The sequence below is a fragment of the Streptomyces oceani genome, from assembly GCF_001751245.1.
Lineage (GTDB): Bacteria > Actinomycetota > Actinomycetes > Streptomycetales > Streptomycetaceae > Streptomyces > Streptomyces oceani.
The window spans coordinates 1-52301 of sequence record NZ_LJGU01000161.1 but is presented as its reverse complement, the minus strand read 5'-3'; the positions used below and the strand labels follow the sequence as shown (position 1 = coordinate 52301).

Here is a 52301-nt window from a genome sequence, read left to right as displayed (position 1 = left end):
CGCCGGGCGCCAGCGCGAGCAGCCGGGCCACCGCCGCAGGGGGCGCCGTCTGCGCGTAGCCGTCGACGTGCCAGTCGTCATCGCTGAGGTCCGGCTCTGCGGGCCCCACCTCCAGGCCGACTCGCGGCGGGGCGACGGTGGTACCGACGCCACGGCGGCGCTGCAGCCGCCCCTCCAGCTCAAGCTGCTCCAGCGCCTGGCGGAGCGTCGCCCGGGCGACCCCGAACCGGGCGGCGAGTTCGCGCTCGTTGGGGAGGATCTCCCCGACCGAGAACTCCGAGTCGAGCGCTTCGGTCAGCCGGGTCTTCAGATGCCAGTACTTCGGCTCCGGAGCCGTCTCGAGTTGCGTGGTCCCCACCCTTGCCTCCGCGATCGCCGTGCCGCCGTGCCGTGTCAGCGAGACGCGGCCGAACGCCCTCACCGGCCGGTCTTTCACCTGGATTCTTTATTAAAGGTTGTTGCGTATGCCTGTGACCCTAGGACGACCCACTCGCTTGGTCAAGACCAATGCCGAGGGAGAACACCGGCGCGGGGCCCAACTCCGCGCGGGAGCACGTAACGTCTGCCGCAGACGCGCGATCACCGAGGAGTCCGCCATGTCGAATCAGCACCACGACGCACCACCGGCCCCGACGACTCGGACCGACGCGTCCTCCATGGCACCGGTGACCGTCGTCTCGGGTGGCGGACGCGGGATCGGGGCGGCGATCGCCCGGCTGTTGGGGCAGCGGGGACACCGGGTCGGCATCGGCTACGAGCGCGACGACGAGAGCGCGCGACGGACCGCCGAGGCCGTACGCGCGGCCGGCGGCGAGGCGGTCACCCACCGCCTGGACATCACGGACGAGGAGCAGGTCGACGCGCTGTTCGACACGGTGACGGAGAGTTTCGGCCAGGTCACCGGGCTGGTGTGCAACGCCGGCGTCAGCGGCCCGCTGGGGTCGTTCAGCGAGGTCTCCACGGCCGTGCTGCGCCGCGTCGTCGACGTGAACGTGCTGGGGACGCTCCTGTGCGCGCGCCGGGGCGCGTTGGCGATGTCCACCCGGCACGGCGGCGCGGGTGGCGCGATCGTGACCGTCTCCTCCGCGGCGGCCACTCTGGGCAGCCCGCACGAGTACGTCCACTACGCGGCCAGCAAGGCCGCCGTGGACAGCATGGCCGTCGGGCTGGCCAAGGAACTCGGGCCGGAAGGCGTACGCGTCAACTCGGTACAGCCTGGTTCGGTGTTCACCGAGATGCACGCGGCGATGGGAGACCCCGAACGCCCCTGGAAGAAGGCGGAGATCACCCCGCTGCGTCGCTCGGGCGAGCCGGCGGAGATCGCGCACGCCGTCGCGTGGCTGCTGTCCGCGGAGGCGTCGTTCACCACCGGTGCCGTGCTCCGCGTCGCCGGTGGCCTGTGATCCGCCGTACGGAACGGCCATACGCGACCGCCGCGCGAGCCGCCGTACGTGAGCCCGTGTCCGCCGCCATACGGGAGCGGCGGTGGACCACGGAGCGGGCGCTCAGTCCGACGTCGGACTGAGGCGGGTCAGCTTGTCCGGGTTGGTCAGCAGATAGATGGTCTGGACCCGCTCCCCCACCACCTCCAACAGCACCGCGCTGTGTGCCCGGGACTCGCTGCACACCAGCAGGCCGACCGCCCCGTTGAACTCGGGGAAGGTGAACTCGGGCGCCGGCAGCTCCGTCTGGCCCACGGCCGCCAGGAAGCGCCCGACCTTGTCCGCCGACTCCATGACCCGCAACGGCGCCTTCGCCTTTCCACCGCTGTCCCCGATCAGCCGGACGTCCGGGGCCAGTACGTCCAGCAGCCCCGCCAGGTCGCCGGACACCGCGGCGGTCAGGAACCGCTCGGTGAGCCGCCGTTGCTGCGCGGGGTCGACCTCGAACCGCGGCTGGCGCTGCCGTACGTGACGCCGTGCCCGGCCGGCCATCTGACGTACCGCCGGTTCGGAGCGGTCGAGGGTGTCGGCGATCTCGGCGAACGGGTACCCGAAGGCCTCCCGCAGCACGAACACCGCGCGCTCCGCCGGCGACAGCGACTCGAGCACCACCAGAAGAGCGAACGACACCGACTCGGCGACCTCGACCCACCGCGCCCCGTCCGGTTCCGCACGCGGTCCCCGCTCGGTGGGCAACGGCTCCGGCAGCCACGGTCCCACGTAGCTCTCCCGGCGGGCCCGCACCTGACGCAGCCGGTCCAGGGCGAGTCGCGTGGTGACCCGGGTCAGATACGCCGCCGGCTCCCGTACGTCCGTACGGTCGGCGGCGGACCAGCGCAGCCACGCCTCCTGTACGACATCCTCCGCGTCGTCGACCGTGCCCAGCATGCGGTAGGCCACGCCCAGCAGCCGCGAACGGTACCCCTCGAACTCCTCAGGCTCCTCGCTCACCGCGTCGCCGGTGGCTCCCTGGGCAGCACTCATGCGCCCATGATCCCTCCACCTCCCGCTCGTCGCGAGTCCGGCGGTGCGGCGCCCCGGGCCGGAGGCGGGTCGCTGTGCGACACCGCGAGTACGGTTTCCCTTCTCCCACACGTCACGCTCAGGGCGTACGATCCCAGGCCGGCTGATCTCGGGAGGCTTGCCATGTCACGGAGCGACGAACCCGCCGCCACCGCGCCGCCGAACCGGCGCACGGTGCTTCGCGGTTCCCTCGGCGCGGTGTCGACGGTCACGTTGCCGCTGACCGCGCTGGCGGGTGGCGCGCCGGCGCAGGCGCGGTCGGGGCGCCCGCGAGGCGACTGGGGCGTACAGGTCGGCGATGTCACGGCCTCCTCCGGGCTGGTGTGGGTGCGTGCGGACCGGCGGGCCCGGATGGTGGTGGAGACCGCCGCCACCGAATCCTTCCGCAGGGTGCGGCGCTGGCCCGGGCCGGTGGTGGGTCCGGGCACGGACTTCACCGGTACGACCCCGCTGAACGGCCTGCCCCCGGGACAAGAGGTGCACTACCGGGTGCTGTTGGCCGATCCGGACGATCCGCGGCGCAGCTCCGAACCTGTGCACGGCAGCTTCCGTACCGCCCCCGCGGACCAGCGGACGGACCTCCGCTTCCTGTGGTCGGGGGATCTGGCGGGCCAGGGTTGGGGGATCAACCCGGACCGTGGCGGCTATCCGATCTTCGCCGAGATGGCGCGGCTGTCCCCGGACTTCTTCCTGAACAGCGGCGACACCATCTACGCCGACTCGGAGATCCCGGAGCGCGTCGAGCTGCCGGACGGTGGCGTGTGGCGCAACATCACCACGGAGGAGAAGTCGAAGGTCGCCGAGACGCTGGCGGAGTTCCGCGGCAACTTCCGCTACAACCTGCTGGACGACAAGCTGCGGAACTTCAACGCACGCGTTCCCTCGGTGACGCAGTGGGACGACCACGAGGTGCACAACAACTGGTACCCGGGCGAGACCCTGGACGACGACCGGTACACCGAGACGGACGTCGACGTCTTGGCGGGACGTGCGCGACGGGCCTTCAGCGAGTACTTCCCGATTCGTACGCTGCCGCCCGGCGACCGCGACGGGCGGGTCTACCGGGCGGTGCGGCACGGTCCGCTGCTGGACGTGTTCGTGCTGGACATGCGCACCTACCGGAACGCCAACTCGGCGGGTCGGCAGCCCGACGAGAGGCAGGGCATCCTCGGTGCCGAGCAGTTGCGCTGGCTCAAGCGGGAACTCTCCCGCTCCCGCGCGCTGTGGAAGGTCATCGCCGCGGACATGCCGCTGGGGCTGACCGTCCCGGACGGTGACACCGACTTCGAGGCGGTCGCCCAGGGCGATCCGGGAGCGCCGCTCGGTCGCGAGCTGCAGATCGCCGAACTGCTGCGACACGTCAAGCACCGGGGAATCACCGGCACCCTGTGGCTGACCTCGGACGTCCACTACACCTCGGCGCAGCACTACGAGCCGTCCCACGCCGCTTTCCGGGACTTCGCGCCCTTCTGGGAGTTCGTGTCGGGGCCGCTCAACGCGGGCGGGTTTCCGCGGTTGGAGCTGGACGGGACCTTCGGCCCGCGGACCGCGTTCGTACGGGCGCCGGAGACCGCCAACGTGCCCCCCTCCGCGGGAGGGCAGTTCTACGGGCAGGTCGACATCGACGCGGACAGTGGCGAGTTGACGGTGCGGTTGCGGGAGGAGGGCGGCGCGGTGCTGTTCCGTAAGGTGCTGCGGCCCGGACGCGTGGGGCAGTGACCACCGGGCACGACCGGGGCGGCGGACACGACCGGCACGGTTCGTACGGGAAGTCGCCCGCGCGGCCGGACCCCGACTATCCCGGGGTGGGAGCGACCGAGCGCGGCGGTCCGCCCCTCGGGTCTCGCACCCTGGCGCATCGGGCCCGGATCGGCCGCGGGGAGGCGGATTTCCGGGCGGCCGTGGAGGCCGTACTGAGCTGGCACATGCACCACGGGATGGGTGTCCGCCTGGTGACCGACAGTCCCCGGGCGCGGCCTGGGGCGAGCGTGACGGTCGGCCTGGGTGTGGGCCGACTGAGGGTGTGGGCGCCCTGCCGGGTGGTCTGGACAGCGGACGGTCCGAGCCGGGCGGGCTGGGGCTACGGCACCCTGGCCGGGCATCCGGTGCGCGGCGAGGAGGCCTTCGTGGTGACGCGGGACCCCGAGGGTGTCGTGTGGCTGACGGTGTTGGCGTTCAGCTGGCCGCTGGCCTGGTGGGCGCGGGCGGCCGGTCCGCTGCTGCCGGTGCTGCAACGGGCGTACGCGTGGTGGTGCGGCGTGACGCTGCGCCGGATCGTACGCCGTCCCGGGCGCGCGCCCGGGACGGGTGTGCCGGAGCCGAGCACGCCCGGGACGGGTGTGTCGGGAACGAACCCGCCCGGCACCGTGTGCCGCGTCGGTAGCGGAATCGGGAGCGTGTCGCGCCGACGTACGGGACCGAGCGAGCTGTGACGCAGCTGTCACGACACGTTCGAGAACTGGAAACAGCCCGGCTCCAGACTGGAGGAATGACACCTCATCACCCGAATCGGTTCCGTCACTGTGCCCGGCCCGAGCAGCAGCACTCCGCCTGCCCGCCCGCGCGTCCGGGCGGGCAGGCCGGGGCCTCGGCGCCGGCTGGGCGCGTGCGGCCCCGAACGCACGACAGCCCGGGGGCCGCTGACTCGGGAGTGTCCCTGCGGGAAGTCGACACCCGGGACCGGGAGGCCGCCCACGCGCTGCACGACCGCTGCTCCCGGCGGACTCTGACGCAGCGCTACCACGGCAGCCCGCCCGACGCGGACCGCTACCTCGAGCACCTGCTGTCCCCACGCTTCGGCCGTTCGCTGGCGGCGTACTCCGCTGGCGGACAGATGGTGGGTCTGGGCCATCTCCTGTGGGACGGCGCGGACGCGGAGGTGGCCCTGCTCGTGGCCGACCGCTGGCAAGGCCGTGGCGTCGGGACGCGGCTGCTTCGTGGCCTGTGCGAACTGGCCCGTCGAGAGGGGCACGAGTGCGTTTACGCACTGGCGCCCTCGTCGAACTCCGCCGTGGCGGCGCTCATGCACGGTCTCAGGACGCCCGTGACGCGGCACGTACAGCAGGGCGGGCTGGTCATCGAGGCACGGCTCACGCCGCTTCCGAGCGCGCGACCGGCTCGGCTGGCGTGCGGGCCGACGCTTGGCCACTGAGCGCCGAGTCGAGGTCGTTCCACAGGTCGTTGGCGTCCTCCAGGCCGACGGACATCCGCAGCAGCCGTGGGCTGATGCCACCGGCGTGCCGGTTCTCCTCGGGTAGCACCCGATGGCTGATCGACCCGGGATGCTGGATCAGGGAGTCGACGCTGCCCAGGCTGACCGCCGGGGTGATCAGCCGTACGCCGGCGATCACCTCGTGCGGATCGCCGATCACCTCGAAGGCGATCATCGCGCCGCCCAGTTCGGGATAGTGCACACGGCTCACCCGCGGATCGGCGCGCAGCCGGCGGACCAGTTCCGCGGCGGTCGCGGACTGGGCACGTACCCGGGTGGGGAGCGTGGACAGGCCCCGCAGCAGCAGATACCCGGCCAACGGATGCAGTACGCCGCCGGTGGCGAAGCGCACCTGGCGCAACTGGCGCGCGTACTCCTCGTCGCAGGCGACGACACCGCCCAACACATCGCCGTGACCGCCGAGATACTTGGTCGCGCTGTGCAGCACCACACGAGCGCCACTGTCCGCCGGGCGCTGCAACACGGGCGTGGCGAAGGTGTTGTCGACCAGCAGCGGCACCGGGCCGCAGTCCCGTGCGAGAGCCCGCTGGTCCACCTCGGCCAGTGTCGGATTGGCGGGGCTCTCCACCATGACCAGACCGGTCTCGGGGCGGATGGCCCCGGCGACGTCCGCCGGCTCGACCCAGGTGACCTCGGTGCCCAGCAGCCCGGCGGACAGCAGATGGTCGCTGCACCCGTACAGCGGCCGTACGGCCACCACGTGCCGCAGCCCGGCCGAGACCCGGACCAGCAGCGTCGCCGTGAGGGCCGCCATGCCGCTGGCGAAGGCGACCGCGGACTCGGTGCCCTCGAGGCGGGCGAGTGCCTGCTCGAACCGGGCCACGGTGGGGTTGTCCAGGCGTGCGTACACCGGCGGGCCGTCCAGTTGAGCGCCCGTGGCGGCGAAGGCGTCCAACCTGGCGGCCTCCGCGCGGCTGTCGTGGGAGGGGTAGGTCGTGGACAGGTCCAGTGGGGTGGCGTGCAGGCCGAGCGCGGCCAGGTCCTCCCGACCGGCGTGCACGGCCTCGGTGGCGAGCGTACGGCCGCCGCTTCGGTCGCCGCCGGTGGGCGACCCGGGCGTGTTCTCGGTGGTCTCCATGTAGAGCACCCTGAACGAGGAACGGAGTATGCGGGTACCGGGCCGTGCTACGTTCGGCGAATGCCTGAATCCATCGCGCTCGATGCGGTCGATCTGGACATTCTGCGCTTGCTACAGAACGACGCCCGGATGACGTACAAGGAGCTCGCCCAGAGTGTCGGAGTGGCTCCGTCCACCTGTCTGGACAGGGTGACGCGGCTACGCCGGGTGGGAGTGATCCTCGGTCACGAACTGCGCCTGGACCCGGCACGCTTGGGCAGGTCGTTGGAGGCGCTGCTGTCGGTACAGGTTCGGCCGCACCGGCGGGAGCTGATCGGCCCCTTCGTGGAGCGGATTCGCGGGCTCCCGGAGTCCCGGGCGCTGTTCCATCTCACCGGGCCGGAGGACTATCTGGTGCATGTCGCCGTGACGGGCACCGCCGATCTGCAGCGGTTGGTCATCGACGAGTTCACCTCGCGAAGTGAAGTGGCGCGGGTGGAGACCCGGTTGATCTTCCAGCACTGGACCTGCGGTCCGCTGCTGCCGCCGGGCTGAAGGCGCGCGCGACCGCCCCGACACGGGCACTCCGGGCGGAAAACCCGATCGACACCGGGGAAGGGCTGGTGACGCGACGCGTTCGGCATACGAGGATGGGGTGTATGTCCGATGCCAAGAACACCACACCGCTGCCCCGCGAGGTGGCCGACCGATATGTCGACGCCCTGGTCGAACTCGACCCGATCACCGGCACGTTCCTGGGCGTGCCGCACAGCCACAGCAGGCTGCCGGACTTCTCCCCCGAGGGGCAGGAGGCGGCGGCCGAACTCATCCGCGACACCCTGGAGCAGCTCTCCGAGGCCGAGGAGCGCCCGGGTGCCGAGAGCGATGTGGAGCGGCGCTGCGCCCGCCTGTTGCGTGAGCGGCTGACGGCCGAGTTGGCCGTGCACGAGGCCGACGAGGGCCTGCGCGGCGTCAGTAACCTGCACTCGCCCGTACACTCCGTGCGGGAGATCTTCACGGTGATGCCGCAGGAGACGGACGAGGACTGGTCGGCCGTCATCCAACGGCTGCACGCCGTGCCGGCCGCACTGGTGGGTTACCGCGCCTCGTTGGCGGCCGGGCTGACCAAGGAACTGCCCGCCGGACCCCGGCAGGTGGCGACCGTGATCGGGCAGCTCGACGAGTGGGTCGGGGAGGGTGCCGGCCAGGAGGGCACGGAGTGGTTCGGCGAGTTCGCCGCGCGCGGCCCGGATTCCGCGCGCACCGAGCTGGACCGGGCGGCGGAGGCCGCCACCAGGGCCGTACGGGAGCTGCGCGACTGGCTCCGGGACGTGTACGCACCCGGTGTGGAGGGCGCCCCTGAGACGGTGGGCCGGGAGCGGTACGCCCGCTGGTCCCGGTACTGGAACGGCACGGACCTCGACCTGGAGGAGGCGTACCGCTACGGCTGGGAGGAGTTTCACCGGCTGCTGGAGCAGATGCGTACCGAGGCGGAGAAGGTGCTTCCGGGTGCCGCCAGCCCGTGGGAGGCGCTGCGGCACCTGGACACGCACGGGCAGGCGGTGGACGGTGTCGACGAGGTCGCCGACTGGCTGCAGTCCCTGATGGACGAGGCGATCGAGAAGCTGGACGGTACGCATTTCGACCTGGCGGAGCCGGTGCGCCGGGTCGAGTCCCGCATCGCGCCGCCGGGCAGCGCCGCGGCGCCGTACTACACCCAGCCCTCACTGGACTTCTCCCGCCCCGGTCGTACCTGGCTGCCGACCATGGGCGAGACCCGTTTCCCCGTCTACGACCTGGTCACCACCTGGTATCACGAGGGCGTGCCGGGGCACCATCTGCAGCTGGCGCAGTGGGTGCACGTCGCCGACCAACTGTCCCGCTACCAGACGACGGTGGGCATGGTCAGCGCCAACGCGGAGGGCTGGGCGCTGTACGCCGAGCGGCTCATGGACGAACTGGGCTTCCTCACCGACGCCGAGCGACGGCTGGGCTACCTGGACGCCCAGATGATGCGTTCCCTGCGGGTGATCGTGGACATCGGCATGCACCTGGAGTTGGAGATCCCGGAGCACTCCCCCTTCCACCCGGGCGAGCGGTGGACTCCGCAGTTGGCTCAGGAGTTCTTCGACGCGCACTCGGGCCGGCCGTCCGACTTCGTCGAGAGTGAGCTGGTGCGCTATCTCGGCATGCCGGGGCAGGCGATCGGCTACAAGCTGGGCGAACGCGCCTGGTTGGCGGGTCGGGACGCCGCGCGGCGGGCGCACGGCGACGCGTTCGACGCGAAGGCATGGCACATGGCGGCACTGTCCCAGGGCTCGCTGGGGCTGGACGACCTGGAGGCAGAACTGTCCGCGCTGTGAGCGGCGTGCCGCGGCCGTTACCCGCCAGGGAGCCCTGTGGCCCCCGGGGTCGTGATCGTGATCCCCGGGGGCACACCACGGCTCGTGAAACGGCACGCACGGGGCGAGCGAGCGGGCAGCCGTCGGGGGCGGGGTGCCCGCTTGGGCTCACCCGCCGCTCGGTGCCGTACGTCGGCGTACGGACGAGCCCTCGCGGGTCTTGTGCACCTGGAGCTGGGCGGGAACGCGGGAGCGGAGCTCGGCGACATGGCTGACGATGCCCACGCTGCGGTCCTGCTCCCGCAGCGAGTCCAGCACGTCCAGGACCTCTTCCAGGGTCTCCTGATCGAGGCTGCCGAAGCCCTCGTCGATGAAGAGGGTGTCCAGTGGCGTGCCGCCCGCCTCCTCGGTGACCACGTCCGCGAGACCGAGGGCCAGCGCCAGAGAGGCGAAGAAGGTCTCCCCGCCGGAGAGGGTAGCGGTGTCCCGCTCCTTCCCCGTCCAGGCGTCGACGACGTGCAGTCCCAGCCCGGAGCGGCCTCGGCCGTGGGTGCGCCGCGCCGAGTGCACGAGGGTGTAGCGGCCCGCGGACATCCTGGCCAGGCGCACGCTGGCGGCCGCGGCGACCTGCTCCAGACGGGCGGTGAGGACGTAGGTCTCCAACCGCATCCGGCGTTCGTTCTCCGTGGAGGTGCCGGTGGCCAACTGGGACAGGGCGGTGATCCGCTCGTGCGCCGCACGCAGCGTGGCATGCCGGCTCACCTGGGCGGTGGCCCGGGCACTGAGCCGTTCGAGTTCCGTACGTCGATGGAGCGCGGCGTCCTCGGTGGCGGACGCCTCCCGCAGGTCGGCGGTGGCGGCGGTGACGCGGGACTGCTCCGCCTCCGGGTCCGCTGGGTCGCTCGCCCCCGCCTCGGTCAGCTGCTCGTCGGCCAGTTCGGCGGTGACGGCCTGTTCAGCCGCCTGCCAGGTCTCGAGCCGCTGTTGTGTGTGACGCCGGGTGGGCTCGTCCAGCACCGCGTCTGCGGCGTCCTCCCCACCGTCGAACCCGGCCCGCTCAGCCGCTTCCGCCAGCCGCCGCTCGGCCTCGGCCAGCCGCTCGGCCGAGGCCCGGGCCGCACGAGCGGCCTGCGCCGCCGCGCAGAGCAGTTCCGCGTGATGCTCCAGCGCGGCAGCGCGCTCGGCGATGTCGCCGGTGTCCGCCCCGGTTCGCCCCAACTGCTCGGCCAGGGCCGCTCGCTCGTGTGACAGTGCCTCCCGGCGGGAGGTGCGGGCGGCGGCCCGCTGCTCGGCGGCGTGCTGCCGGGCGGTGCGCCGCTGGTGTTCTCCCTCGGCCCGCTCCAGGCACTCCCGCGCCGCGTGCGCGTCGGCGGCCTCCGCGTGGGCAGCCCGGTGGTGTGCGGTGAGTCGCTCCATCTCGTCCGCCGCCGCGGAGACGCTGTCGTCGCCGCATTCGGCACGGACCGCGGCGAGCTGTTCCTCCACCGTGCGCAGTCGCTGGCTGGCGTCCTCCCGTGCCCGCTCGGCACGCCGGTGGTCAGCGAGAGCCGTATTCTCCGCGGACTCCGCGGACTGGCCCGGCTCTCCCTGGTCCGGCCAGGCGGGCGCGGGATGTTCGGCGCTGCCACAGACGGCGCACGGCTCGCCCGGCCGCAGCTTTCTGGCGAGTTCCGTCGCGATGCCGCGCAGTCGCGTGTCCTTGAGCCCGAGCCAGCGTTCGTACGCGCTGGTTGCCCGCTCCCGTGCCTCGAGCAACGCCTCCTCGGCAGCCTGGACTTCACCCTGGAGAACGTCCCGCCGGCGAGCGGCGGACAACCGGCGGCCCGCCGGTTCGAGCTGGCCCGCGAGGTGTTCCGCGCGGGTCGCCGCGTCCAGCGCCCGCTCGACCCGGCGCTGGTGTGCCTGTCGGGTCGTCTCCCAGTCGTCCAGCCACTCTTGGGCCTCCCGCAGAGCCTCCTCCGCTCGCTGGGACTCCTCCTCCAGTTCCGCGACTTCGATGTCGATGGCCCTGATCCGCCGCTCCGCGTGCCGGGCGGCCTCCAGACCGCCCAGCTCTTGCCGTGCCGCACCCGCCAGCTCGTCGAGCCGGACGGCGTCGGCGCGGGCCTGGTCGGTCGGCAGTCCGGCCCGATGCTCCCGCTCCGCCGCTCGGGCGGCGGTGTCCTCCGCGGTGGCGGTGGCACGCGACGACAGGAGCGGGGTCACCGCGTCGGCCGCTCGGGCGCGGGCCAGCCGTTCCCCCTCACGCTTCCGCTCCGGCTCGCTGGCGCGGAGCTGTTCGAGACGCCGCACCGCCGCGGCGTGGCGCTGCTGACGTCGGGCTAGCTCCCGGCTTTCCTCCAGCCGTCCCACGGCCGCGGTGTGCCGCTCCTCGGCCGCGCGGGCGGCCAGGGTCGCGCACTCGAGCCACTCCCGTGCGTCTGCCCGCGCGAGGGCGGCTCCGATCAGCACCGCGCTCCAGAGCTGCGGGGTACCTGTGTCGTCGTCCGGCCCCTGCCCGGCCGTACGCTGGTCCGGCACCCCGTCCCGGCCACGCCGCCGCCCGGCGGCAGAGCCACCGTCCGGGGCCTTCGGGGCGCCGGCGAACGCGTCCAGACCGTGCCCCGGTCCCGCGGCCTGCCGCATCCGCTGGGCGAGGGCCAGCAGTTCCTCGTCCGCGTGTCGCACCCGGGCCTGCGTCTCCTTGCGCATGCCGGTGAGTTCGTCCTCGATGACGGCGAACCGCCCGGTGTGGAACAAGCGGCCGAGCAGCTTGGCCCGCTCCTCCGCGCCCGCGCGCAGGAAGCGGGCGAAGTCTCCCTGCGGCAGGAGCGCGACCTGGCAGAACTGGTCCCTGCTCATCCCCAGCAGGTGACCGATCTCGGCACCGATCTCCTGGTGGGAACGGCTCAACGGACGCCATTCCCCCGACCCGGCGTACTCACGCAGTGCCGCGTGGGCACGCTCCCTGGTGGTGCCCGTGCCGGTCTTCTTGGGTCGCCACTGCTCGGGCCGACGAGTGATCTCCAGGCGCCGGCCGGCCACGGTGACATCCAACACCACCTCGGTGAGCGTGTCCGGCGCGGCGTGGTCACTGCGCAGGGTGCCGCCCGGCTGCTGTCGGCTGCCGGGCACCCCGCCGTACAGCGCGAAGCAGACCGCGTCCAGCAGCGAGGTCTTCCCGGCGCCGGTCGCACCGTGCAGCAGGAAGAGACCCTCGGCGCAGAGGGCGTCGAAGTCGACGTGCTGTGTCCCCCGGAAGGGGCCGAACGCCGTCAGGGTGAGTCGGTGCGGCCTCATCGCACGGTCTCGCTCTCGGTGTCCCTCAGGCGCGCCGCGTCCAGTGCCTCGGTCAGCAGGCGACGCTCCTCGGCGTCGGCCGCCCGACCCTGCCGCACGTGCCGCACGAAGTCCTCGGTAATCTGCTGGTCGTTGCGCCCGCGCAGGCGGTCGGTGTAACTGGCGCCGTCCTGCGCGCCGTCGTCCGCCGGGTCGAAGACCAGTTGGAGGACGTGCGGGAAGCGGGCGCCGAGTCTGGCCATCGGCTCGCGGGGGCGGGACGGGTCGGTGAGAGTGGCCTCCACCCAGGAGTCCTCGTGCGGCGCGTACTCCGGCTTCTCCAACAGCTCCTCGAGGGTGCCGCGAAGCCGGGCGAGCGGCCGCGGCACCGGGCAGGACAGACGCTCGGCCCGCGGGACGCCGTCGGCCTCGAGGTCCACGAGCCACAGGGACTTGGTGTGCCGCGCCTCCGAGAAGGAGTACGCCAACGGGGAGCCGGAGTAGCGCACCCGGTCGGTGAGGACCTGGCAGCCGTGCAGATGTCCCAGCGCGGCGTAGTCCACGCCGTCGAACACCGAGGCGGGCACGGAACCGACACCGCCCACGCTGATGTCCCGCTCGCTGTCCGAGACTTCACCGCCGGTGACGAAGGCGTGTGCCAGGACGACGGACCGGGTGTGCCCGGGGCGGCGCGCCAGGTCGGCGCGCACCCGCGTCATGGCGGCTTCCAGCACCGCGGTGTGGCCGCGCCCGGTTGCCCCGAGCTCCTCGCGCACCAGGGCTGGTTCGAGGTACGGCAGGCCGTAGCACGCGACGTCGCCGTGTCGGTCGGACAGCACGACGGGGCTGTCGCAGTGCGCCGGGTCGGTGCGCAGATGGATGCCGGCCCGCCCGATCAGTCCGGCACCGACACCGAGCCGCCGGGCGGAGTCGTGGTTGCCCGAGATCATGACGGTGGGCACGCCGAGCGCGGCCAGCCGGTGCAGTACGTCGTCGAAGAGCTCCACGGCGGCCAGCGGCGGCACGGCACGGTCGTAGACATCCCCGGCGACGAGGACGGCGTCGACCTCGTGCCGCTGTGCCGTCGCCACCAGGTGGTCCAGGAAGTCCCGCTGGGCGTCCAGGAGACTCACTCGGTGAAAGCTCCGGCCCAGATGCCAGTCGGAGGTGTGCAGCAGACGCATGGTCAACGACCCTACGGGCCGGGTGTGACAACGCGGAGATCGACGGTGTCCGGGCCGGTGCTCCGGTGTTGCCGGGCACCCGGCTTCGGGGCCTGTAGCCTCATGCCCGGTGGTGCGTGCCACCGGACTCGTACGCCTCACCGCCCAGCGTCACGGAGGCCGTGCCCGCGCTGGCGTCGGCCAGCCAGCTCCGGAAGGCGTCCAACTCGGTTTCGGGAACACCCAGGTCGATGGCCACCAGCGCGTCGTACCGAACCTCGCGGACGGTTCGGCCGGCCGCCCGCAGGTCGTTCTCCAGACGGCCGGCGCGCTGGTGGTCCACGGTGACGGTGACCAGCCGGTGCCGGCGTCGGGTGACGGTGCCGAGCGTGTCCAGGGCCTCCCCCACGGCGCCCGAGTAGGCGCGGATGAGGCCACCGGCGCCGAGTTTCGTGCCGCCGAACCAGCGGGAGACGACGGCGGCCGCGTACCGGATCTCACGGCGCGTCAGCATCTGCAGCATGGGGGCGCCGGCGGTCCCGCCGGGCTCTCCGTCGTCGCCGGAGCGCTGGATCGCGGCATCCGTGCCGAGGACGTACGCCCAGCAGTGGTGGCTCGCGGTCGGATGCTGCCGGCGGACGCGGGCGAGGAACGCCTGCGCCTGTTCCTCGTCGGCCACCGGCGCCAGCGCGCAGCGGAAGCGCGAACGGTTGACTTCCGTCTCGTGCACGCCCTCGGAGGCCACGGTCACGTACTGGTCCTGCTGCATCCGACAAGCCTATGCCGCCGCCCGTACGCGCCTCGTCGCGGACGCGTAAGGGCCTCCGGGCGCGGGCGTACGAGCGGACGCGCCGGCGCGCACCCGCACACGCGCCGGGGAATGCGCGCGCTGGCGCGGGAGTTCCCGGGACATGTACGCGGACACGGAATCTGTACGGCGCGTCCTCACGGACCTCGGTGACACCTGGGCCGTGGTCGGGCTGTCCGGCAACCAGCGGCGGGACGCCTACGGCGTGGCCGCCACCCTGCGCGAGTTCGGCAAACGCGTGGTGCCCGTGCACCCCAGGGCCGAGACGGTCCTCGGAGAGCGAGGGTACGCGTCGCTCGCGGACGTCCCCTTCCCGGTCGACGTCGTCGATGTCTTCGTCAACTCCACGCTCGCCGGCGAGGTGGCCGACCAGGCGGTACGGGCGGGCGCCCGGGCCGTCTGGTTCCAGCTGGGTGTGATCGACGAGGCGGCCATGGAACGCACGCGCGCGGCGGGCCTGGAGGTGGTCATGGACCGCTGCCCGCGGATCGAGATCCCGCGGCTGGAGCACGCTCGCGGCTGAGCGGGCCGTCGAGCCACCGTCCGGTGCCGGACGTTTTCCCGTCCGTCCCACGGGAGCGGCCTCAGCGGGGCGGTGGCACCGCGACCGCCATGGTCATCTCGACCGGTTCCGCACCGTCGTTGCGATAGCCGTGCGGCACGTCCGACTCGAAGGAGGCGGAGGTGCCGCACGGCACGGAGTATTCGAGACCGTCCGCGACCAACGTGAGTTCACCGGCGCTCACGTGGACCAATTCGGTCGTGCCCGCCGGGTGCGGGTCCGAGAGGCTGTGGTCCCCCGGCATCAGCCGCCAGGACCACAGTTCCAGGGGCCCGGGGGCCTCCGCCCCGGCCAACAGCGTGCTGTGGCTGCCCGCATCGCTCGCCCAGAGCCGTACCGCCTGTTCCGGAGGGACCAGCCGCACCCGAGGGACCTGATCGAAGTCCAGCAACGTGGTGATGCTGACTCCCAACGCGTCGCCCACCTTGACGACTGTGCCGACGCTGGGGTTCGTACGTGCCTGCTCGATCTGGATCAGCATGCCGCGGCTGACACCGGCCCGAGCGGCGAGGGCGTCGAGGGTGAAGCCACGCTCCTGCCGCCAGCGCTTGAGGTTCCGCGCCAGGGACTGCGTGAGGTGGTCGAGGTCCGTCACGAATACCTCATCCAGTGTGATGAATTTGGAAGTACATTATGTTGCACTAGTCTCTACTGCACTCCCCCGTTCAGCACAGCGTACTGCGAGGTGTCGCCGATGACCGCCGTCCTGGCACTGACCACCAGCCTCATGTGGGGACTGGCCGACTTCGGCGGTGGGCTACTGACGCGACGCATGTCGGCCCTGACCGTGGTGGTGGCCTCCCAGACGCTCGCCACCGTGGTGCTGGGCGCGCTCGTCCTCGCCACCGGGAGCTGGAGCGAATGGGGGCCGCAGTTGTGGTTCGCCGTGGCGGCGGGCGTTGTCGGCCCGGTGGCGATGCTGGCCTTCTACCGTGCGCTCGCGCAGGGACCGATGGGGGTCGTCTCGCCGTTGGCTTCGCTGGCTGTGCTGGTCCCGGTGGGCGCGGGACTCGCCCTGGGCGCGCGACCGGGCTGGCTCCAGGGTGCCGGTCTGCTGATCGCGCTCACCGGCGTGGTGCTGGCCGGCGGGCCGGAACTGCGTGGGGAGCCGGTGCAGCGGCGGACCCTGGCTCTGACCCTGGTCGCGGCGTTCGGCTTCGGCGCCGTGCTGGCGCTGATCGAGCACGCGTCGACCAACCTCGCCGGCCTGTTCCTCGCGCTTTTCGTCCAACGCGTCTGCAACGTCGCGATAGGCGGCGCGGCGCTGCTCGCGCAGGCCCGCCGGGACACCCCGACACTGCCCCAGGAGGGTCGACCGGCGCTGCTGGCGGCGCTGCCCGCGCTGGCCTTCGTGGGACTCGCCGACGTCGCGGCCAACGGCACCTACATGGTGGCCGCGCAAACCGGGCCGGTGATGGTGGCCGCGGTCCTGGCCTCGCTCTATCCGCTGGTCACGGCGCTCGCCGCGCGCGGCTTCCTCCAGGAGCGACTGCGCGGCGTCCAGGCCGTCGGTGCCGGGGTCGCGTTGGCCGGCAGCATCCTGCTGGGCACGGCGGGCTGACCCTGGCCAGCGCCCGTGTGCTCCGCGGCGAGGCGGCCACTGAAGACCGCGGCACGGTCCGGGTAACCGGTCGGCGGCTCACCATACTTCGCCCGGTACGCCCGAGCCGGTGCTCCGGTCGGATCCCGAATTTGTGCCCCCCTCCGGGGACTCGGCCGGCTCGAACGAGCGGGCCAGGCCGGCGAGCTGGCGTGGCGTCACCCCTTCCGGGACCGGCACCGGCGCCGGCGTACGCAGCGGCGGCTGCCAACCCAGCTCCGGGTCCCAGCGACGTACGACGCGGGCCGGCGCGCCCGCCGCCACCGCGTGGTCCGGGACCTCGCCGCGCACCACCGCGCCGGCGGCCACGACGACGTTACGGCCGAGCCGCGCGCCCGGCAGGATCACGGCTCCGGCACCGAGCCAACTGCCGGCCCCGATCTCCACGGGCGCGGTGCGGGGCCACTGTTTTCCAACGGGCTGGTGCGGATCGTCGTACGAGTGGTTGGTGGAGGTGATGTAGACGTACGGGCCACAGAAGACGTCGTTCCCCACCCGTACCGTGGTGTCGGCGATCACGTGACTGCCCCGCCCCAGCACCACGCCGTCGCCCAGGCACAACAGGGTGTCCGGGCCGAGGTCCAGGTCCGGCATGAGCCCGGCGGTGAGGGTGACGTCCTGACCGATCACACAGTGCTCGCCGATCTCGATCCACGGCGCACCGAAGATCGTGCCCTGCGGGAAGGCGAGCCGGCTGCCGGCACCGAGGGCCGCGAAGTCGTACGGTCCCGGCCGCCGCGGGGTCACCGCGCCCAACCGCCGTGTCCCCCGCCACACGCCGTGCACCGCGCGGGAGGCCAGGGCGGCACACGCGTTCTTGAACGAGGGCATCCGCTCACGGTAGTCGCCCCGGCGCGGAATGGCAGCCGACGAGCGTGTGATCTGCCGCCCACCGGCCGCGCGCGAGCCGACCCGGCAGGCGTAGGTTGGACGGTGCGAGGACGGCGGCCGGCACGCGGCCGGCACGTGCTCGATCCTGCGGAGGGAAGTGGGCAGTGGCTATGACAGGGCTGGACGCGGTGATCGCGGAAGTGGGCGGCGGGCGCCCCGAGACGCACCCGGAGGCGTTCACCGCGGTGACGTCCGTCGTGGTGGGGGACGTACGCCTGGCCGCCGGATCCAGCGTCTGGTACGGCGCGGTGCTGCGCGGCGACTGTGACACGATCACCCTTGGCGGGGACAGCAACGTCCAGGACAATTCGACGGTGCACGCCGATCCCGGCTTCCCGGCCCGGATCGGCGAACGGGTGTCGGTGGGGCACAACGCCGTGCTCCACGGTTGCACCGTCGAGGATGACGTACTGGTCGGTATGGGCGCGACGGTGCTCAACGGCGCCCGGATCGGCGCTGGTTCGCTGATCGCCGCGCAGGCGCTGGTGCCCCAGGGCATGGAGGTACCAGCCAGTACGCTGGTGGCCGGAGTCCCCGCCACGGTGAGGCGCGAGTTGACCGCTGAGGAGCGCGAGGGCGTCAAGGCGAACGCGGCGGTGTACCGCGCGCTGGCACAACAGCATCGCGAAGCGGGACTGGCCCGGCCTCGGGGCTGATCGAGCCCGCTCGCCGCCGCACCCCACGCGGGCGCGTCCGAACGGTCCTGGAGCCGGTACGCGTACGAAGTCCCGCGATCCCGTGGGCGAGAAGGTCCGACCATGCCGGCACGGCGACCGGGACGGCAGCACGACGGAGGAAGCGCATGAGCACCACGGCCCCCGGCGTCCGCGCTCGGCCAGCGGGCGCGGCGCGGTGAACGCGCCGAAGCCGGTGAGCCGGACGGTGGCGGGCGGCGTCGCCAAGCTGCTGCCGGATGTCGACCGGCCACGGGCATGGCTGCTCACGGTGGACGACGCCCCACAGTCGTACGTGGACCTCGACGACCCGCTGCGGCTGGAGTTCGAGTACACCCGCATGCTGGCGCACGTGCTGGAGTTGGCCGAGCCGGCGGGCGAGCCACTGGACGTGCTGCACCTCGGCGGCGGTGGTCTCACCCTTCCCCGGTACGCCGCGGTCCAACGCCCGGGCTCCCGACAGCGGGTGGTCGAATCGGATCGCGCGCTGCTCGACTTCGTCACCAGCCGGCTCCCGCCGCCGGCCGACGCGGCGATCGCGCTGGAAGCCACGGACGCGCGGCTCGCGGTGGAGCGCGGTCCGTCCGGGAGCGCCGACCTGGTGATCGCCGACGTGTTCGGCGGCCCCCGGATTCCCGGTCACGTCACCACACTTCCGTACGCGCGCGCCGCGGCCGGGGTGCTGCGTCCGCACGGCATCCACGCCATGAACCTCGCGGACACCACGCCGTTTCGCTTCCTCTCCTCCCAGGTCGCCACGTTCGCGGCGGCCTTCGCGCACGTCGCACTGCTGGCCGAGCCGGCCGTCCTGCGCGGACGACGGTTCGGCAACATCGTCCTGCTCGCCTCGGCCAGCCCCCTGCCCGTCACCGCGCTCGCCCGGCGTGCGGCCGCCGACCCCTTCCCCGCCCGGGTCGAGTTCGGGCCGATGCTGCGGCGGTTCCTGGAGGGCGGCTCGCCGGTGAGCGACGCGCGGGCGGTACCGTCCCCGGAGCCGCCCGAGGGGTCCTTCAGCATCGACTGACCGTCAGCGCCCCGGAGTCACGCCGACCGGGGGGCTGGTCAGCCCCGCGGGTCGACACCCACCTCGGGTTCGCCGGAAGAGCGCAGGCTCTGCATCATCTTCTTGACGTCCGAGTTCGGCACCTCGTCCTTGACGCCCTTGTCGGAGAGCAGAACCCAGATGACGAGATCGTCGTTGGAGTTGATCCAGGACACGGCGACGGACTTGGCGGAGCCCACGTCACACTTGTCCTTCTTGGGCGCCCCGGTGACGGTCGCCGTCGCCACGTGCCCCTTGACGCCGTGCTCGTTGCTGAACTTCTTGGGCTCGGAGACCTTCAGCTTCCCCTTCTGCTTCTGGTCGTAGCCGGCGATCACCCAGTTACCGGCCGCGATCTTGGCCGCTTCCTTCGAACTCTTCGCCCCCTGGGCGCCCTTGCTGCCGACCAGGGCCCGCTCACTGGTCTCGTCCGGGTCACCGGAGTCGCACCAGTCCTTCTTGAAGAAGGCGGGAGCGGACATGGTCACCAGGGGCTCGCTCGTGTCCCCCTTGGTGAAACCGGTGAGGTAGCTGTCGCCGGCGACCTCCCAGTCGTCCGTCTTCGGCACGTCGAAAGCCGTGTAGTGCTTCGGGTTGACCACGGACTGCCAGCCGGGGATGACGGGGTCGCTGGGGTCCTTGGACTTCGTCGGGCTGGGCTCCGGCTTGCCCGAGGGCTTCTCCTCCGCTGCGGAGGAGTTACCGCCCCCGGCCTTGTCGGGTGTCTCCTCGTCGTCACCCTGCATGAGGAACACACCCGTGATGACCGCGGCGGCGACCACCGCGACGGCCGTCACGATGGCGATGGCCGCGGTCTTGTTCCGGCCGCCCCCCTGCTGCGGCTGGGGAGCGCCGGGCATCGTGCTCGCACCCCACTGCTGCGCTCCCGGCGGGGCGTACGACTGCTCGGGCGCCGGCTGTTGCGGGTAGCCGTATCCCGGTTGCTGGGGCTGCCCGGGTTGTTGCGGGTAGCCGTATCCCGGTTGCTGGGGCTGCCCGGCCTGCGGGGGTTGCCCAGACTGCCCGGGCTGCGGCGGCTGTTGGTACGGGTTCGGCTGCTGGTATCCGGGTTGCTGGTACGGGTTCGGCTGCTGCGGATTCTGGTTCTCACCAGACTGCTGGTCTCCTGGCCACATGGCCGACAACCCTATGGGCGCCTCAAGACCGAGGCCATGCCGGGCCGCATTTCGGTACCCAGCCGGTACCTGACCGCGAGAGTCCCACGAGGACCGAGCATTACTCACTGGTAACATTTGGCCATGACCACAGAACCCACACCGGCGATCGGTGCGCTGATGCTGTCCATGGTCCCCATGACCCGGACGCTCGACCTCGAGTTCGTCGAAACGAGCCCCACCCGCGCCGTCGTCGAACTGCCCGACCAGGAGGCGTACCACAATCATTTGGGAGGGCCGCACGCCGGCGCCATGTTCACCCTCGCCGAATCGGCGAGCGGCGCCATCGTCCTCGCGGCCTTCGAGGAACAACTCTCCCGGGCCGTGCCGCTGGCCGTACGCGCCGAGATCAGCTACCAGAAGCTGGCCAAGGGCCACATCACCGCCACCGCCACACTCGACCGCCCCGCCTCCGAGGTGGTCGCGGAGCTGGACCAGGGGGAGCGCCCGGAGTTTCCCGTACGGGTCTCGCTGACCCGCGCGGACGGCGGCGTGACGGGCGAGATGACGATCGTGTGGACTCTGCGCCCCAACGACTGACCGGCCTCCGACCGGGTTCGGCCCGCGGTTTCCCGGCCGAGGGTTAGATTGCTCACGGGCACTCGGCGGAGCGGACCCCGCGCCCGGTCGGTTAGCCTCCGAGTAATGTCCGTCCCCGTTGTGACGACCGAGGGCCTCCAGGCCCGATTCGTACGTACGCTGCTGGCCCCCTGGTGCCGCTTCGGCTTCCTGGTCCTGCTGCTGGCCCTCGCGGCCTCGGGCATGCTGGTGTACGAGCCACAGCGCTACCTGACCAGCGGCTGGCTCGAGCAGCTCTCCGGGCCGGTGGCGATCATGCTGTTCCTGGCGGCGTACTGCGCGTGCACGACCACGTTCGTACCCCGACCGTTCCTCAACCTGGCCGCCGGTGCGCTCTTCGGCACCCAGGGCGGCCTGGCGATGGCGCTCGCGGGCACCGTGCTGGGCGCGGCCATGCAGTTCGGCCTCGGTCGGCTGCTGGGTCAGGGGGCCGTGCGCCCCCTGCTCCGGGCCAGGATCCTGACCGTGGCGGATCGACAGCTGAGCCAGCACGGATTCCGGTCCGTTCTGGCGATGCGGCTCTTTCCCGGCATCCCGTTCGCGGTGTCGAACTACGCCGCTTCCTTCTCCCAGATGCGGTGGTTCCCCTTCCTGAGCGCGACGGCTCTCGGCTCGGTACCCAACACCGCCGCGTACGCGGTGGCCGGCAGCGAGGCGACCTCGCCGACGTCGCCCGCGTTCCTCGTCTCCGTCGGGTTCATCGCGCTCTCCGGACTCGCCGCGGCGGTGACGGCCTGGCGCAAACGCGCCCGGCTACGGGAGCGGGGCGGGGCTCCACAGCCGGCGACAAGCCCCCAGGACTGACCGACGGCCCGTCCGGCACGGCACCGTCCCAGCGTCCGCGAGACCCCGCGTAGGCGCGCACGGACCTCCCCGCGGGCGCCCTCGTGACCTCTGCTCCGGCCTCGGCTAGGCACTCGCCGTCGGCGGTTCCCCCGCGATGAGCTGCCGCGACGCGGACCCGGACAGGCCGCGGGTCCGTCGTGGTGACCACCGGGGAACGTTACGCTGCCCCCCGAGAGGGCACGATCACTGTCTGTTCGCACCGCGGCCACGCGCGCCCGGCGTCGGCCCCGGGCCAGCCACGAGCGGGGGGTTCACCACTGCGGCCAGCAGCCGTACGCACCACATCCGCCCACACGTCGTACGCCGAACGTCCACCTGGCAGCCACACTCCGGCTCCACGCCGGGTGTCCTCTGGTCGGCCAGGGCCGAATCTTCTGGAATGGCGCAGCATTCATGTCGTGGTTCGAATCATTCGTCCTCGGACTCGTCCAGGGACTGACCGAGTTTCTTCCGATCTCCTCCAGCGCCCATCTTCGCCTCACCGCCGCGTTCGCCGGGTGGGAGGACCCGGGCGCCGCGTTCACCGCCGTCACCCAGATCGGAACCGAGACCGCGGTGTTGATCTACTTCCGGAAGGACATCGCACGGATCGTCAGCGCCTGGTTCCGCTCCCTGATCCGGAAGGCCACGCGTCACGACCACGACGCCCAGTTGGGCTGGCTGGTCATCATCGGCTCCATCCCCATCGGCGTGCTGGGCCTCACCTTCAAGGAGCAGATCGAGGGACCGTTCCGTGATCTGCGGCTGATCGCGACCACCCTCATCGGGCTGGGCATCGTGCTGGGCCTGGCCGATTGGTTCGCCGTACGCCGGGCGGAGAGCGGGCGGGGCCGCGTCGCCCGTGAGGGCAAGGGGATCGAGCAACTGACGGTGCGGGACGGCCTGCTGTACGGGCTGGCGCAGGCCATGGCACTGGTGCCCGGGGTGTCCCGCTCCGGGGCCACCATCAGCGCCGGACTGTTCATGGGGTACACCCGGGAAGCCGCGGCGCGGTACTCCTTCCTGCTGGCGATTCCCGCCGTACTCGCCTCGGGAGCGCTGGAGCTCACGGAGATCGGTGAGGGACACGTCTCCTGGGGTCCGACCGTGCTCGCCACCGTGTTGGCGTTCGCGGTGGCCTACGTGGTCATCGCGTGGTTCATGCGCTTCATCAGCACCCGCAGCTTCATGCCGTTCGTGATCTACCGGGTGCTCCTCGGCCTCCTGATCTTCGCCCTGATCGGCGCCGGCGTACTGAGTCCGCACGACGCCGAGACGGTGGGCGGCTCCGAGTAGGAGCCGTCCCGAACCGGCCGAGGAGCTTCGAGGAGCCCGGATGCGAGTCTTGGCAGGCGGGCGCATCCTGGGGGCATGACCCCTCCGATCGTGGTGCATCCGCCCGGCGACACGGGCGAGAGACGGGTCACGGCACACGCGCGGGAGCTGGGCCTGGCCCACAGCGAGGCCGATGTGACCGAGTTCCTGCGCCGTGCCGGTCTGACCCCCGAGGAGATCGACCTGCGTGACCCGAACCTGATCGAGTGGCGCGGTGGTGGTCCGGAGACCTGGGGCTGACCCACCGCTCGGGATCGCGGGTTCGTGATCGCACGGGCGGCACCCTGGCTGACCGGCTGGCCGGCTGACCGGCTCCGGTCAGTCGGCCAGCGCACGATCCGCTAGCGGCCCATGGTCAGCCCCTGGGAGGCCGCTCCCCTGCTCTGCACGGCGTCGCGAATGCGTTCGCGTGCCTTCTCGCGCGCCGGGTCGTCGGATTTCCGGCTCTCGGCGGACTGCAGGTTCACCACTCGGTGGTCCGGCTCGGTCTCCATCAGGAACGGCACGAACTCGGCCTTCCGCACCCGCCAGCTCTCCCCCCGCTCCCGCGGCGGCTCGAACCGGAACCGGGCGGCGGAGCCCATCTGGCCCCGTGGATCGTTCATCACCCCGGCGACCTGATCACCGAGGCCGTACACCACCCACGTGCCGTTGACCTTCTCGTACGCCTGCGGCACGTGGTTGTGCGTCCCGAGGATCAGGTCGATGTCACGGCGCCCGTCACTGCGCGAGCGGGTCAGCTCCTCGGCCAGCCGGAGTTGCTGTTCGTTGGGCTTCTCCTGCCACTCGTTCCCCCAGTGCATGCTGACGACGACCACGTCCGCGCCAGCCTCCCGCGCCGCCCGCGCGTCCTTGATGATCCGTTCTGGGTCGATCTTGTTCACCAGCCAGGGAGAGTCCTCGGGCACCGGGATGCCGTTGGTGGCGTAGGTGTACGCCAGCTGCGCCACCCGTGCCCCACCCGCCCGCAGCCGTGCCGGCTTCTGCCGCTCCGCGCGGGAACGGGCCGATCCGACGTGTTCCAGGCCGGCCTCGTCCATCGCTTCGAGGGTCCGTCCGACGCCCGCCCGGCCGGCGTCGAGGGTGTGGTTGGAGGCGGTGGAGCAGCTGTCGTAACCGGTGTCCTTGATGGCCTCGGCCACCTGGGGCGGGGTCCGGAACATCGGGTACCCGCTGAACGGGCCACCGTCTGGGCCGTACACCGTCTCCATGTGGCAGATCGCCAGATCCGCCTCGCTGGCCAGTGACTTCGCCCCGGCGAGCATCGGACGGAAGTCGTAGCCGGAGCCGGCGGAGTCCGCCTTGGCCTGTCGGATGATCGAGTCGTGCGCGAGGATGTCGCCGGTCGCCAGCAGCGTGAACGCTCCGCGCTCCGTGCCCTGACCGGTTTCCGGGGCGGCGGACGCCTCGCCCTTCCGCGAACCGGGAGTGTCGGCGGTCTCGGCCGCTCCGGCACCGCAGCCGGCGACGGTCCCCAGCAGCGCGGCCGCCGCCAGCAGGGCACCGGACCGTAGGTATCTGTACGTAGGGCTCACCTGTGCGCTCCTCTGTGGGATGAGCAGATAAGCCCTATAAACGTACGAACGTCTCGTATTTCGCTCGCGCAATGCCGTGCGCTAGGACGGATGGCGCAACAACTGCACACCTGAAGGGCCGGAAGAGAACAGCCCGTCGGCTCCCAGACTCAACCCGGCCGCCCGGGTACTCCGAAAGCGGTACGCCGATCTCCACTCGAAGATGACGACAGCGGCCTCCGGCGAGAGAATGATGGGAGGCATGCCCAGGAAGCTCGCCGCACCGGACTCGTCATGACCGACGTGCTGGCGGCCATCCTGCTCGCGGTGGTCTCCGCCGTGTGCTACGCCTCGGCCGCCATCGTGCAGGAACGGATCGCCGCGACCACCGCGCCCAGCAGGTACGCCCTGTTGCGTAACGGACGCTGGTGGGCGGCGGTGTTGCTCAACGGCCTCGGTGCCCTCCTGCACGTCTTCGCCCTGGGCCTCGGCCCGCTGGCCGTCGTGCAACCGCTCGGTGTGCTGACCATCGTGTTCGTCACGCCGCTGGCGGCCCTGTTCGTACGCCGGCCGGTCAGCGCGGCGGGCTGGCGGGGCGTGGCGCTGGTCTCGGTCGGGCTGGTGGCGGTCCTGTTGGTGACCGGAGCCCATCAGTCGCGGCGGCTGCGGAGCACCGAGCAGTACGCCGTGGTCGGCGTCGCCGCTGCCACGGTCGCGGTCCTGGTGCTGGTCGTCGTGGCACTCGCGGCCCGAGGCTCCCGTCGGCCTGGCGTACGCAGCGCGTTGCTGGCCACCGCCTCCGGCGTCTCGTACGGCACCGCCTCGGTGTGTGTGAAGACCGTGGCCGAGGGCTGGGCCCTCACGTCCCTCGGTACCGCCGTACCGGTGTTCGCCTTCATCGCCCTCTTCGCGGTCACCGGCCTGGCCGCCTCACAGGCGTCGTACCGTGGCGGGGGGCTCGCCGCTCCGCTGGCCACCGCCACCGTCGTGAATCCGGTGGTCGCCGCGGCGGTCGGCATCGTGCTGCTGCAGGAGGGGTTCCGTTACGGCACTCCCGGCATGGTGACCGCCCTGGTCGGAGCCCTCGTCACGGTGCACGGGCTCGGCATCCTCACCCGGGACGCCACCCGAAGAACGGCCTCCGCGAAGACACTGATCCCCAGGCCGGCCGAGGCGGGCGCACGCTCCCCGGGGGAGGAGGAGCGCTCCTCCCCCGGCACGGAGACCCGGCCGGAGGCGAGAAGGAAGGTGCCCGCCCGCGGACGCCTCGACGGGTCACGCGGAGGCACCGGCTCGGAAGCGCTGCCCTACCGTCGAGGCCGCTCCCGCCCGTGAGTCGGTGACACCCGGGGTCAATCAGCCGCGCCCACCATCGCGGACACCTCACACACGATCCGCTCGCAGAGTTCGTGGGTGCGCAGCGCGTCCCGCGCGCTGAGGACCTCACCGGCCCGTACCGCGTCGAGGAAGGTTCCCACCACTTGCTCGATGCCGCGCTGACGTGCCACTGGCACCCAGTCGCCGCGCCTGCGCACCGTCGGCTGACCCCTGTGGTCAACGATCGCCGCGAGGTCCCGCACCTCCCGTTTGGCATCCTGCCCGGACACCTCCAGGATCTCCTCCGCTGATCCGGAGAGCCGGTTCATGACCCCGAGGGCGGTGCAGCCGTCACCCGCGAGCTGGAGCACGACATGGTGCAGCAGCCCGTCCCGCAGCCGAGCCCGGACGTCGACGTGGTCTGCCGTGCCGGGCAGCAGGAACCGGAGCGTGTCGACGACGTGGATGAAGTCGTCGTAGATCATCCGGCGCGGGTCCTCGGGGAGGCCGACCCGGTGCTTCTGCAGCAGCACGAGGTCGCGCGGGTGCTCGAGACACTGGACGTAACCCGGCGCGTGACGGCGGTTGAAGCCGACCATCAGCGAGATGCCTCGGTCCTCAGCGAGCCGCACCATCCGCTCCGCGTCCGCGAGTTCGTACGCGAGCGGCTTGTCGGTGTACGTCGGAACGCCTGCTTCCAGCAACCGCGTCACCAACTCGGGGTGCGCGGAGGTGGCGGCATGGACGAAGGCCGCGTCCGGTCGCCTCTCAAGCAGGCTCTCAAGGTGGGCGTGGCGGTCCGTGCTGGGCACCCGGTAGCGCGCACCAAGCCGTTCCAGAGCGGCCGGATCACGGGTGACAAGATGCGGCTCCAGCCCCGGTTGGGCCATGAGTACGGGCAGGTAGGCCTTCTCGGCGATGTCGCCGAGTCCGATCACGCCGATCCGCACGCGAGCACTCCTGGGAAGGGTTGACGGGCCGTTGTGCCGGCAGCATACGTGTCGTGGCAGCGCGGGTAGAAGATGCCGCTGACCGGCACGGATCGGCGGGATCAGCCGGGTCGGCCCAGCCGGGCGGCGTACGGGACGTTCGGGGTCGTCTGGCGTCTCCTGGTGCCTCCCGGCGACCGAGCGGCTGCCCGTCGGCCGTTCGGTCACGGCGCCACAACGTCCCAACCGACGCGAGGCGATGGGCCGGTACCCTGCCGCCCGGCTCCGGCGCGCCGGGAGTTCGGCGCCGTCAAGCTGACTCACTCCTTCGGGGAATGGTCAGAAACCCCGCCGACGGGCAGAGTTCCCCTGGTGCGTACGACGAGAATCGCGCTGCTGACCGGGATCGCCGCCGTGGTGCTGGCGGGGTGTATGACCGTGGGGGAAGACTCCGGAAAAGCATCGCCCGCGCCTTCGACGGCCCAGAGTCGGTCGGCGGCACCCGGGGACCCGACGGCCGGGCCGCTCCCTTCCGTACGCGAAGGGCTTTCCCGTCCCGAGCCGCGCACCGCCGACCCCGGCTCGCCCACGGCCACCGGCACGCGGGACACACCGGACGCGTCGGGCGAGCCACGAGCCTCGTCTGGTTCCGCGGCCGGGGAACGGACCGCGCCCGGGCCCGACGGTGCGCCGGGACGGGAACGCTCCGACAGTCTGGGGCAGCGTCCCGCGCCGCCACCGGCCCCGGCCTCCCCGGAGGCTTCCCCCCGCCGGGTGCGCGAGCTGTGCGAACTCGGCGAACGGCACGGCGCGCTCGAGTCGCGAGAGCGGGCGGCGCAGATGTGCCGGAAGCACTACGGCGGTTGAGCGTCCGCCGAAGCGTCACGCAGTGTGGCTCGGGACGCGCCAGTCGACGGCCGGGTGCCCCATCTCGGCCAACGCGTCGTCGATCTGCGTGAACGGGCGGGTGCCGAAGAACTTCTTCGCGGACAACGGCGAGGGATGCGCGCCCTGCACCACGGCGTGCCGCCGCTGGTCGATGAGCGGGAGCTTCTTGCGTGCGTACGCTCCCCACAGCACGAACACGGCGGGCTCCGCGCGCTCGGACACCGCACGGATGACGGCGTCGGTGAAGGTCTCCCAGCCCTTGCCCTTGTGCGAGTTGGCCTCCCCCGCGCGCACGGTCAGCACCGCGTTGAGCAACAACACGCCCTGCTGGGCCCAGGGCAGCAGATATCCGTTGTCCGGCACCGGATGGCCGTACTCGTCGTGGAGTTCTCGGTAGATGTTGCGCAGGGACGGCGGCGTCCGCACCCCGGGGCGCACCGAGAAGGACAGGCCGTGGCCCTGCCCCTCGCCGTGGTAGGGGTCCTGTCCGAGCACCAGCACCCGCACCCGGTCGAACGGAGTGGCCTCCAAGGCGGCGAACACCTCGCCGCGCGGCGGATACACCGGCCCACGATCCCGCTCCCGCGCGACGAACCCGGTCAACTCCTCGAAGTACGGCTTCGCCACCTCCGCACCGAGTACGTCCTGCCAAGACGCGGGCAGCACGTCGTCCATGCCGGCACCTCCCATGCTCCTGTCACCGTCCGCGCTGTCGACGCGGTGTGGGAGAACCTACCGGTCGCCTCGGACAACGCCGGCGCTGTCGGGTGTCGGCTGCCGCGGCGTCGGCTCCGAGGCGCGGAGCATCCCGGGCACGGCTGGGCGCGCCGCAGGCGGACCCAGCGACCGTCCACGCGTCGGGGCCCGCCACCGGCACACGCAGCCCGGTGTGTGTCGTACCGCGGGTCACGCTCCCGCGTTGAGGAACAGTCCGCCGTCGACGACCAGCGTCTGCCCGGTGATCCAGCCGGCGCCCGGCGAGCTGAGGAACGCCACCGCGCCGCCGAGGTCCTCCGGCACACCGAGCCTGCCCATCGGGTAGCGCGCGGCGGCCTCTTCCTCCCGCCCCTCGTAGAGGGAGACCGCGAACTTCGTCTTCACCACCGCCGGCGCGAGCGCGTTCACCCGGACCGTGGGGGCGAACTCGTGCGCCAACTGCTCGGTGAGGTTGACCATCGCCGCCTTGCTCATGCCGTACGCGCCCAGGAACGGCGAGGCGGAAAGGCCCGCGATGGAGGCGATGTTGACGACCGTGCCGCCGTTCTCCCGCTGCCAGGCGGCCCAGGCGCGCTGTGCGAAACCGAGTGCGGAGAGGACGTTGGTCTCGAACACCTTCCGCGCGACGTCCAGGTCCATCTCCGCCATGGGCCCGAAGACGGGGTTCGTACCGGCGTTGTTGACCAGGTGGTCAAGGCGCCCGTAGGACTCCATGACCCGCTCGACCGCCGCCTGTTGGTGCCCCTCGTCGTGCGCCTTGCCCGCCACGTACATCGCACGCTCGGTGCCGAGCTGGCGCACGGCGTCCCGGAGGGCGTCCTCGTTCCGTCCGGTGAGGCAGACGCGGTCGCCCCGGGCCACCAGGGCCTGAGCGATGCCGTAACCGATCCCGCGGCTGCTGCCGGTGACCAGGGCCACCTCGCCGCTCCCCTGCTGCTCTGCCATCTGTGTACGCTCCGTCCGGGTCAGTTGAGCGGGCCGCCGGCCACGTACATGACCTGGCCGGAGACGAAGCCCGCGGCGTCTGAGGCGAAGAACGCGATGGCGTTCGCCACGTCCTCCGGACGCCCGACGCGCTGCACCGGGATCTGCGAGGCGGCGGCCGTCTGGAAGTCCTCGAAGCCCATGCCGACGCGCTCGGCGGTGGCGGCGGTCATGTCGGTGACGATGAACCCGGGAGCCACGGAGTTCGCGGTGACGCCGAACTTGCCCAGTTCCTTGGCGAGGGTCTTGGTCAGCCCCTGCATGCCGGCCTTCGCGGCGGCGTAGTTGATCTGCCCTCGGTTGCCGAGCGCGGAGCTGGACGAGAGGCTGACGATACGGCCGAAGCCGGCCTCCACCATGTGCGACTGACAGGCGCGCGACATGAGGAAGGCGCCACGCAGGTGCACGTTCAGCACCGCGTCCCAGTCCGCGTCGCTCATCTTGAACAGCAGGTTGTCCCGCAGTACACCGGCGTTGTTGACGAGCACGGTCGGCGCGCCGAGTTCCCCTACGACCCGCGCGACGGCCGCTTCGACCTGCTCGGCGTCCGAGACGTCGCACCCGACGGCGACAGCCTTTCCGCCCGCCTCGGTGATCTGCTCGACGGTCTCCCGGCACGCTTCCTCGTCGAGATCGAGTACGGCGACCGCCCGGCCCTCGGTCGCCAGTCGGATCGCGGTGGCCGCGCCGATGCCTCGCGCCGCACCGGTGACGATCGCGACGCGCTGCTCGCTGCTGGACATCCTGGTTCTCCTCGCCCTGTCATTGGTGAGCAACCGCTTAGTAGATATGCACGCGCGACGCTAGAAGCCCGTGCACCCGCTGTCAACGGTCGCCCAGGACGGTGAGGCCCACGACACCGGCGACCGCCCGACCTGGCGTACGACGCGGCGCGGGCGGAGACGGCCCGTCAGTCCAGGCCGATCAGTCCAGCCGGCCGGGGGTTGGCCCCGCTCGGCTCGGGCGCAGGGCCGCGTGGACGCCGGCGGCCAGTTCCGCCGTACCAGCGGCGGACAACCGCGGCACCGTCAGCCGCACCCCGGGCGGCGAGTCGAGCCGGAAGCGTGCCCCCGGGGCGACCGCCCAGCCGGAGTGCAGCAGCCGGGCCACGGCCCCGGTCTCCTCCGGCACCGGCACCCACACGTTCATGCCGCTCCGGCCCCGGGCCGGGACGCTCCGAGCGCGCAACTCACGCAGCAGCGCCTCCCGACGAGCGTCGTACGACCGTGCGACCACCGGGATCTCCACCGCCCCGGAGGCCCACAGCCAGGCGACGGCGCGCTGCAGGAGGTGGCTCACCCATCCGGGACCCAGTCGCTGCCGCCCCCGCACCCGGTCGATGCTGAGCCGGTCGCCGGCGAGCACCGCCAGCCGCAGGTCCGGGCCGTACGCCTTGGCCGTGGAACGCACGTGTGCCCAACGCGAGGTCACGCCCGACAGCGGGTGGAGCGGGCGCTCGGTGATGCCGTGGCCGTGGTCGTCCTCGATGAGCAGCGTGTCCGGGTGTCTGACCAGCACCTTGCGGAGATCCGCCGCACGCTGTTCGGACACCGCGGCGCCGGTGGGGTTCTGCGCCCGGGAGGTGACGACGAGGGCGGAGGCACCCTGGGCCAGCGCACGCTCCGCCGAGTCCGGGAGCGGACCCTCGTCGTCCATCGTCACCGACACCGTGCGCAGGCCCAGGGCCGGGACCAGGTCGAGGAGGGCGCCCCAGCCGGGGTCCTCGACCGCCACCGCGTCACCGGCGCGCAGATGTGCGGTGAGCGTGCGTTCCATCGCGTCCAACGCGCCCGACGTGACGGCCAGTTCCCCCACCGGCACACCGTCCTCCAGCAGCGTCCGACGAGCCGCCCGGGACAGCTCCGGCAGGACGGAGGGGGCTCCGTACAGCGTCGGCGAGTGACCGGCGTGGGCGGCAGCCTCGGCCAGCGCCTCGTGCAACGGCGGGAGCAACTCCGGATCGGGGTTCCCCTGTGAGATGTCGCGCACGCCTTCCGGCGCCTCGACCCGGATCTCCTCTCGCGGGGCGGACGCGGGCCGTGGACGCACCCGGCTGCCCCGACGTCCGGCGGTCTCGATCACGCCGCGTTCGCGCAGGGTGCGGTAGGCGGCGGCGACGGTGTTCGGGTTGACGCCGAGGGTGGTCGCGAGTTCCCGCACCGGCGGCAGGGCACGGCCGGGCTCCAGCGCGCCGACGCCCACGCCGTGCTCCACGCTCGCGGCGATCTCGGCTGCGCGCCGACCGGCGATCCGATACTCTTCTAGCACAAACTCAAGTTTGCACTAGTACGATCTCTCCCGCAAGGAGCGCCCGTGCCGACCGAATCCGCCAGCCCCGCCGACACCGCCCGTTCCGTCAGCCCCGCCGACACCACTGACTACCCTGCGACCGAACGCACCACGCCCACCCGCAACGCCACCCGCGTCTCGTACGACCGGGAGTTGGTCCACGCGGTGCTCGACGAGGGGTATGTCTGTCATCTCGGCCTCGTGCGCGACGGTGCGCCGATCGTCCTGCCGACGCTGTACGCACGCCTCGGGGAGCGGGTCTACGTGCACGGTTCCACCGGCTCCCGGCCGTTGCGCGACATGGGTCGGACTCCGGAGCCCGGGATGCCCGTGTGCCTCACCGTCACGCACGTCGACGGACTGGTGCTGGCCCGGTCCGCCTTCCATCACTCGGTCAACTACCGCTCGGTGGTGATCCACGGAACCGCCTCGCCCGTCCTGGACGAGGAGGAGCGGATCACCGCGCTGGACGCGCTGGTCGACAACGCCGTTCCCGGGCGCGCCGCGGACTGCCGGCCGGCGAACGCCAAGGAACTGGCCGCCACGGCGGTCCTCGCCATCGAGTTGGTGGAGGTGTCCGTCAAGACACGAGTCGGCGGCCCCAATGACGACCCGGCGGACGTGGCCCTGCCGTACTGGTCCGGAGTGCTGCCGATACACACCACGCGCGGCACCCCCCTTCCCGCCGAGGACCTTCCGGAGTCACGGGCCACCGCGCCGGCCTATCTGACGGCCGGCAGCTGACGCTCCCGGGAGCGGCCCAGTAGGCGCTTCCGGGAGTGCCCTGCTACCGCCCTGGTACGTCCTGAGACGTCCGGTCCGCGCGCCCTACGGCCCCGACGCCCGCCCCGGCAGCTCGCACTCCGTGTCAGTCAGAGTGGCGGCACTCGGCGAGCCGGCTGGCGGCGCGGCGATCGCGCCGTCTCCGTCCCGGCCACCGCCGGCGACTGGTTCCGGACGAGCCTGCTGGGGCGTCTGGCGCTGCGCGATCAACGCGCCCAGCAGGACGAGCACGCCACCCCCGAGCTGCGCGGCAGAGAGATGCTCACCCAGCAGTACCCAGGCCAGCACGGTGGCGATGACCGCCTCCAAGCAGGCCACGACGACGGCCACCTGGGGCGAGAGCCGGCGTACGGAGATGACCCCGGTGAGGTACGCGACCACCGTGGCCACCAGCACCATCCAGGCCACCAGCGCGAGCAACGGCACCGGCGCGCCACTCAGTTCGGCCCGTTGCCCGAGCGTGGACCAGTCCATGGTCCACGGGCGGGCGACCAGCGTGAGCAGGAGGGTGCCGACCAGCAGACCGTAGGCGATCACCCCGACCGGGTCCGGCGCCGCCCGGCCGTCCTCGCCACCACTGCCGTGGTCCGAGAGGACGAAATAGCCGACCTGACAGCACGCCGCGCCGAGCGCGAGCAGCAGCCCCAGCGCGTCGAAGGCCAGGCCGGCCCACACCTCCACGACACACGCCAGTCCGCTGACGGCGAGCACCACGCCGACCGCGGCGGCCCGGGTCACCGGGCGCCGTTGTACGAAACGTACCCACGCCAGCACCAGCGCGGGCGCCAGGTACTCGATGAGCAACGCCACGCCGACGGGGATACGGGCGATCGCGGCGAAGTAGCAGGCCTGTACGCCCGCCACGGCCAGCGCGCCGAAGCCAGCGATCAGTGCGGGCCGCTGGAGGAGCAGGCCGCGATGTCGCCACAGCAACGGCAGCGTCACGAGCGACGCGCCGGCGACCCGGAGCCAGGTGACCTGCAAGGGCTCCAGTCCCGCCTCGATCAGTGGCTTGGCCGCGGGGCCTGAGCCGCCGAAGGCGAACGCGGACAGCAGGGCGACGGCCAGGCCGAGTTTCGGTCCGTGGCCGGCCGGGAGGGACGAGGAACCGCGCATCGGGCCATCATGCCAACGTTCGTCAGGAGTGTCACCCCGAACACTCCTGACACAGTGTGAGGGAACCGCGCCCGCCCCTGGGCGCCTCCCGCCGTCCCAACTCCCCGAAACCGCCTAGGCTGACCGACCGCCGCTGGCTCGGAGGTCGAGCTTCCTGCTCGCGCCAGCGCGCACGTACGCTCGAGCCATGCGTATCCGAACCGTCGACGTCTTCACCGACCGTCCCTTCTCGGGCAATCCAGCGGCCGTCGTACTCCTGCCCGCGGGCGCCCCCTTCCCGGAGGACGACCGGCTGCAGCGACTCGCCGGCGAGCTCAACCTGTCCGAGACGGCGTACGCACGACCGCTGGCGCAGGCCGATCCCGTGGACTGGGAGTTGCGCTGGTTCACTCCGAGGACCGAGGTCAACCTCTGCGGCCACGCGACCCTGGCCACCGCCCACGTGCTGCGGAACGGCGACAGCGTCACTGGCGAACTACGGTTCCACACCCGCGGCGGCGTGCTGCGTGCCACCGTGTCCGGCGACGGGATCACACTCGACTTCCCCACCGCACCGTTGACCGCACGGGAGGTTCCCGAGGGCGTGTCCGCCGCACTCGGCGCCCAGGCACAGGCGGCGTACGACACCGGTCCGGACGTCGGCGACCTGCTCGTCGAACTGGCCGACGAAACCGCAGTACGCACGCTCTCCCCCGACCTCACCGCGCTGGGCCGACTCCCCCACCGAGGGGTGATCGTCACCGCCGGTGCAGCCACCTCCGACGCCGGGTACGACTACGTCTCGCGCTTCTTCGCCCCCGCCGTCGGCATTCCCGAGGACCCGGTAACCGGGAGCGCGCACACCGCCCTGGCACCCCTGTGGTCCGGTCGGACCGGTCGACACGCGCTCACCGGCCGCCAACTCTCGGCACGTCCCGGCACCGTCCACACCCGGCTGCGCGGCGCGCGTACGGAACTCACCGGCAGCGCCGTCACGGTCCTCGACGCGGAGCTACGGACGACGTTCTGAGACGGCGTCCTCATCGCACGGGTTGGTTCGGGCGGTCAGTCCGTGGGCAGCCAACCCACCTTGCCGGCCAGCAGCGCGTATCCGACGAACGCCACGATGTCGATCAGCGCGTGTGCCGCGACCAGCGGACCGACCCGCCCCCAACGCCGGTACAGCAGCACGAAGATCGCACCCATCACCGCGTTCCCGAAGAATCCGCCGATGCCCTGGTAGAGGTGGTACGTGCCGCGCAGCAGGGAGCTCACCGTCAGTGTCGTCCACATCGTGCAACCCGCCTGGTCGAGGCGACGCAGCAGGTAGCCGACGACGATGACCTCCTCGAGGACCGAGTTCTGTACGGCGGAGGCGACCAGCACCGGGATCTGCCACCACACGTCCGGCAGGTTCTCCGGCACCACCGTGAGGCTGAACCCGGCCGCGCGCGCTCCGAGGTACAGCAGCAGCCCGCTCCCCCCGATGACCGCCGCCAGTACGGTCCCCCGGGCCAGGTCGGAGCCCGGCTTCCGGGCGTCCAGGCCCACCGTACGTAGGCCGCCCGCCCCCTCCCTGACCAGCAGGTGCGCGACGAGCACCACCGGCACCAGGGCTGTGGCGATACCGAAGAGCTGCCACGCCAGGTCCAGCCAGGGCCGGTCCGGCGCGCTGGAGCCGTTGAGCTGCGCCGACTGCTCCGCGAGACCGCCCGGTTCGGTGAGCGCGCCGGTGAAGCTGATCAGCGAGGAGACCGCGCTGGCCCCCAGCGAGAGGGCCAGCACCAGCAGCAGCTCGTGCCGAAGGGTCCGACCAGTCAGCTCCGGGGCGGGCCCCGGGTCCGGATCAGGACCCGGGGAGGCCGTCGCGCGCGCCTTCCACTGCACCGTTGCCTCCCGTTACGCGTCCTCGGACCAGCCGTCGCCCGCCCGGGTCGCCGCGTCCGGACCCTCCGGACACCACCTGTCCGCGCTCACGCCTGCGCCGTACGTCACGCGGCGGGCACAGGAGAGGCGCGGTGTCGACGGCGACGGGCGCGGGCTCGCCGTCCCGACTCCGGACGCCACCACGGACCACTGTCGAAGCAGGGTACGCGAGGACGCCGCTACGCCCCGACCGGCCAGGTGTGCACGGGCTCCTGGGTGTCGGCCAGCTCGCAGTAGCGCCGGGTCATGGCGGCGAGGGCCTTGTCCCGCGCGAGACCGGCGTCCCGTCCCTGGTGATACGCGGCGGCCTGCCAGGAAGCACCGTTGACCCGCTGTCGGCAGCGTTCCTCCAGCACTGAGAGGTACCGGTCCCGGTCCGCGGGTTCCACGCCCCAGGCGTCCAGGCCCGAAGCCGCCAGCGGCAACAGCTCCTCCTGCACCAGCCGTACGGCGGGCAGCGTCACCAGCCCACCACGTCCCGGACGCGGCCAACGCAACCGCGCCTCCAGACCGTAGCGGCAGGCACTCTCGAAGTTCGCCTGGGCGACCGCGAAGGGCATGCGCTGCCACACCGGACGCGGCTCGTCCGCGAGTGCGCGTACGAGACCGTAGTAGAAGGCCGCGTTGGCGAGCACGTCCGTGACCGTGGGGCCGGCGGGCAGGACCCTGTTCTCCACCCGCAGGTGGGGCACGCCGTCCGCGACCCCGTACACCGGCCGGTTCCACCGGTACACCGTGCCGTTGTGCAGCACCAGTTCGGACAGGCTGGGAGTACGGCCCCGGGCGAGCTCCGTCAGTGGGTCCTCGTCCGCGCAGATCGGCAGCAGCGAGGGAAAGTAGCGAAGGTTCTCCTCGAAGAGGTCACCCGCGGAGGACACCCACCGCTGCCCGAACCACGTGCGCGGACGTACGCCCTGCGCCGCCCATTCCGGCGGCCGGACGTCCGTGGCCTGCTGGAAGAGCGGCGGGCGGGTCTCGCGCCACAGCTCTCGGCCGAACAGGAAGGGCGAGTTGGCCCCCATCGCGATCTGCGCTCCCGCGATGGCCTGGGCCGCGTTCCATATTTGGGGGAAGCGCTCCGGGGTCACCTGGAGGTGCAGTTGCACGGACGTGCAGGCGGATTCCGGGGCGATCGAGGAAGAGGTCCGGGTGAGGCGTTCGACCCCTTCGATCTCCAGGGCGATCTCCTCCCCGCGGGACGCCATGATCTGGTTGTTGAGCAGCGCGTAGCGGTCGGCCGCGGACAGGTTCGTCAGCACCAGGTCCCGGTCCGTGAGAGTCGGCAGGATGCCGATCATGACGACCCGCGCGTCGACCTGGTGGGCCTGCCGGTCCGCGTACGCGAGTCCGGTGCGGAGTTCCTCGGCCAGTTGGTCCAGCACACGACCGCCCAACCGGTGCGGCACGATGTTCACTTCCAGGTTGAACTGGCCGAGTTCCATCTGGAAATCGCCACTGGCAATCCGTTCGAGTACTTCCGCGTTCATCATCCGGGGAAGCCCGCCGGCATCGGCGAGGTTCAACTCGATCTCGAGTCCCATGAGATGCCGTGGCCCCTCGAACCGATGCTCCCGCAGCTGACGTTGGAGCGCGTCCAGGCACTCCCGCAACTTCTGCCGGTATCGCTGTCGATCGGCCAGGTCGAACCTCCCGGCTGCGACCTTCTCTCCCATCCGGCGTCCTCCTGGGTCGAGTTGCCCCTGTCGTGCAGCGACGTCACACGTATGACGGTGGATTACTGCCCGTTCGTATGACCGGTAACGCCCCAAGTGACCGACACCTGACGCTACGGACCGCCCCGCGATCCCCGGCGGGCTCGCGGCACCCAGCACGGCACCTCGCCGCGTCGCCGAATCGCCCACGTACGCCCGGCATGCGGACGACCCTCCGCCTCGCGATCTGTCCCCTCGGCCCACCGGCCTGGGGAGCCCCGGCACTGAACGCCGCTCGCTGATCCAGCGGGAATCACGGGACAACCCTTAGGCTGTACACAGAGGTACTCCGGCACATTCCATCGGCATAACGAAAGTGACTCGGCACGCCGCTCGGGAACTGCCGGCGGCCCTGTCGGGTCATGCCGGAAAGACGCCCGTGCGTTTCGGCCGACCATGCGGCGGAGCAACCCACGGACAGCGACGCGGATTTCACGACAAATGCGCGGATACCAACCGTATTAGAATGTCCGAAATCCCTCTTGTGAAAGCACCCCCGGATACTGGACGAAACCTCCCGGGAACACAGTTCGTATAAACTCTGGAAAGGCAGCGATCCGACATTCGACTCGTGGTCGATGTCCCGGGCCTTCCCCTCGAGCTGTGTTCCCGTGCCCTCGGCCGCGCGATCAGCACCTGTCCGCCCTGCGTGTTCTGAGACTGAGAGGCGACACCCATGCCCCTACGTATGAGCCCCGCGCCAGCTTCCGCCCTGCGGAGTGTTCTCGCCGCCCTCGGTTCCGCAGTCACCGAGGAGATCCCGGGCGACCCACGCCCCGATACGCCCCTCCCCATTCACGAGATATCGCGCATCGGGCAACGCAGCGGCCCGCCCAGCACCCAGCTCACCGGGTGGCGTTTCCTGCTGCACGACGGCGGCGGGGGACGGCCACGCACGGTGGTCGGGGCCGCCGAAGCGGTACGCACACCCTCCGGCTGGTCGTTCGCCCGCCTCCACTCGGGCCCGTACGTCTCCTCCACCGCGCACGCGCTGGAACAGGCCACCGCTCTGCCGCTGCCGTACCAACCCCGACTGCTGTCCATACCGGAGCTGTACATGCTGACGCTCTGGCTGCACGGCGACGCCGACGCGGAACCGGAGACGGGCGTCCCGGCCGCGTCCGACCTGCTGGTCCCCCTCGCGCCCGCTCCCCCGGGTATAGCCGCTCACCAGACGCAGCGCGTCGACGCCCTGCTGCCACGGCTCACCCATCGGCTGACGGCCTCCCCGCTGCTGGGCGACACCGCGGTCGTCTGACCCCGACCGGGCGGAGCACGACGGCTATGGCCATGGCGAGGCAACCGCTCACGTGTGCGGTACGTCCCACCGGGTGGGGAACGCCGCGACGAAACGCCTGCGGAATCCCGGCCGTGAGGCGACACTTGGGAAGACACGCGATCGAGACGGGGGCCGGCCTTGGACACCACCGCACCCAGCCACGCAACGCACACCACCGCACCGGGGAGGGCACCCCTCATGTGCCAGCACCAACCGCTGTGCCCGTCCGCCGACTCCGCGGACCGGGAGGCCGCGCACGCCCTGGCGCACCATCCCGAACAGGGCTGGAGCCTCCTGTGCAACGGCGTGGTCCTCTTCGAGGACACCGGCGAGCTCCTGCCGGACGGCAAGATCATCGCACCGCACCGTTCGTACGGCGCCCAGCACGTCATCACCGCCGCCTGAGTCGGCGTACGGACCACGAGACCGGCACCCGGGCCGGAGCGGGTCGGCCCGGCTTCCACCGCGCCGACCCGGACGGCTGCCGCAGGTCAGGCTTCGTACTCCTCCATCGGCGGACAGGAGCACACGAGATTGCGGTCGCCGTAGGCTCCGTCGATCCGCCGCACCGGCGGCCAGTACTTGTCCGATGCCTGCACCCCCGTGGGGAACGCCGCCTCCTGCCGACCGTACGGGAAGTCCCACTCGGCGCCGAGCTGGCCAGCGGTGTGCGGGGCGTTGCGCAACGGGTTGTCGTCCGCCGCCCATTCCCCCGAAGCCACCTTGTCGATCTCCGAACGGATCGCGATCATCGCCTCGCAGAAGCGGTCAAGTTCCGCCAGATCCTCGCTCTCGGTGGGTTCGATCATCAACGTGCCGGCCACCGGGAAGGACATGGTCGGCGCGTGGAAGCCGTAGTCGATGAGCCGCTTGGCCACGTCGTCGATGGTGACGCCGGTGCTCTTCGTCAACGGGCGTACGTCCACGATGCACTCGTGTGCCACCAGTCCCTCCGGCCCGGTGTAGAGCACCGGGTAGTAGGGCTCCAGACGCTTGGCGATGTAGTTCGCCCCCAGCACCGCCACCTGCGTGGCCCTGCGCAGGCCCGCCGCGCCCATCAGCCGCATGTACGCCCAGGAGATCGGCAGGATCCCGGCCGAGCCCCAGGGCGCGGCTGACACCGGCCCGATGCCGGTCTCCGGGCCGGCGGAGGGCTGGAGGGGATGGTTCGGCAGGTACGGCGAGAGGTGCGCACGTACGCCCACCGGGCCCACCCCCGGGCCGCCTCCGCCGTGCGGGATGCAGAAGGTCTTGTGCAGGTTGAGATGGGACACGTCCGCGCCGAAGCGACCGGGTCGCGCGAGCCCGAGCAGCGCGTTGAGGTTCGCACCGTCCACGTAGACCTGACCACCGGCGTCGTGCACCGCGGCGCAGATGTCCGTGACGTGCTCCTCGAACACGCCGTGCGTGGACGGATAGGTAATCATGAGCACGGCGAGTTGGGAGCCGTGCTTCTCGATCTTCGCGCGCAGGTCGGCGGCGTCCACGTCGCCGTCCTCACCGGTCTTCACGATCACGACCCGCATACCGGCCAGCACCGCGCTCGCGGCGTTCGTACCGTGCGCGGACGACGGGATCAGGCAGATGTCCCGCTGCTGGTCGCCGTTCGCGCGGTGGTACGCCCGTACTGCCAGCAGGCCGGACAGCTCGCCCTGGGAGCCGGCGTTGGGCTGGACGGACACCCGGTCGTAGCCGGTGACCTCGGCCAGCCGCTCCTCCAACTGCTGGATGAGGATGCGGTATCCCCCCACCTGGTCCTCCGGAGCGAAGGGGTGCAGCGCCCCGAACTCCGGCCAGGTGACCGGCTCCATCTCGGTCGTGGCGTTCAGCTTCATCGTGCACGAGCCCAGCGGGATCATGCCGCGGTCCAGGGCGTAGTCCCGGTCCGCCAGCCTCCGCAGGTAGCGCAGCATGGCGGTCTCGGAGCGGTACTGATGAAACACCGGATGGGTGAGATAGTCGTCGGTCCGCCTGAGTTGCTCCGGGAGCGCCGACGGGGCAGCCGCGTCCAAGGCCTCGATGTCCGCGGCCACCCCGAACGCCCGCCACACCGCGGCCAACTGGTCCCGCCCGGTCGTCTCGTCACAGGCGATCCCGACGTGGTCGGCGTCGACGGCCCGCAGGTTGACCCCGGACTCGCGAGCCGCCGCGACCACCCGGTCGGCGCGCCCCGGTACGCGCGCGCTGACCGTGTCGAAGAAGGCGTCGTGCGCGATCTCCACGCCTCCGGCACGCAGCCCCTCGGCGAGCAGGGTGGCGTAGCGGTGCGTGCGCCGCGCGATGCCCGCCAGGCCGTCCGGGCCGTGGTAGACCGCGTACATCCCGGCCATCACGGCCAGCAGCACCTGTGCCGTGCAGATGTTGCTGGTGGCCTTCTCCCGTCGGATGTGCTGTTCCCGGGTCTGCAACGCCAGCCGGTACGCCTGCTGACCGTCGGCGTCCTTGGAGACACCCACCAGCCGTCCGGGGAGGTTGCGGGCGTACGCCTCACGAACCGCCATGTAGCCGGCGTGCGGCCCGCCGAAGCCCATGGGTACGCCGAAGCGCTGGCTGGAGCCGACCGCGATGTCGGCGCCGAGTTCACCCGGCGAGGTCAGCAGCGTCAGCGACAACAGGTCCGCCGCGACGGTGACGACCGCGCCCAGCTCACGCGCCTGACGGATGACCGCACGGTGGTCACGTACGGCACCCGAGGCGCCCGGATACTGCAACAGCATCCCGAACACGCCGCGTTCGACGACCTCGTCCGGAATGCCGTCGCTCAGGTCCGCGACCACGAGTTCGACTCCCGCCGGCTCGGCGCGCGTACGGATGACCGCGACCGTCTGGGGTAGGCAGTCGGCGTCGATGAGGTACACCCCGTGCTTGACCTTGCCGACTCGGCGGGACAGCGCCACGGCCTCCGCGGCGGCGGTGCCCTCGTCCAGAAGCGAGGAACCGGACGTGGGCAGCCCGGTCAGATCGGCGATCACCGTCTGGAAGTTGAGCAGCGCCTCCAACCGGCCCTGCGATATCTCCGGTTGGTACGGCGTGTAGGCCGTGTACCAGGCCGGGTTCTCCAGCACGTTGCGCAGGATGACGCCCGGGGTGTACGTGCCGTAGTACCCGAGGCCGATCATGGAGTGCAGGACCTGGTTGCGTCCCGCGAGATCACGCAGTTCGGCGAGTACCTCGGCCTCCCCACGGGCCTCCGGCAGGTTGAGTGCCTCGGTGCTCTTGATCACGTCGGGCACCGCGGCGGCGGTCAGTTCGTCGAGGGAGCCGTATCCGATGTGGGCGAGCATCTTGGCCTGGGCTCCGGCATCCGGCCCGATGTGCCGGCGCTCGAACGGCACGTCGTGCTCCAGCGCGGAGAGCGAGTTACGGTCGGCGGTCATGTGCGGGGGCCTCCTGGTCTCTGCGACCTGCGGTGGACGCCACGGTCGGCGCCCGAGGGCCTCCCCCTCTGTCATCAACCTGAGAGCTTCGCCGGTCATACCCACACCCGGGACACGCCGGCTTTCACCGTCGGTGAGGAAGGGCGTCGGCACCGCACTCAGCCCGTCCTGCTTTCCAGAGTGACCTCGTCCGTACGGTACGTGAGCCTGAGAGATTCCGGGGAGGAGTTGCTCCTTCGGCGCCTCCGGTGCATCTCACCGGAGGACTCTCCCGTACGGGGTCGGCAGCCGTTTCCGAGCGTACCAGCGCAGGCCGCAGCTGGTAGGGGCCCGGCGCTGTCATGTGCCCGAGAGAGAAGAATGTCCCCCTTGGCTTATTTGAGACAATTCTCCTATGGGGTTTCCTGAATCGAGCCGATCAGTTGGAGGCACAGCGTGCAGACCGAGATCGATCCGCCGAGCCTGATCGGCCGCAAAGCCTTCGACCGGAACGGCGCACGGATCGGCACCGTGGACGAGGTCTACCTCAACGACGCGACCGGCGTACCGGAATGGGCCGCTGTGCGGACGGGGCTGTTCGGCCGAGACGCCTTCGTGCCGTTGAGGCCGAGTGAGTTGGACGGGGAGAACCTTCGGGTGCCGTACGACCGGACGCTGATCAGGAACGCGCCCGACTTCGGTGTGGGCCGTCATCTCTCCCCCGCGCAGGAACTCCAGCTCTACCATCACTACGCCCTGGCCCTGCCCAGCGCGCCCACCGAGCGCGCCAGGGCACCGGAGAAACCCACCCCGCGCGGGGAGTGACGAAGGCGGCGAGGCTCGTCAGTCCGGGTCAGGCACGGCGAGCGGCGGCGGGCTCGCAGCCACGAGATCCGGATCGTCACAGGAGAAGGTGCGAACCCGCCCGGGCGGCGAGTCCGGCAGTTCGAAGCGCACCGTGACCCGGCCCACGCCACTGCCTTGCACCCAGCCGGCGCCGTACGCACGGTGGTTGACGTCCTGGCCCGGTAGCCACCGCCGCGGGCCCTTCCGCCCCGAGGGTTCGACCGACGAGTCGGCCGCGGGCGAGTGACCGTCGAGTGGACTTCCCTCCCCTTCGGCCTCCGACCCGGGCCCCTCGGCAGTGGATGCCCCGTCCTCGGCGGTCAAGCCGTTCTCCTCGTCCTGCTCGGCGCCCCCGGCCAGGGCCGCTTCCTCTTCCGCGGCCTGGGCGAACAGGTCTTCCTGCGTGAAGTCGGCAAGGCCACTGACCCCCACACCCAGGAGTCGCACTCCCGCGGTGGTGTCCACCCCCTCCAGCAGCCGGGCAGCGGCCTCCCGCACCACCGCGGGATCGTCAGTGGGACCACGCTGGGTCTCGGATCGGGTGAGCGTCGAGAAGTCGTAGCTGCGCACCTTGATCACCACCGTCCGGCCGGATCGGCCCGCGGCCCGCAGACGCCGTGCGCAGCGGTCCGCCAGCCGGTCCAGTTCGTTCCGCACACGGACCCGGTCAGTCAGGTCCACGTCGAACGTGTCCTCCACGGAGACGGACTTCGCGTCCCGCTCGGCCACCACAGGCCGGTCATCGACGCCGGCAGCCATTCCGTGCACGGCGGATCCGTGGGCTCTGCCGAGCAGCCGGAGCAGTTCCGCCTCATCGGTGGCCGCGATCTCGCCGACCGTGCTGATCCCTGCCCGGCGCAGCGTCTCCTCCGCGGCGGGTCCGACGCCGGGCAGCGTCCGTACGGGCATGGGGGCCAGCAACTCCCGCTCCGTGCCGGCGGGAACGATCACGAGACCGTCCGGCTTGGCGTCCTCCGAGGCGATCTTGGCGAGAAGCTTGGAGGGCGCCAGACCCACTGAACCGCTGAGTCCCGTCACCGCCCTGATGTCGACACGCAGCCGCTCAGCCACGCCGCGTACGGCTTCCGTACGGGCCGGGGTGCCACCTGCCTCCAGATCGACGAACGCCTCGTCCAGGCTCAGCGGCTCCATCAGCGGCGACAGTTCGCCCAGCAACCTCATTACCGACTCGCTCACCTGCCGGTAGAGACCGAACCGTGGCACGAGGTAGGCCGCGTGCGGACAGCGCCGCCGCGCTTGTGCCATGGGCATGGCAGAGTGCACGCCGAAGCGTCGGGCCTCGTACGAGGCGGTGGACACCACACCCCGCGGTCCGAGCCCTCCGACCACCACCGGCTTCCCCCGCAGACTGGGCTTCGCCGCCTGTTCCACGGCGGCGAAGAACGCGTCCATGTCGAGATGCAGGATCGTGGGTGCGGGTCTCACATCTGCCGATAGTGCCGCACGGCTCTGACAATCTCATCCCACACGATTGTTGCGGCGCCGGGCCAGTTCGTCGCCGGGATGATCGCCGACGATCGTTTCTCCGGTGTCCACCCGCTCCCCGTGCAGCTGGGACAACGCGGCCTGGACGTCTCGCCACACCACGCCGACGGCGATGCCGAACACACCCTGACCACCCTGGAGCAGCTCCACCACGTCGTCCGGGGAGGTGCATTCGTAGATCGTGGCGCCGTCGCTCATCAGCGTCATCCGTGCCAGGTCGGAGCGCGCGCGGGAACGGAGGTGCTCGACCGCGGTGCGGATGTTCTGCAGGGAGACTCCGGTGTCCAGCAAGCGCTTGACGATCTTCAGCACCACGATGTCGCGGAAACTGTAGAGCCGCAGGGTGCCGGAACCGTAGGCGGAGCGGATCGTCGGCTCGACCAGGCCCGTGCGCGCCCAGTAGTCGAGCTGGCGGTAGGTGATTCCGGAAGCCGAGCACGCGGTGGGCCCACGGTAGCCCAGGAGTTCACCGGGAGTCTCCTCGGAAGCCACGGCGGGCGTCTGAGGGGACGGCTGCGGTGGTGAGCCGGGCAATGGTTGCGTGCCTTCCGCCGCTGATCCCTCACCGCCGGTGCTTCTCACGCCGACCTCCCGTCCCTCCGCATCGGGGCAGCCCCGAATCTGCCCAACTGAAGGTAGGCAGTCCCGGGGGGTGCGTCAACGATCGCCGCGCTCGGCACGCCGAGTGATGATCACCCCAAGGGTGGTTTCGCATACTCAGCGAGCGGGTATAGCTGCCGCTTCGCCGACAGGGCCAGGCAGCCTCACTGGCTGCTCGATCCGAAGTCCTCGGGCGAGATCTGGTCCAGAAACTCGCGGAACTTCTCCACCTCGTCCTCCTGCTCGTCCGGAATCGAGATCCCGGCGTCGTCGAGCACACCGTCGCTGCCGAAGATCGGCGTCCCGGTGCGTAGTGCCAGGGCTATGGCGTCGGACGGGCGAGCGCTGACCTCGACCCCGCTGGCAAACGCGAGCTCCGCGTAGAACACGCCCTCCCGCAGGTCGGTGATCCGGACAGCGGTCAGCTCCTGTCCCACCGCGGAGAGCACGTCCTTGAACAGGTCATGGGTCAGCGGGCGCGCAGGCGTCATGCCCTGCTGGGCGAAGGCGATGGCGGTCGCCTCGCCAGGTCCGATCCAAATGGGGAGGTACCGGTCGCCCCCCACCTCGCGTAGGAGAACGATCGGTTGGTTGGAGGGCATTTCCACCCGGACACCCACGACGTCAAGCTCGTTCACACAGCAACCCTAGGACCTGCCCGGCCTGTTTGGGTAGTCGGGCAGCCATTCGGTGCGAGCATTCGAGTACCAAAACCCCACAGAACGCCATGCGGCCGGGCCACGCTCCCCTCCGATCCGGCTGGCACCGAAGCCCGACGAACTTGCGACCTTCCGGATCGGCAGGCGCCGCACCGGGGGCTCCGCTCCTGAGCACGGCCCCGTTGTGTACGGGACCGGCCACAGCGTCCTCTCCTTCCCCAGCCCGCGTCACACGCCGCGCGGGCTGGCGAAGAAGACCACCCGGAACTTCCCGATCTGCACCTCGTCGCCGTTGGCGAGCGGGACGCCGGTCTCGATCCGCTCACGGTTGACGTACGTACCGTTCAGGCTGCCGACGTCCGAGACGGAGAAACCGCCGTCTCCACCACGCCGGAACTCCACGTGACGGCGGGAGACAGTCACATCGTCGAGAAAGATGTCGCCCTCCGGGTGGCGACCCGCGGTCGTCAGCTCCTTGTCCAACAGGAAACGGCTGCCGGAGTTGGGGCCGCGGCGTACCACCAGCAGCGCGGAGCCCATGGGCAACGCCTCCACGGCGGCCTGTGCCTCCGGTGGTAGTGGCACCACGTGCTGCCCCGTGGTCTCCGGGTCGTAGGACTCGATACCCGAGATGGAAATCGTGGACGTGGTCTCCGACGGACCCTCGCCGGCCGGTACACCCCCACGAAGTGGCGCACCGCAGTTGGAACAGAAGCGGCTCGACTCCGCCACCCTCGTGCCGCACCTCGAACATACCGGCATGGCTGACCCTCCACCCGGGGCTGGGGCTGCTGGGTCCACGAAACCTATGCGGCCGGTCGCTTCGGGGTCAACGGATGCGGGCCCCTGGCCGCCAGGGTACGAACCTCCGGACACCCCGGGCTCGTCCCGGAAGAGCGGACGCCCAGCATTCCCGTCCTCACCATGCGTGGCCGGACTCCGCCGATCCGCACGGTGGCTTCGCGACGCGCCCTCGCCCTCCTGGCGACGGCGGCCCTTGCCGAACAACCTCGAAAAGAAACTCACGGGCGATTCCCCTCACACGACGTAGACCCGCCCGCGGGGCAGGACAGACCCTCGATCTTCACATTGGCTCCAGTGAACGTCCGGAGAACGTTACTGATCGCCGAATAGTTTCCCCCACGGCGGCGCGGCCAGCGCTGCCGACCCCCCAGTAGACTCATTACCCAACTCATTCTGATGACTGAGCGTAGTCAGGTTGCTTCGCTGAACGCAAGGCATCCACGGTGATCTTCTCCGATGGAGTGACCCGTACCGTGGCCTGCTCACGCTCAAGCGTCTGCACGACTCCGCCAGGGATGTTCAGTGCCGGCTCCAGGTCCTTCGCTTCTCCGATCACCGAGAAGCGGTACGGCGCTGAGACCGGATGTCCGTCGATACGCACCTTCCTGGAGCCCTCCAGGTACGTACTCGCGACGATCCGCACGTCGTTGATCTCAATGGCCTCCGCGCCGGCGGCCCGGAGTTCCTGGATCGCGTCCAGCAGCATGTCCGCGTCGACGGCTCGCGAGGGGTCCTGGATGGTGATTCGGATTCCCGGCCCCTCAGCCCCCACCGTACCCGCCAGCACGCCCAGTTCACGTTCCTTCTGCTTGGTCTGCCTGCGAGCCTCCTCGGCCTGGTCGGAGCTGTTCTCCAGCTCCCTGCGCTGCCCCTCCAGGCGCTGCTTCTCGTCCTGCAGGCGAGCGGTGCGGTCGTCCAGCTCATCCAGAATACGCACCAGATCCTCCTGCCGCGCGCCCCGAAGCGGACCACCCTCGCTGGTGGACCGCACCTGAATGGCCAGGCCCAGCCCCAGCACGAACAACAACACGGCGACGATGACCTGCGCTCTGGAGAACCTCGGCGGCCACATCGCGGCCACCAGCCGCTGCCGCCCGGACCGTTCCCCCGCTGGTGGGGCGGCTGGTGCGAACTCCCCCTCCTCAGACGACGGATCGCCCGCCGCCGGCCCGTCCGCGTCCGCTCTCCGACCCGCACCGGACTCCGGACGTACGGCCCCCTGCTCGTGCCGGGCACTCGGCGCGGGTCGACCCGCGTCTCCGTACCGGTCTCTCTGTCCGCGTGGCTCCTCCCCGTCCGGCTGGCCAGCAGGCGTACTCTCCTCGCTCATACGCCTCACGCCCGGAACACGTGCCGCCGGATCGCGGCAGCGTTGGAGAAGATCCGAATTCCGAGCACCACCACGACCCCGGTGGAGAGCTGCGAGCCCACGCCCAGCTTGTCGCCCAGGAACACGATGAGCGCGGCCACCACCACGTTCGACAGGAACGACACCACGAAGACCTTGTCGTTGAAGATGCCGTCGAGCATCGCACGCAACCCACCGAAGACCGCGTCCAGGGCGGCCACCACGGCGATGGGGAGATAGGGCTCCATCAGCGACGGCAGGACCGGTTGGACGACCAGTCCCGCCAGAACCCCCAGCACGAGCCCGATTACGGCGATCACGATGTGCTGCCCTTTCCGGCCCTCACGGGCTCCGCGGTGCGTACGGACAAACCCGACGACGCGGGCAGTCGCAGCTCGTCCTGTGCGGTGACGCCGTACCGCACGCCGTATTCGTTCTTGAGTACCTGCAGGTACTTGCCGCCGGCACTCTTGCGGAACTCGTCGTCGAGCTTCGCGCCGTCTCCCACCGCGAGCACGGTGTAGGGAGGGCCGAGAGGCTTGTTGTTCACCAGTATGGCGTCCCCTGCCGCGCGAATCGCGGACAGCGCGGTCAATCGATGTCCGTTGATGGCCACGGCTTCCGCTCCCGCGGCCCACAGCCCGTTGACGATCCGTTGCATGTCCCGGTCGCGGATTCGGCCCTGGTCCGCGAAGCCGTCGTCCCGAGGACCCTCGGTCCCACCGGACGTGCTGTCCGCCGCGTCGTCGACGGTCAGCTTGATGCCCGGCCCTTCCACTCGCGTGGCACCGGCCAACAAAGCCACCAGAGTGCCCTTCTCACCACCGTGCCTCCGCAAGGCGTCGTGCTGCATCTTACTGACCTTCGTACGCAGTGACTCGTTGCGCTTCTCCAACTCGTCGGCCTCGCGGGTGCCTTCCTCGACGCGGTCAACGAGTTCCGCACGCTCCTTGGCGACCACGGGGGCGTCCACACGAGCCTGGACGGCACTGACCGTGACCACAACGGCCGTCAGTGCCAGTCCCACTGCCAACCACAGCTTGGCACGCAAGCTCCGGGGAAGCCCACTGCTGCCTTCCCTCTCCGCCCTGTCGGCTGCCTCGGCATAGCCGTCATCGAGGCTGTGCTCCATCACGTTCGTCAACAGAGACATGGAGGCATCAGGACGTGCCTCGCCCACCGTGCTACTTCGTCCGGGGGGCTGCTGCGGCATGCGAGCCATCGTCGCACGTGCGCAGCCACGGAGCCGAACGGACCCCGCCGCCGGGAGCGCACGGACGGGAACCCCGCGCGGTGCCTCACGGCCACGGCCTCGTGGAGCCGGTGGCAGAGTGGCGTCGCTCAGCGTCCCGCGCTGTCCACCACGGTGGCCCAGTCGTCCAGCAGTTCCTGTGCGGACGCGTCGTCGGGCCCCTCTGCCCAGAGGTGTGTGACGGCCTCGGCCCGGTCAGGCAGCACCATCACCCAGCTGCCATCCGACTCCACGACGCGCACGCCGTCCGTGGTGTCGACGTATCGATCCCCTGCCGCTTCGACGACATGCCGCATCACGAGCCCCTTCACGGCCCACGGCGTCGTGAGGTCCCGGCGCAGTACGTGCGCGCGGGGAATGCGAGCGTCGATGCGACTGAGCGTCAGCTGAGAACGGGCCACCAGCCCCAGCAGGCGCGCGAAGGCCGCCGGACCATCGAAGACCGGGCTGAACTCGGGGACGATAAACCCACCTTGGCCATCACCTCCGAAAATGGTGCCCTCTTCCCGCCCCACCCGGGTCAGGTCCTCCGGAGACGTCGTGGTCCACGCGACCTGGGTGCCGTGGTAGGCGGCGACCTGTTCCGCGATACGGGTCGTGGTCACGGGCAGGGCGACCCGGCCGCTCCCACGTTCGGCCGCGATGAGGTCGAGCATCACCAGCAACGCCCGGTCGTCCTCGATGATCACGCCGCGCTCGTCCACCAGAGACAGCCGTTCGCCCACGGGGTCCAGCCGAATTCCGAAGGCCGCACGAGCGGAGGCGACCATCTCACCGAGCCGTACGAGTCCCGCGCGCCGGGTGTCGGGGGTCTCCGTGGGACGGGACTCATCGAGCCCCGGGTTGATCGTGAGCGACTCGACTCCCAACCGACCGAGCAGACTTGGGAGAACCAGCCCGGCACTGCCGTTCGAGGCGTCAACCACGACCTTCAGACCGGAGTCGACGGTTCCGGAAGTGTCCACCTCCCGCAGCAACGAGCCCGTGTACGAGTCGAAGACGCTGGCGGGGAAACGTAGGTCACCGATCTCGCCCGGGAACGCCCGCCGATACTCCTGGCGCGCGTACACGCGGTCGAGCTTACGCTGACTGGCCTGGGACAGATCCGCTCCACGCGCGTCGAAGAACATGATGTCCACGGACTCCGGGAGACCCGGAGTGGTGCGGATCATGATGCCGCCCGCGCTGCCCCGCGCCGTCTGCTGCCGCGCGACGGGCAGCGGCACGTTCTCCAGGTCGCGAACCTCGATGGCGCTCGCCTGCAAGGCCGAGATCATCGCGCGCTTCAGGGCACGCGCGCCCCTGGAGTGATCCCGTGCGGTGGTGACCGAGGCTCCCTTCTTCAGGGTTGTGGCGTAGGCGCCCGCCAACCGCACCGCGAGTTCCGGGGTGATCTCGACGTTCAGAATCCCGGACACGCCTCGGGCGCCAAAGAGGTGCGCCTGGCCCCGAGACTCCCAGATCACGGAGGTGTTGACGAAAGCGCCGGCCTCCACCGTTTTGAACGGATAGACGCGGACATTGCCCTGCACGATCGACTCTTCACCGACGAGGCACTCATCACCGATCACCGCGCCGTCCTCGATACGAGCGGCCCGCATCATGTCGGTGTTCCGACCGATGACACATCCCCGCAGATTGCACTGGTCTCCGATATAGACGTTGTCGTGGACAACCGCACGATGCAGGAACGCACCGCTCTTCACCACCACGTTGGACCCGATGACCGTATGCTCACGCACCTCGGAGTCCGACTCCACCTTGGCGTAGTCACCGATGTAGAGGGGTCCTCGCAGATTCGCCTCCGGATGCACCTCGGCTCCCTCCGCGACCCACACTCCCGGTGAGATCTCGAAGCCGTCGATCTCGACGTCGACACGTCCCTCGAGCACGTCGGCCTGCGCCTTCACATAGCTTTCATGGGTGCCGACGTCTTCCCAGTAGCCTTCGGCGACATAGCCGTAGATCGGCTTGCCCTCCTTCATAAGCTGCGGGAAGACGTCCCCGGACCAGTCCACGGAGACGTCCGCCTCGACGTAGTCGAAGACCCCGGGGTCCATCACATAGATTCCGGTGTTCACGGTGTCCGAGAACACCTGCCCCCAGGTGGGCTTCTCCAGGAACCGCTCGACCCGCCCCCGCTCGTCAACGATGGTGATGCCGAATTCCAGTGGGTCGGGGACACGGGTGAGACATACGGTCACCAGACCGTCGTGCGAACGGTGAAAACGTACGAGGTCGCTGAGGTCGAAGTCGGTGAGGGCATCACCAGAGATAACGAGGAACGAGTCGTCCCGTAGCGCCTCCTCCGCGTTCTTGACGCTTCCGGCGGTGCCCAGCGGTTTCTCCTCGTTCGCGTAGGTCAGTTCCATGCCCAGCTCTTCGCCGTCGCCGAAGTAATTGCGCACGAGGGAGGCGAGGAACTGTACGGTCACCACGGTTTCGGTCAGACCGTGTCGTTTCAGTAGCCGCAGCACATGCTCCATAATCGGGCGATTGGCCACGGGCAGCAGGGGTTTGGGCATGCTGGCGGTCATGGGACGAAGCCGGGTACCTTCGCCACCTGCCATAACGACGGCCTTCATGTCGGACCTTCCTCCTCGCACAGCTGACGGGAACACCGGCTGAACCCGTGCCGGAGCACACGGGCACACGTTACGGGTACCGCGCCCTACCGCTCCGCAACCAGGCGGGGGCTCAGTCGGACGTGGCGTCCGCCGTGACGAGACGGCGGACCTGCACCACGTAGAGGATTCCTGCCCACCAGTACAGCGCCGTACCCCACCCCGCGAAAGCCCAACCGAGAACGGCGGCGACGGATGCCACCCAGCCGGAACCGTCACTGAGCAAGAGCAGCGGGAAGGCATACATCAGGTTGAAGGTCGCTGCTTTTCCAAGGAAGTTCACCTGCGGCGGTGCGTAACCGTGGCGGTCGAGAATCCACACCATCACCAGAAGCACGGCCTCACGGGCCAACAACACGCACGTGATCCACAAGGGCAGGATATCGCGCCAGGTAAGCCCGATCAGGGTGGACAGGATATACAGCCGGTCGGCGGCGGGATCGAGAATCCGCCCCAAGTCACTGACTTGGTTCCAGCGCCTCGCCAGCTTGCCGTCGAGGTAGTCGCTGACTCCGCTCAGGGCCAGGATGAGCAGCGCCCAGCCATCGCTGTTCGGTCCGCCGAACTCCGGCCACAGGATCAGCCACAGAAAGACCGGCACACCGACGAGGCGGGCCATGCTGAGGATGTTCGGGATGGTGAAGATCCGGTCTCGTCGGACCAGCGGCTCCTGAACCTCCACCCTCGCCTCCTCAGAGTCAACACGCAACCGTCACCACGGACCTTACCCCTCCCTGATCTGGCCCTGGAACTCGGGGCGAGAGCAAACACAAGTGTGGCGCTGCTGGTTGGTCCCAGCAGCGCCACACTCATAAGAATTGTTCGGCGGTGTCCTACTCTCCCACACACTCCCGCATGCAGTACC

The 52301-nt window shown here is 70.8% G+C and carries 49 protein-coding genes and 1 riboswitch; of the genes, 21 read left to right on the top strand and 28 right to left on the bottom strand.

Annotated features, from left to right (window positions below; genetic code table 11):
- On the bottom strand, window positions 1-358 hold a 358-nt coding region (locus AN216_RS25585; RefSeq protein ID WP_244502660.1), incomplete at its 3' end, for a GntR family transcriptional regulator.
- Between the two features lie 298 nt (window positions 359-656).
- Between AN216_RS25585 and AN216_RS25580 the strand changes: the two genes are divergently transcribed.
- Complete coding sequence (locus AN216_RS25580; RefSeq protein ID WP_070199105.1) at window positions 657-1403, top strand: SDR family oxidoreductase; 747 nt, start codon at window positions 657-659, stop codon at window positions 1401-1403.
- Between the two features lie 102 nt (window positions 1404-1505).
- Here the strand turns inward: AN216_RS25580 and AN216_RS25575 are convergent, their stop codons facing one another.
- Window positions 1506-2426: an RNA polymerase sigma-70 factor gene (locus AN216_RS25575; protein ID WP_070199101.1), complete on the bottom strand. Its 921-nt coding sequence runs from the start codon at window positions 2424-2426 to the stop codon at window positions 1506-1508.
- A 162-nt stretch (window positions 2427-2588) separates the two neighbouring features.
- Between AN216_RS25575 and AN216_RS25570 the strand changes: the two genes are divergently transcribed.
- From AN216_RS25570 to AN216_RS25560, 3 genes are all read left to right on the top strand, one after another.
- Entirely contained in the window at window positions 2589-4184 is a 1596-nt protein-coding gene (locus AN216_RS25570) for an alkaline phosphatase D family protein (protein ID WP_070199100.1), read from the top strand.
- Window positions 4181-4897, top strand: a complete 717-nt coding sequence (locus tag AN216_RS25565) for a DUF1990 family protein (RefSeq protein WP_070199099.1) — start codon at window positions 4181-4183, stop codon at window positions 4895-4897. Before AN216_RS25570 ends, AN216_RS25565 begins: the two co-directional genes overlap by 4 nt.
- A gap of 173 nt (window positions 4898-5070) precedes the next feature.
- The gene (locus tag AN216_RS25560; RefSeq protein WP_170843227.1) at window positions 5071-5616 is read left to right on the top strand and encodes a GNAT family N-acetyltransferase; all 546 of its coding nucleotides are present in this window, start codon (window positions 5071-5073) and stop codon (window positions 5614-5616) included.
- On the opposite strand, the gene AN216_RS25555 is transcribed toward AN216_RS25560, so the two are convergent.
- Window positions 5555-6775: a trans-sulfuration enzyme family protein gene (locus tag AN216_RS25555; protein ID WP_070199097.1), complete on the bottom strand. Its 1221-nt coding sequence runs from the start codon at window positions 6773-6775 to the stop codon at window positions 5555-5557. The genes AN216_RS25560 and AN216_RS25555 overlap by 62 nt on opposite strands.
- 60 nt (window positions 6776-6835) lie before the next feature.
- Here AN216_RS25555 and AN216_RS25550 point away from each other — a divergent pair, with 60 nt between their 5' ends.
- Together AN216_RS25550 and AN216_RS25545 are read left to right on the top strand one after the other, a co-directional pair.
- The gene (locus AN216_RS25550) at window positions 6836-7309 is read left to right on the top strand and encodes an Lrp/AsnC family transcriptional regulator (protein ID WP_070199096.1); all 474 of its coding nucleotides are present in this window, start codon (window positions 6836-6838) and stop codon (window positions 7307-7309) included.
- A gap of 104 nt (window positions 7310-7413) precedes the next feature.
- Entirely contained in the window at window positions 7414-9117 is a 1704-nt protein-coding gene (locus AN216_RS25545; RefSeq protein WP_070199095.1) for a DUF885 domain-containing protein, read from the top strand.
- Between the two features lie 147 nt (window positions 9118-9264).
- Here the strand turns inward: AN216_RS25545 and AN216_RS25540 are convergent, their stop codons facing one another.
- The 3 genes from AN216_RS25540 to AN216_RS25530 all read right to left on the bottom strand — a co-directional run bounded on the left by AN216_RS25540 (window position 9265) and on the right by AN216_RS25530 (window position 14286).
- Window positions 9265-12375 (bottom strand): AAA family ATPase, encoded by a 3111-nt coding sequence (locus AN216_RS25540; protein ID WP_070199094.1) that lies wholly within the window; start codon window positions 12373-12375, stop codon window positions 9265-9267.
- A complete protein-coding gene (locus tag AN216_RS25535) occupies window positions 12372-13538 on the bottom strand; it encodes an exonuclease SbcCD subunit D (RefSeq protein ID WP_070199093.1) in 1167 nt (388 codons plus the stop codon). Before AN216_RS25535 ends, AN216_RS25540 begins: the two co-directional genes overlap by 4 nt.
- A gap of 100 nt (window positions 13539-13638) precedes the next feature.
- A complete protein-coding gene (locus AN216_RS25530; protein ID WP_070199092.1) occupies window positions 13639-14286 on the bottom strand; it encodes a YigZ family protein in 648 nt (215 codons plus the stop codon).
- 142 nt (window positions 14287-14428) lie between these two features.
- On the opposite strand from AN216_RS25530, the gene AN216_RS25525 reads away from it, so the two are divergent.
- On the top strand, window positions 14429-14848 hold the full coding sequence (locus AN216_RS25525; protein WP_070199091.1) for a CoA-binding protein: 420 nt from the start codon (window positions 14429-14431) through the stop codon (window positions 14846-14848).
- Window positions 14849-14909: 61 nt separating this feature from the next.
- On the opposite strand, the gene AN216_RS25520 is transcribed toward AN216_RS25525, so the two are convergent.
- Entirely contained in the window at window positions 14910-15482 is a 573-nt protein-coding gene (locus AN216_RS25520) for a helix-turn-helix domain-containing protein (RefSeq protein WP_070199090.1), read from the bottom strand.
- A 99-nt stretch (window positions 15483-15581) separates the two neighbouring features.
- Here AN216_RS25520 and AN216_RS25515 point away from each other — a divergent pair, with 99 nt between their 5' ends.
- Window positions 15582-16448 (top strand): DMT family transporter, encoded by an 867-nt coding sequence (locus tag AN216_RS25515; RefSeq protein WP_070199089.1) that lies wholly within the window; start codon window positions 15582-15584, stop codon window positions 16446-16448.
- 78 nt (window positions 16449-16526) lie between these two features.
- Here AN216_RS25515 and AN216_RS25510 read toward each other — a convergent pair whose 3' ends face one another.
- On the bottom strand, window positions 16527-17318 hold the full coding sequence (locus tag AN216_RS25510) for an acyltransferase (protein ID WP_070199104.1): 792 nt from the start codon (window positions 17316-17318) through the stop codon (window positions 16527-16529).
- 170 nt (window positions 17319-17488) lie between these two features.
- Here AN216_RS25510 and AN216_RS25505 point away from each other — a divergent pair, with 170 nt between their 5' ends.
- Window positions 17489-18034, top strand: a complete 546-nt coding sequence (locus AN216_RS25505; RefSeq protein WP_070199088.1) for a gamma carbonic anhydrase family protein — start codon at window positions 17489-17491, stop codon at window positions 18032-18034.
- Between the two features lie 196 nt (window positions 18035-18230).
- Window positions 18231-19076 (top strand): spermidine synthase, encoded by an 846-nt coding sequence (locus tag AN216_RS25500; protein ID WP_070199103.1) that lies wholly within the window; start codon window positions 18231-18233, stop codon window positions 19074-19076.
- 38 nt (window positions 19077-19114) lie between these two features.
- On the opposite strand, the gene AN216_RS25495 is transcribed toward AN216_RS25500, so the two are convergent.
- Entirely contained in the window at window positions 19115-20230 is a 1116-nt protein-coding gene (locus tag AN216_RS25495) for a DUF8017 domain-containing protein (protein WP_070199087.1), read from the bottom strand.
- Between the two features lie 123 nt (window positions 20231-20353).
- Here AN216_RS25495 and AN216_RS25490 point away from each other — a divergent pair, with 123 nt between their 5' ends.
- The 4 genes from AN216_RS25490 to AN216_RS25475 all read left to right on the top strand — a co-directional run bounded on the left by AN216_RS25490 (window position 20354) and on the right by AN216_RS25475 (window position 23248).
- On the top strand, window positions 20354-20809 hold the full coding sequence (locus AN216_RS25490; RefSeq protein ID WP_070199086.1) for a YiiD C-terminal domain-containing protein: 456 nt from the start codon (window positions 20354-20356) through the stop codon (window positions 20807-20809).
- 105 nt (window positions 20810-20914) lie between these two features.
- Entirely contained in the window at window positions 20915-21652 is a 738-nt protein-coding gene (locus AN216_RS25485; protein WP_070199085.1) for a TVP38/TMEM64 family protein, read from the top strand.
- Between the two features lie 435 nt (window positions 21653-22087).
- The gene (locus tag AN216_RS25480; RefSeq protein WP_070199084.1) at window positions 22088-22969 is read left to right on the top strand and encodes an undecaprenyl-diphosphate phosphatase; all 882 of its coding nucleotides are present in this window, start codon (window positions 22088-22090) and stop codon (window positions 22967-22969) included.
- A 75-nt stretch (window positions 22970-23044) separates the two neighbouring features.
- Window positions 23045-23248, top strand: a complete 204-nt coding sequence (locus tag AN216_RS25475) for a hypothetical protein (RefSeq protein WP_070199083.1) — start codon at window positions 23045-23047, stop codon at window positions 23246-23248.
- Window positions 23249-23349: 101 nt separating this feature from the next.
- On the opposite strand, the gene AN216_RS25470 is transcribed toward AN216_RS25475, so the two are convergent.
- The gene (locus tag AN216_RS25470; protein ID WP_070199082.1) at window positions 23350-24543 is read right to left on the bottom strand and encodes a CapA family protein; all 1194 of its coding nucleotides are present in this window, start codon (window positions 24541-24543) and stop codon (window positions 23350-23352) included.
- 273 nt (window positions 24544-24816) lie between these two features.
- Between AN216_RS25470 and AN216_RS25465 the strand changes: the two genes are divergently transcribed.
- A complete protein-coding gene (locus AN216_RS25465) occupies window positions 24817-25857 on the top strand; it encodes a DMT family transporter (RefSeq protein WP_070199081.1) in 1041 nt (346 codons plus the stop codon).
- A gap of 17 nt (window positions 25858-25874) precedes the next feature.
- On the opposite strand, the gene AN216_RS30560 is transcribed toward AN216_RS25465, so the two are convergent.
- Entirely contained in the window at window positions 25875-26789 is a 915-nt protein-coding gene (locus AN216_RS30560; protein ID WP_070199080.1) for a Gfo/Idh/MocA family protein, read from the bottom strand.
- Window positions 26790-27140: 351 nt separating this feature from the next.
- Here AN216_RS30560 and AN216_RS28810 point away from each other — a divergent pair, with 351 nt between their 5' ends.
- The gene (locus AN216_RS28810) at window positions 27141-27635 is read left to right on the top strand and encodes a hypothetical protein (protein WP_139141001.1); all 495 of its coding nucleotides are present in this window, start codon (window positions 27141-27143) and stop codon (window positions 27633-27635) included.
- Window positions 27636-27650: 15 nt separating this feature from the next.
- Here the strand turns inward: AN216_RS28810 and ung are convergent, their stop codons facing one another.
- From ung to AN216_RS25440, 4 genes are all read right to left on the bottom strand, one after another.
- The gene (ung, locus tag AN216_RS25455) at window positions 27651-28331 is read right to left on the bottom strand and encodes a uracil-DNA glycosylase (RefSeq protein WP_070199079.1); all 681 of its coding nucleotides are present in this window, start codon (window positions 28329-28331) and stop codon (window positions 27651-27653) included.
- A gap of 231 nt (window positions 28332-28562) precedes the next feature.
- Window positions 28563-29318 (bottom strand): SDR family oxidoreductase, encoded by a 756-nt coding sequence (locus tag AN216_RS25450; protein WP_070199078.1) that lies wholly within the window; start codon window positions 29316-29318, stop codon window positions 28563-28565.
- Window positions 29319-29338: 20 nt separating this feature from the next.
- Window positions 29339-30100: a 3-oxoacyl-ACP reductase FabG gene (fabG, locus tag AN216_RS25445; protein ID WP_070199077.1), complete on the bottom strand. Its 762-nt coding sequence runs from the start codon at window positions 30098-30100 to the stop codon at window positions 29339-29341.
- 181 nt (window positions 30101-30281) lie between these two features.
- Window positions 30282-31625 carry an aminotransferase class I/II-fold pyridoxal phosphate-dependent enzyme gene (locus tag AN216_RS25440; RefSeq protein ID WP_070199076.1) on the bottom strand — a complete coding sequence of 448 codons (1344 nt, stop codon included), beginning with the start codon at window positions 31623-31625 and terminating at the stop codon, window positions 30282-30284.
- Window positions 31626-31670: 45 nt separating this feature from the next.
- Between AN216_RS25440 and AN216_RS25435 the strand changes: the two genes are divergently transcribed.
- Window positions 31671-32390 carry a pyridoxamine 5'-phosphate oxidase family protein gene (locus tag AN216_RS25435; protein ID WP_070199075.1) on the top strand — a complete coding sequence of 240 codons (720 nt, stop codon included), beginning with the start codon at window positions 31671-31673 and terminating at the stop codon, window positions 32388-32390.
- An 84-nt stretch (window positions 32391-32474) separates the two neighbouring features.
- Here AN216_RS25435 and AN216_RS25430 read toward each other — a convergent pair whose 3' ends face one another.
- The gene (locus tag AN216_RS25430; protein WP_079166994.1) at window positions 32475-33545 is read right to left on the bottom strand and encodes an EamA family transporter; all 1071 of its coding nucleotides are present in this window, start codon (window positions 33543-33545) and stop codon (window positions 32475-32477) included.
- A 187-nt stretch (window positions 33546-33732) separates the two neighbouring features.
- On the opposite strand from AN216_RS25430, the gene AN216_RS25425 reads away from it, so the two are divergent.
- Window positions 33733-34554 (top strand): PhzF family phenazine biosynthesis protein, encoded by an 822-nt coding sequence (locus AN216_RS25425; RefSeq protein ID WP_070199074.1) that lies wholly within the window; start codon window positions 33733-33735, stop codon window positions 34552-34554.
- A 35-nt stretch (window positions 34555-34589) separates the two neighbouring features.
- Here AN216_RS25425 and AN216_RS25420 read toward each other — a convergent pair whose 3' ends face one another.
- A complete protein-coding gene (locus tag AN216_RS25420) occupies window positions 34590-35345 on the bottom strand; it encodes a CPBP family intramembrane glutamic endopeptidase (RefSeq protein ID WP_070199102.1) in 756 nt (251 codons plus the stop codon).
- A 284-nt stretch (window positions 35346-35629) separates the two neighbouring features.
- Window positions 35630-37123 (bottom strand): glutamate-cysteine ligase family protein, encoded by a 1494-nt coding sequence (locus tag AN216_RS25415; RefSeq protein ID WP_070199073.1) that lies wholly within the window; start codon window positions 37121-37123, stop codon window positions 35630-35632.
- A gap of 715 nt (window positions 37124-37838) precedes the next feature.
- Between AN216_RS25415 and AN216_RS25410 the strand changes: the two genes are divergently transcribed.
- Together AN216_RS25410 and AN216_RS25405 are read left to right on the top strand one after the other, a co-directional pair.
- Window positions 37839-38420: a hypothetical protein gene (locus tag AN216_RS25410; RefSeq protein WP_070199072.1), complete on the top strand. Its 582-nt coding sequence runs from the start codon at window positions 37839-37841 to the stop codon at window positions 38418-38420.
- A 219-nt stretch (window positions 38421-38639) separates the two neighbouring features.
- Complete coding sequence (locus AN216_RS25405) at window positions 38640-38846, top strand: DUF5999 family protein (protein ID WP_070199071.1); 207 nt, start codon at window positions 38640-38642, stop codon at window positions 38844-38846.
- An 86-nt stretch (window positions 38847-38932) separates the two neighbouring features.
- Here AN216_RS25405 and gcvP read toward each other — a convergent pair whose 3' ends face one another.
- Window positions 38933-41818 (bottom strand): aminomethyl-transferring glycine dehydrogenase, encoded by a 2886-nt coding sequence (gcvP, locus tag AN216_RS25400; protein ID WP_070199070.1) that lies wholly within the window; start codon window positions 41816-41818, stop codon window positions 38933-38935.
- 185 nt (window positions 41819-42003) lie between these two features.
- Window positions 42004-42102, bottom strand: a riboswitch (glycine riboswitch).
- A gap of 151 nt (window positions 42103-42253) precedes the next feature.
- Between gcvP and AN216_RS25395 the strand changes: the two genes are divergently transcribed.
- Window positions 42254-42622, top strand: coding sequence for a PRC-barrel domain-containing protein (locus AN216_RS25395; protein WP_070199069.1), 369 nt, complete (start codon window positions 42254-42256; stop codon window positions 42620-42622).
- A gap of 18 nt (window positions 42623-42640) precedes the next feature.
- Here AN216_RS25395 and AN216_RS25390 read toward each other — a convergent pair whose 3' ends face one another.
- The 9 genes from AN216_RS25390 to clsA form a co-directional block, all read right to left on the bottom strand.
- The gene (locus AN216_RS25390) at window positions 42641-44089 is read right to left on the bottom strand and encodes a DNA polymerase IV (protein WP_079166992.1); all 1449 of its coding nucleotides are present in this window, start codon (window positions 44087-44089) and stop codon (window positions 42641-42643) included.
- Window positions 44090-44122: 33 nt separating this feature from the next.
- Window positions 44123-44641, bottom strand: a complete 519-nt coding sequence (locus tag AN216_RS25385; protein WP_420855803.1) for a MerR family transcriptional regulator — start codon at window positions 44639-44641, stop codon at window positions 44123-44125.
- A 272-nt stretch (window positions 44642-44913) separates the two neighbouring features.
- Window positions 44914-45387, bottom strand: a complete 474-nt coding sequence (locus AN216_RS25380) for a bifunctional nuclease family protein (protein ID WP_070199066.1) — start codon at window positions 45385-45387, stop codon at window positions 44914-44916.
- A gap of 249 nt (window positions 45388-45636) precedes the next feature.
- Window positions 45637-46170: an FHA domain-containing protein gene (locus AN216_RS25375; RefSeq protein WP_070199065.1), complete on the bottom strand. Its 534-nt coding sequence runs from the start codon at window positions 46168-46170 to the stop codon at window positions 45637-45639.
- Window positions 46171-46600: 430 nt separating this feature from the next.
- Window positions 46601-47542, bottom strand: a complete 942-nt coding sequence (locus AN216_RS25370; RefSeq protein WP_079166990.1) for a DUF881 domain-containing protein — start codon at window positions 47540-47542, stop codon at window positions 46601-46603.
- Between the two features lie 5 nt (window positions 47543-47547).
- Window positions 47548-47880, bottom strand: a complete 333-nt coding sequence (locus AN216_RS25365) for a small basic family protein (protein ID WP_070199063.1) — start codon at window positions 47878-47880, stop codon at window positions 47548-47550.
- The gene (locus AN216_RS25360) at window positions 47877-48782 is read right to left on the bottom strand and encodes a DUF881 domain-containing protein (protein WP_244502659.1); all 906 of its coding nucleotides are present in this window, start codon (window positions 48780-48782) and stop codon (window positions 47877-47879) included. The genes AN216_RS25365 and AN216_RS25360 overlap by 4 nt, the downstream gene beginning before the upstream one ends.
- A gap of 119 nt (window positions 48783-48901) precedes the next feature.
- Window positions 48902-51397: a mannose-1-phosphate guanyltransferase gene (locus tag AN216_RS25355; protein WP_070199061.1), complete on the bottom strand. Its 2496-nt coding sequence runs from the start codon at window positions 51395-51397 to the stop codon at window positions 48902-48904.
- Between the two features lie 112 nt (window positions 51398-51509).
- On the bottom strand, window positions 51510-52118 hold the full coding sequence (gene clsA / locus AN216_RS25350) for a cardiolipin synthase ClsA (protein ID WP_070199060.1): 609 nt from the start codon (window positions 52116-52118) through the stop codon (window positions 51510-51512).
- Window positions 52119-52301: the final 183 nt, after the last annotated feature.

Excerpts from the sequence above, each read along its gene's own strand:
- AN216_RS25575 (WP_070199101.1), bottom strand. The coding sequence starts at position 2,426 with ATGAGTGCTGCCCAGGGAGCCACCGGCGACGCGGTGAGCGAGGAGCCT.
- AN216_RS25425 (WP_070199074.1), top strand. The coding sequence starts at position 33,733 with ATGCGTATCCGAACCGTCGACGTCTTCACCGACCGTCCCTTCTCGGGC.
- AN216_RS25415 (WP_070199073.1), bottom strand. The coding sequence starts at position 37,123 with ATGGGAGAGAAGGTCGCAGCCGGGAGGTTCGACCTGGCCGATCGACAG.
- AN216_RS25525 (WP_070199091.1), top strand. The coding sequence starts at position 14,429 with ATGTACGCGGACACGGAATCTGTACGGCGCGTCCTCACGGACCTCGGT.
- AN216_RS25480 (WP_070199084.1), top strand. The coding sequence starts at position 22,088 with ATGTCGTGGTTCGAATCATTCGTCCTCGGACTCGTCCAGGGACTGACC.
- AN216_RS25535 (WP_070199093.1), bottom strand. The coding sequence starts at position 13,538 with ATGCGTCTGCTGCACACCTCCGACTGGCATCTGGGCCGGAGCTTTCAC.
- ung (WP_070199079.1), bottom strand. The coding sequence starts at position 28,331 with ATGGACGACGTGCTGCCCGCGTCTTGGCAGGACGTACTCGGTGCGGAG.
- AN216_RS25450 (WP_070199078.1), bottom strand. The coding sequence starts at position 29,318 with ATGGCAGAGCAGCAGGGGAGCGGCGAGGTGGCCCTGGTCACCGGCAGC.
- AN216_RS25370 (WP_079166990.1), bottom strand. The coding sequence starts at position 47,542 with ATGAGCGAGGAGAGTACGCCTGCTGGCCAGCCGGACGGGGAGGAGCCA.
- AN216_RS25410 (WP_070199072.1), top strand. The coding sequence starts at position 37,839 with ATGCCCCTACGTATGAGCCCCGCGCCAGCTTCCGCCCTGCGGAGTGTT.
- AN216_RS25465 (WP_070199081.1), top strand. The coding sequence starts at position 24,817 with ATGACCGACGTGCTGGCGGCCATCCTGCTCGCGGTGGTCTCCGCCGTG.
- AN216_RS25540 (WP_070199094.1), bottom strand. The coding sequence starts at position 12,375 with ATGAGGCCGCACCGACTCACCCTGACGGCGTTCGGCCCCTTCCGGGGG.
- AN216_RS25530 (WP_070199092.1), bottom strand. The coding sequence starts at position 14,286 with ATGCAGCAGGACCAGTACGTGACCGTGGCCTCCGAGGGCGTGCACGAG.
- AN216_RS25555 (WP_070199097.1), bottom strand. The coding sequence starts at position 6,775 with ATGGAGACCACCGAGAACACGCCCGGGTCGCCCACCGGCGGCGACCGA.
- AN216_RS25360 (WP_244502659.1), bottom strand. The coding sequence starts at position 48,782 with ATGGCTCGCATGCCGCAGCAGCCCCCCGGACGAAGTAGCACGGTGGGC.
- fabG (WP_070199077.1), bottom strand. The coding sequence starts at position 30,100 with ATGTCCAGCAGCGAGCAGCGCGTCGCGATCGTCACCGGTGCGGCGCGA.
- AN216_RS25485 (WP_070199085.1), top strand. The coding sequence starts at position 20,915 with ATGTCCGTCCCCGTTGTGACGACCGAGGGCCTCCAGGCCCGATTCGTA.
- AN216_RS25545 (WP_070199095.1), top strand. The coding sequence starts at position 7,414 with ATGTCCGATGCCAAGAACACCACACCGCTGCCCCGCGAGGTGGCCGAC.
- AN216_RS25505 (WP_070199088.1), top strand. The coding sequence starts at position 17,489 with ATGACAGGGCTGGACGCGGTGATCGCGGAAGTGGGCGGCGGGCGCCCC.
- AN216_RS25375 (WP_070199065.1), bottom strand. The coding sequence starts at position 46,170 with ATGCCGGTATGTTCGAGGTGCGGCACGAGGGTGGCGGAGTCGAGCCGC.
- AN216_RS25495 (WP_070199087.1), bottom strand. The coding sequence starts at position 20,230 with ATGTGGCCAGGAGACCAGCAGTCTGGTGAGAACCAGAATCCGCAGCAG.
- AN216_RS25515 (WP_070199089.1), top strand. The coding sequence starts at position 15,582 with ATGACCGCCGTCCTGGCACTGACCACCAGCCTCATGTGGGGACTGGCC.
- AN216_RS25570 (WP_070199100.1), top strand. The coding sequence starts at position 2,589 with ATGTCACGGAGCGACGAACCCGCCGCCACCGCGCCGCCGAACCGGCGC.
- gcvP (WP_070199070.1), bottom strand. The coding sequence starts at position 41,818 with ATGACCGCCGACCGTAACTCGCTCTCCGCGCTGGAGCACGACGTGCCG.
- AN216_RS25430 (WP_079166994.1), bottom strand. The coding sequence starts at position 33,545 with ATGCGCGGTTCCTCGTCCCTCCCGGCCGGCCACGGACCGAAACTCGGC.
- AN216_RS25405 (WP_070199071.1), top strand. The coding sequence starts at position 38,640 with ATGTGCCAGCACCAACCGCTGTGCCCGTCCGCCGACTCCGCGGACCGG.
- AN216_RS25510 (WP_070199104.1), bottom strand. The coding sequence starts at position 17,318 with ATGCCCTCGTTCAAGAACGCGTGTGCCGCCCTGGCCTCCCGCGCGGTG.
- AN216_RS25475 (WP_070199083.1), top strand. The coding sequence starts at position 23,045 with ATGACCCCTCCGATCGTGGTGCATCCGCCCGGCGACACGGGCGAGAGA.
- AN216_RS25355 (WP_070199061.1), bottom strand. The coding sequence starts at position 51,397 with ATGAAGGCCGTCGTTATGGCAGGTGGCGAAGGTACCCGGCTTCGTCCC.
- AN216_RS25490 (WP_070199086.1), top strand. The coding sequence starts at position 20,354 with ATGACCACAGAACCCACACCGGCGATCGGTGCGCTGATGCTGTCCATG.
- AN216_RS25550 (WP_070199096.1), top strand. The coding sequence starts at position 6,836 with ATGCCTGAATCCATCGCGCTCGATGCGGTCGATCTGGACATTCTGCGC.
- AN216_RS25580 (WP_070199105.1), top strand. The coding sequence starts at position 657 with ATGGCACCGGTGACCGTCGTCTCGGGTGGCGGACGCGGGATCGGGGCG.